The following is a 57,671-nucleotide window of genomic DNA, read 5'->3' as shown; positions in this document are numbered from 1 at the left end:
AGATGCCCAACCAAAGCTGTCGGGTCTCTTGCCGCTTCCGCCGCCGCTGCCGACGCAGAAATGAGCACACAGTCCTCAAATAGACGACGGGGGAGGGCGGGTCGAAAGTTCAGAGCGATTTGACACCTAGACCGCCCGTTCCCTCATGCGCATATTTTTTATCCGCTCAGAGGTAAATAAAATGACACCAAGGCAGATGGCATTCGTCAGAGGTAAGCTGGATGGCCTGTCGAATCGTCAGGCGGTGATTGCGGCAGGGTATAGCTTGGCCGGCGCGAAACAGCAGGGGACTAACCTGATGAAGCACCCGGGTATTCGCGCGGAGCTGCTCAAAGGCGGATTCGACCTGGAGATATCTCAGCGCGCGGTAGCGGTTATGTTCAGGCGATCGGCAGGACGCTGGGAAGCGGCGTCTCCCGCTATGCCTAAGAGGGTTTATAGCAGCGCCATTGAGTTCTTGGTCGACGCAATGAACTGCGAGGACCTCCCCGTTTCCCTGCGTATTCGCTTTGCAGCGGCCTTGCTGCCATACCAGCATAGGAAGATGGGAGGCTAGGCGGGTTCTAGACAGACCGTATCGATCGCCGTGACCGATTTTGTCGGTGCAGGCTTTCGTGCTGAACTCGATGATGCCGCTGTATGACGAAAGTCCCAAAGTGGGCCTGTGATCCTAGCCGGTTACGGCTCCTTTCGACCTAAAGCTGACTTAGGGGTACTGATCCATTATGGTTGAGAATCGGCCGCTCGCCGGCGGTCTGCCCACGACGGCGCGCTGCAAGACGTCCCTAGTCGTGGATCTCCACGACCGTCTGCCGGTCGAAGTACCGCGCTTAGAATCGATCGCCAGATTGAACAAGGCAAGGTCTCGGACCTTTTGACTCAACTGCAGCCTGATTCGGATAGCCCAGATGTCTTTCAGCTTGAGCGAGGCCTTCTGGCCGATCAGCTTTCCCTTGTTCCAGGGATCGTGGCGCTGAGATGTGTGAAGAATTGCCATGACCAACTCTTGTTGAGAGGGTTTATCAGGCTTCTCCTGCACTTAGAAACTAGGCGTGGTGCGACCCGAAGCGGACGCCCTTGCCGCTTCCCTGCCTGGTTGTTGGCCAATCTAGGTGAAGATAAACTCCGACACAGACTTTGGCGCTTTTGGAATTTTGGGCGAGCCAGGAGGGGGAAAGTGTTTAGTCGAGGATCGGAGTGGCGGAGGTGGGAACCACATATCCATGCTCCGGGCACGGCCATGAACAACCAGTTTCAAGGTCCGAATGCTTGGGACCAGTATTTGACTGCTCTCGAGAATGCGACGCCGCTTATCGAGGCGATCGCGGTCACGGACTACTACGTCACCGATACCTATGAACAAGTGTTGTTCCACAAGTCAACTGGTCGTCTGCCACACGCCAAGCTCATTTTCCCCAACGTGGAGTTGCGACTTGACGTGGCAACCGCTAGAGGTGGTTTCGTCAATGCCCACTTGTTTGTCAGCCCTGAGGATCCGCAGCATCTCGAAGAGCTAAGACGTCTGCTGTCGCGCCTGCAGTTCAACGTTATGCAGGATCGTTTCGATTGCACGCGTGCTGATCTCATCCGGCTCGGTAAGAAGGCCGACGCTACGATCGCCGACGATCGAGCCGCGCTGGCCTACGGGGCCAGCCAGTTCAAGGTCAATTTCCAGCAGCTTCGCGAGGTGTTCTCCGAAAGCGGATGGGCGAAGAAGAACATTCTGATAGCGGTGGCCGGCGGCGCTACGGACGGCACGTCGGGCGTGCGCGAGGCAGCGGATCAAACGATCCGGCGCGAGATTGAGGGCTTTGCCCATGTGATCTTCGCGGGCAGCCCGGCGCAGCGAGAGTTCTGGTTGGGTCGGAAGGATCTCGGACCCGATGAAATCCGCTCCCGGTATGGCGGCTTGAAACCCTGTCTGCATGGGAGTGACGCGCACAAGCTCGACGACGTGGCCTCGCCATTCGGCAATCGCTTCTCATGGATCAAGGGCGGGCTGGAATTCGATGCGCTTCGGCAGGCGTGCATCGATCCCGACGGGCGCGCCTATGTCGGTGAACAGCCGCCTCGCTCGGCCATGCCGTCGCAGGTTATCTCACACCTCCGAATTGACGACGCCGGGTGGGCGACTACACCCGACATCCCCTTGAATCCCGGCCTTGTCGCCATAATCGGCGCACGGGGATCAGGAAAGACGGCCTTGGCAGATGTGATCGCAGCGGGCTGCGATGCGATCACACCGGACGGTTGGAAAGCGGACGAGAACATCAGCCCCTCGTTCCTGGCTCGGGCGCGCAAGCTTGTTGGCACGGCCACTGCGACGTTGACCTGGGCTGGTGGCGCGACTGCTACACGTGCGCTCGATGGTAGCGACGCCAACGGCCACTTGTCATTTCCGCGCGCCCGCTATCTTTCCCAGCAGTTCGTCGAGGAACTCTGCTCTGCGAAAGGGGTCGCCGACGGGCTCGTGGACGAGATCGAGCGCGTTATCTTCGACTCCCATTCCCAAGATGATCGCGAGTGGGCGCTCGATTTCGCCGAGTTGCGCGAGCAGCAAACTGCCCGGTTTCGGCAGGCGCGTGAGCGCGAAGTCGAGGCAATCGGCGATATCTCGGATCGCATTGCTACTGAGTTTGAGAAAGAGAGCCTCGTCGCGACGCTGGCTACCCAGCTCGGACAGAAGAAAAAGCTAGTCGCCGACTATACAGCCGATCGCGCAAAGCTCGTTGTGAAGGGAACCGAGGCGCAAGTTGCCCGTCACACACGGCTCAGCGAGGCTGCCCAGGCGCTGCGTAACAGGATCCAGGCCTTCGGCAACCAGCGCCGCACCTTCGTCGCCCTGCAGGATGAGGTCCGCAGTATGCGCGCCACCGGGGCGCCGGAAATGCTCCGCCAGGCTCAGGCGCGGCACGGTAATAGCGGTCTCGACGCCAAGCAGTGGGACGAGTTCCTGCTAATCTACAAGGGTGACGTCGATAAGAGTCTCACGGCTTACATCGCGTGGGCCGATGGTGAGGTCCGCAAGCTCAATGGTGTTCCACCGCCGCCTGGCGATCCGAATGTAGCGCTGGTTCCCGATGCCGTCGATCTCTCAACGCTGCCGCTCGCACCCATCGTCGCCGAAATGTCGCGCCTCGAGGCGCTATTCAGCGCCGACAAGCTGGTCCGCGATCAATACACGGCGCTGACTGGCCGGATCGCGCAAGAGAACTCCGCGATCCAGACCCTCGAAGCCCGGCTCACGGATGCGCAGGGCGCAGCGGCGCGCCGGAAGGATCTGCAGACCGAACGCGACGACACCTACGGCCGGGTGTTCGAGGCGATCATCAACGAACAGAACGCGCTGGCCGGGCTCTATGCCCCGCTGATGGCCCGGCTTGCAGCATCGTCGGGCACGCTCAAGAAGCTCAGTTTCTCGGTCCGCAGGATCGCAGACGTTCAAACCTGGGGCTCGGTGGCGGAGGAAGAGCTCCTCGATCGGCGTAAGACCGGGCCCTTTTATGGTCGAGGCTCTCTGATCGCGGCCGCCGCGGAAGCGCTCAAACCAGCCTGGGAGACGGGATCGGCCACCGAGGTTCAGGCCGCCATGACGGCCTTCATGGCGAAATATCTGAAAGACCTGTTGTCGCATGCTCCTTACGCGCCGACGCAGCAGGCGGAATTCCGGACCTGGTCGAAACAGTTTGCGCACTGGCTCTTTGGTACTGACCACATCACCGTTCGCTACGAGATCTCCTACGACGGTGTCGACATCCGAAAGCTGTCACCCGGGACGCGGGGCATCGTGCTGCTGCTGTTGTATCTGGCGCTGGACGATTCAGACGATCGGCCGCTGATCATTGACCAGCCAGAGGAGAACCTCGATCCCAAATCCGTGTTCGATGAACTGGTGGCGTTGTTCGTCGCCGCGAAGACCAAGCGCCAGGTGATAATGGTTACACACAACGCCAATCTCGTCATCAACACTGACGCAGATCAGATCATCGTTGCGTCCGCGGGCCCACACCCCTCGGGAGGCCTGCCGCCGATCACCTACGTGGCGGGCGGCTTGGAGAGCGCCGACATTCGCAAGTCCGTCTGCGACATCCTGGAAGGTGGCGAGGCGGCATTTCGCGAGCGGGCGAGACGCCTACGAGTGAGGCTGGAGCGATGACCTTGCGCGTCGTACCAATGGATGCGCTCGCCGCGAGGGGGAGATTGGAATGAGGTTTGTCGTCAAGTTCAGGTCAGGTGACTCGCCCACGACCAATCGTTACCCCCATGCTGTGCTCGTCCAGGACAACTGGGATGACTATGGCTATAAGACTACCTTCCACGTCACCCTGCATGTGTCGGCCGATGAGAGCTATGATCTCGGCAGCATCAAGATCATCGAGGTGGGTCGAACGAGTGGCTACACCGAAATGCCCAAGCGGCCTTTTGAGGAATTGCCCGCCGGCTATGCCTCGCTAGGTGCCGATCTCGATTATTATGAGACAATCTATAAACTCGGGCGAGACGTCTTCGAATCGTACTTCAGAGGTCTTCGAGATGTCGCGTTCGACGACGAGATCAAGGCCAGCGTTGAAGATAGCGAGGCCTATCGGGTTTCGCTGTTGCGTTTTGGCGGCGCCGAGCGGACGATCGGTGACGCCGCGCGATTGCTGCGTGCGCCTACTCTCCCGACGAAACGGCGAAGCGCGGGGTTCAGAGTCAAGTTCAAGACGCGGGTGGCGCAACGGTCGAACGCCTTCACAATCGATTTCGATTTTCGGCGCCGCGGTCGGCTGCCGAACCGTATCAACGCCCTGATCGGATACAACGGCACTGGCAAGACTCGGCTACTTTCGAACCTCGCGATCGTGGCGAGCGGATACGGCTATGGCAGCAAAGAGGACGTGTTGGGCGATGCGGCTGGTCGGTTCGTCGGCACCGCGCCACCGTTCAAGACCGTGGTCGTGGTGTCCTACAGTGCGTTCGACACCTTCGTCATTCCTGGGCGCACCGAGGAGGAGAAGGAGAGGCTCCAAGAGCGCGGAGAAATCTTCGGATACGTCTATTGCGGCCTTCGAGAACGATCGGACGATGACGCGCCGAACGGTGAGCAGGCCTATCGGCTGCGCACGCCGGCGGAGATCGAGGCAGAGTTTTTGTCGGCGCTGGAGCGCGTCCGCCAAGCCGACCGCCTGGAGAACCTGCTGGAAATCTTGAGGCCGCTCCTGCGCGACCCATCGTTCCAGCGCATCGGATTGACCCAACTTTACGCCAATCGCGATGACGACGAACTGGGCGAGCTTTTCCGCGGACTGAGCAGCGGTCACAAGGTTGTCCTCAAGATTGTCACCGAACTCACAGCACACATCTCGGGATCAGAGCCGACCCTAGTTCTCATCGATGAACCCGAAACGCACCTCCATCCGCCGCTGCTCGCTGCATTTCTCAAGAGCGTTCGAGCGTGCCTGGAGGCGTTTGACGGCTACGCGATCATCGCCACTCACTCGCCGGTAGTCCTGCAGGAGACTCCCGCGAAATACGTCCAGGTGCTGCGCCGAGCGGCTGATCAGAGCCGCGTCGTGGCGCCAAGTGTGGAGACGTTCGCGGAAAATATCGGTGTCATCACACACGAGGTCTTCAATCTTGGCGACGGCTCAACCGATTGGCACGAGACGCTGAGCGCACTGGCGCGTCGGAGCACGCTTGAGGAAATCGAAGAGGCATTCGGTCGGAAGCTCGGCTTCGCAGCGCGTTCCTACGTTCTGAGCATTCGCGATGAAATCGAGGAATAGCGGATGCGCTCGATCCCGCTGCTCGCCGTCGATGCGACGGATGTGTTCGATGAGATCGCTGCGGCCAAGCGCCAACCGCGACGGGGGCGGATGCAGGCGGCGCGCGCGGAGGTGCTTGCCGCCTATCAGGGCTACGAGGATGCCGTGCCTGAGGTTGGCGGGCTAGACGAAGCCGCGTTAACCGGCCCGCAGAAAGAGGCAATGCGACATGCATTCATCGTGGAGACCGAGCCAATGACGGCACTCCGCGGCGATCTCCTGAAGCGGATCAGCGTCGCGCGGTGCCCGTTCTGCGGGATCAGCGAAACCTCGACGCTCGACCACTATCTGCCGAAGGAGCAATACCCCGAGTTCTCGGTGTTCCCGAAGAATCTCGTGCCGAGCTGTGCGGTCTGCAACACGCGCAAACGGGACCGCATCCTGGATGAGGGGACGAATGTGCGGATGTTTCTGCACCCTTGTTACGACGTGATCCCAGATACGGAGTTTCTGACGGTGCGCGCGCGCATGGAGGCGGATGCCCTGATCCTCTCCTACAGGCTGACGCGACCGGCCGAGATGGCACTCCGAACCTTCAGGCATCTGCGATCGCACTTCAACGAGCTCGACCTCGCCGATCGTTACAGGCGGATGGGCCTCGAGCATTTGGGCGGGCAGTATCCCGCGCTTCGTCGCGCTTATGGTTCGGGTGAAAATGCGGAGCGCGTCGCGGAGAAGCTGATCGAGGGGGCAGTCGACTTCGAGGAATTGTCAGGGCCGAACTACTGGCTTGCCAAGCTCTATCGCGCATTGGCGGGCAACGATGATTTTTGTGATGGCGGCTTCGAGGTAGTTCGGGCTCAGGCTGGGCTGTAATGATCGGTCAAGCCGCGTTCCCGCAGATTGTGTAGATCTAGCACGGGCATGCCGGAGCGAGATGTCCGCTTCTGGCCGGCAGCGAACATCGCGCAGTAGAGGCTAAGACCTATCGGGAACAGGTTAGGTCCGTTTTCGACCCATAGCGGACATCAGGCCATCTCTTCCGGCTGTAGCCGCTCGTGGCATTGAACCGCGTAGCGGGTGAACGCAGTGCTGATGGTGCCCGCCGATGAATAGCCCACGCACACACCTATCTTTTCCATCACCCGGTCTTCGCCGGTCGACTTTTGGTGCTGGGCGGCGGTGGACACCGCGGCTTAGCCCACATCGGCGTATTGCGTGCGCCTCGATGGCGCCGTTGTCCATACCGTTTCATTTGGCCAAAACTACCAGCGGCTTGCCCTTCTCGACGATATAGGTCGCAAGCTCCGCTGCCTTGCCTTGGCCAACGTTCCGGGCAGCATGCCTGGTACCAGTAGGGACGAACAGGACATCGCCTGCCTTCAAGGTCATGACGCCTTTGCCTTCGACCTGATACTCCCAGGTTCCCTCGAGCACTTAGATGATTTCCTCGCCCGGATGCGAGTGGAGGGGGAATGAGATTCGAGGATCGAGATCGACGCGGATCTGGATCGCCTCGCGGCCCGGGATAGCGAGGTCATGCCGCTGGAGTTCGGTGCGCGTGACGCCCTGTTGCTGTGCCAATGCAGTACCCGCAGCCGTGAGACCCCCGAGAGCAAGCGGCGCGGGGACGAGTCGAATGTTTTTCATGGGCACTCCTGATTTGTTGGGCGGGACAGGTCCATTCGACTGCCGGCACGTATCACGCCGATGTCGCCAGCAAGCGGCTGTGTATCGAACATCGATCAATCGCGAGCCAAATACATTTCGATACACACCGGCGCACCTTTCCTCGGACTCCCGGGTAGCTGGCGCCGAGCTTTGCGCTACCTCGCTGCTTTGACTGTTCGCCGAGGCAGCTAGGCAGATGCGTCGCGCAAGCCTTCGGAATCCAGCTCCAGCCTTCGTGTAACGCCGATGGAGTCGAGGAAGCTGCGGTCATGACTGGTGACCACCAGCGCACCTTCGTGACTGCCGATTGCCTGCTCCAGCGGGTGCAGCGTCTCCAGATCCAGGTTGTTGGTCGGTTCGTCGAGCAGTAGCAGCTGCGGCGCGGCGTCGGCGTGAAGCACGCAGGCCAGGGTGGCCCTCAGTCGTTCGCCGCCGGAGAGTGCGCCGACCGGCAGTTCCATACGCCTGCCGCGGAAGCCCAGCCTGGCCAGGATGTCCGAGCGCGCCTGCATCGACAACGACAAGGCGAGCCTGGCGAAGTTTTCTGCGATCGATAGCAGTGGGTCGAGCTGGTCGAGGCGCTGGTCGAGGTAGGCAAGATGGCCGGGGCCGCGGCGGACCGTGCCTCCGTCAGGCACGCGCTGGTCCGCAAGCATTTGCAGCAGCGTCGTTTTTCCCACGCCGTTGTCGCCAAGGACCGCGATGCGTTCCGGCCCACGGATCGTCAGGGAGACGCCTGAGTCGCCCCACAGCTTGCGCCCCTCATGGCAGGCCTGCAGTGACTCACAGGCGAGAACCAACTGGGTGGGACCGACGCGCGTTCCGGGAAGCGAAAAGCGGATCGGCACCAGGCTGGCAGCTTGCTGCTCGGCCTGCTTCAGCTCGCTGCGTACTTCCTGGACGCGCGCCTGGTGCACGGTCGCCGATTTGCCCGCAGCGACCTGTGCTTGCCGGGCGTGATTGCCGGCGACGATCCGGGGCAGGCCGGAGCTGCCGAGCCTGCGGGAGGCGTTCGAAGCGCGTTGCTCTGCATGCTCCCGTGCCTGCTGTTTCTCCCTCTGCTCGCGGCGCAGTTCCTTGCGAAGGTTCTGCAACTGGCGGTCCGTGGCCGATTGCTCGGCGTCGGTGGCCGCACGGTAAAGGCTGAAGCCGCCGCCATACATGCGAAGCTCCGAAGGGCGCAGTTCGCCGATCTGATCCATTCGTTCCAACAGTTCGCGATCGTGACTGGCGACGAACAGGCAGCCGCGGAATTCGGCTAGCACACGGTACAGCCTGTTTCGCGCTGCGGCGCTGAGATGGTTGCTGGGTTCGTCGAGGAACAGCACGGTCGGCCTACGCAGCAACTGCGCCGCGAGCCTCAGCAGCAGTGTTTCGCCACCGCTGAACGTGGATGCTTGCCGCAGCAGCGTTACCTGATGCAGGCCAAGGCTGGCCAGGGCAGAGTTGACGCGATCACGCAGGTCCCAGTTGCCGTCGGCGCGTTCCAGCAGGATGGGGTCGGCATCGCCTTCCAGGACGCGATCGACGGCGTATAGGGCGTCGGTCACACCCAACAGGTCGGCAACGCTCTGCTGCGCATCGACCACAATGCGCTGTGGCAGATAGCCGAGCTTGCCGGTGATGGAAACGGTGCCGGCCTGCGGTGTCAGCTGCCCAGCGAGCAACTGCAGCAGCGTGCTCTTGCCGGCGCCATTGGGGGCCACCAGCCCGATGCGGGATGGCGCCAGCGCAAACGAAAGTTCATTGAAGACGGGTGTGCCATCGGGCCACGAAAACGTAAGGCCAGAGACGCGGATACGTGCGTCGGACATGGATTCCTCCTTGGTTGGCACGGCGCAGGGCGCGTGCATAGCGACGAAGGCGCCGGGCGAAGCCGGTGCCTTTCAGGCATCAAAGGGGAATGCGGCGATCACACGTGAGGCAGACTCGGGTTGCGGTGGTGCGGACGCGCATTGTGCCAGCGCTTCAGCTGCGTGGCTGAATGCCGTGCTACTTCGCGGCATCCCGCATGACGGTCGCCTCCAGAGGGATGACCGCCCATCAATAGGGAGGAAATGGCTTTCGATCGGTTCCAGCGTCACAAAGGCCACGGCGCTGGCGGCCTGCCGCCGACGAGGCGAAGCTGCTGAAGCGAAGCGATCCGGGCACCTCGACCGAACGCTAGGGTCCGCGATTGGCATACGCGATCAGCAGCACCAAGTCCTCGTCGCCGTCCTGACGGATGGCATGAGTACTGCCGGGCCGGGTCAGCATCGCGTCGCCGGCTTGCACGCGTTGCGAAGTGCCGTCCAGTTCGTAGATGCCGCTGCCGCTTACCACGTAGTAGATCTCGTCCTTGTGGTGCTGGTGCAGGCCAATGCCGGCGCCCTTGCCCAGCACGCGTTTGCGGAAACTGAAACCCAGTTCCGGCGCATCGGCGAAGAACGGGAACGCGATGGTGGTGCCAGCGCCGCCATGCGGCCCTGGCTGGGTCACGGAAATGTCCCGCTCGTGCACGACCCGCGAGGGATGGCGCTGCGCTTGGCGATCCACCAGCGCAGTGCCGGGCGCGCCGCAATCGGTATCGCGAACAACCTGCGGCGCAAGGGCTGGATCGATGCGCTTCCATCCCTGCACGACCAGGCAGGCCGACATTACCGCGCCCCGCTCCTGCAGATGGGTGTCGTCGGCCAGGTTCTGTTCCGGCACATGCATGAAATAAGTCTTGGACGGCTCGTCGCCGAGTGCGCGCAGCCAATCCATGCTCGATGCAGTCAGGTCGACCAGGCCGACGCGTTCGCGTGCCGCAAGATCACGCACAGCCTGCGCGTATAGGCCATGGGTGTCGAGCAACTGGTCGGTCTTGCTGCCGCGTTCGAACTTGCGCCGCGCAAGCGGGGTGATCAGGATCGGCGTGGCGCCCTTGCTGCGCGCCAGCTCGACATAGCGCATCAGCCACTGCGGAAAGGCACGGGCAGGCTCGTCGTAACGGGTCGAGTCCTCGACCTTCTCGTCGTTGTGGCCGAATTGGATCAGCAGCACGTCGCCGCGCGATAGCGCTTTGGCGACCGGTACCAGCCAGCCTTCCTCGATGAAGCTGCGCGAGCTTCGCCCGGACTGGGCGTGATTGCGTACCTGCCAGGCCTTGGGATCGAGGAACGATTGCAACTGCATGCCCCAGCCTTGGCGCGGCGCGCGCTCGGGGCCATATTCGCTGGCGGTGGAATCTCCAACCACGAATACGTGACGCGGCGCCGCGGCCTGCGCCTGCCATTGCAGCGTGGCTAGGCAGCACGCCGCTGCCCATGCCAGCCGGTGCTTAGCGTGCGAGCCAGCCACCATCGACAGGGATGATCGCGCCATTGACATAGTCCGAAGCGCTGCTGGCAAGGAACACCGCCGCGCCGCCCAGATCTGCCGGCGTGCCCCAGCGTGCGGCCGGGATGCGGTCAAGGATCGCCTTGCTGCGATCTTCGTCCGCGCGCAGCTGCGCGGTATTGTCGGTAGCCATGTAGCCCGGGGCGATGGCGTTGACGTTGATGCCCTTGATGGCCCATTCGTTGGCCAGCAAGCGGGTGATGCCGGCGATACCGGACTTGCTGGCGGTGTACGAGGGCACGCGGATGCCGCCCTGGAACGACAGCATCGAGGCAATGTTGATGATCTTGCCGCTGCCTTGGGCAATGAAATGACGACCGGCGGCCTGCGACATGAAGAACGCGGACTTGATGTTGACGTTCATGACGTCGTCCCAGTCCTTTTCGCTGAAATCCACCGCATCGGCACGGCGGATCAGGCCGGCGTTGTTGACCAGGACGTGCAACCCGCCCAATCCGGCCACGGTCTGTTCGACCAGCCGTTCCACTGGCTCGATCGTGCCCAGGTTCGCTTCCAGGTTGAGGAAGCGGCGGCCAAGGGCCTGCACCTTTTCGCAGGTCTCGGTCGCTTCGACGATGCCGGCGGCAGCGATGTCGGCGCCGGCCTGGGCCAATGCCAGCGCGATGCCCTGGCCCAAACCGGTATTGGCGCCGGTCACCAGCGCGATCTTGCCTTCGAGGCTGAATGCATTAGCCATGGTGTCGATTTCCTGGAAGAAGGACGGATTGCAAGGGGCGCATTACTTCAGCTGGCAGATGTCCAGCACGTGCATGTCGGTGTAGTCGAGGTTTTCGCCGCCCATTGCCCAGATGAAGGCGTAGTTGGCGGTGCCGGCACCCATATGGATCGACCATGGCGGCGATACCACGGCCTCGTTGTTCTGGATGACGATATGGCGCTGCGCTTCGGGCTCGCCCATGAAGTGGTAGACGCGATCGTTCTTGCCCAAATCGAAGTAAAAATAAACTTCACTGCGGCGATCGTGCAGATGCGGTGGCATGGTGTTCCAAACGCTGCCGGGCTTGAGCACAGTCAGGCCCAGCAGCAACTGCGAGGACTGGCACGTGGCCGGCACGATGTACTGGTAAATCGTGCGTTCGTTGCTGGTTTCCAGCGCACCGCGCTCCAGCGCAACCGCGTCCTTGATCGACAGCTGCCTGGTTTCGAAGCGGGCATGCGCTGGGGTCGAGGCCAGGTAGAACAGGGCCGGGTTGGCGGCGTCCTGCGAGGCGAACACCACTTCGGCGCTGCCCATGGCGACATACAGGCCGTCCTTCGGCCCCAGGGTGTATGCGACGCCGTCGACGGTGACGGTACCGGTGCCGCCGCCAACGTTGATCACACCCAGTTCGCGGCGTTCCAGGAACGGATGGCCGGCGGCCGAGGCCGGTTCGGTCTGCGCGGGCAACGCGATCGGCGCCACCGTCGGAGAGGCCCCGCCGAGCACGAAACGCTCGTAGTGGGTGTACTTGAGGACGATCTGGCCGGCCACGAACAAGCCATCGAGCAGGTAGAGCTCGCGCAATTCGTCGTTGCTGGCGCCGTCGACGGCAGCGGGGTGGGTCGCGTAGTGGGTCTTGCAATACAGGGACATGGCGGGCTCGACCGGTAGGGAGGGCGGCAGGATGGGGGTAATACTAGCGGGTTAGGTAACCGGTGTCATTTTGCGTTGCACGAAGACGGTGGAAGTCGCAACGGCATTGCTCAGTTCGCGGGCGGCTGGCAGGAATCCCGCACGATCAGGTGCGGGCGGACGCTGGCCACCGACAGGGTCTTGGCGTCCTCGGGCTGGATCAGCATCGCCGCGGCGGTGCGGCCGGTGTCGCGAGTCTGCCGGCGCACCGAGGTCAACGGTGGCCACAGGCGCGATGCCAGCGGGCTGTCGTCGTAGCCCACCACCGACAGCTCGCGCGGGATCTGTATCCCGGCGCGCATCGAGACGCGATAGACGCCCGCGGCCATTTCGTCGTTGCCGGTGAATATGGCGGTGGGTCGCTGCTTGCTGCCCAGCAGCAGCTTTTCGGCCGCGGCGACGCCGGATTCGAAGGTGTAGCCCGCTTCGCAGATCCGTTCCGGCGGAAGTTCCAGCCCGCGCCGGCGCAAGGCCTCGACGAAACCGTTGGTGCGCTCGTAGGTGGAACGGTAGGCCGAGGGGCCGGTGATCAGCGCAATGTCGCGATGGCCCAGAGACAGCAGGTAATCGGCGGCTTCGGCCGCGCCGTCGCGATCGTGGGTGATTACCTGTTGCGAACTGTTGCTGCCCAGCGCCACTGAAGCGACGCGGGTATAGCGGCAGCCGATCTCGTCCAGCATGTCGGCCAGCGCCTGGTCTTCCGATGCGCGCGGCACCAGGATCACCCCATGCAGCTTCTGTTGCTGCACGAAGCGACGCACGCCATCGATGTATCCCGGGCTGCGGGTGTCGCAGGGATGGACCACCAGCTCGAACGCGGATTCGCGCAGCGCATCCAGCACCCCGTACTGCATGTCCACGATGTACTGCGCGGTGGGGTTGTCGTAGACCATGCCGATCAGGAACGACTTGCGGAACGCCAGGCCACGCGCCATCGGGTCCGGCGCATAGCCGACCTCGCGCATCAATGCTTCCACGCGCTCCCGGGTGTCCTTCCGCACCAGCGGCGACTGGTTGATGATGCGCGAGACGGTCTTCTTCGAGACCCCGGACAGCCGCGCGATGTCGTTGATCGTCGCGGCCTTCGCCGGCGTGGCGGGGGGCATCGTGGGCTTCTTGCGTCCTGGCATGGTCGTCGCGACGGCGGGTATGTAGGGATTCTAGGCCCAGTGGCCCACCGGGAGACAGCCGGTCGCGGAACTCACGACTTCAGCAGCGCCGGCAGCCACAGGGACAGGTCGGGGAAGAATGCCACCACCAGCAGCACGCCGAGGCCGGCCAGCCAGAATGGCCAGATTCCCCGCATGCTCTCGGCAATGCTGATCTTGCCGATGGCGGTGCCCACGAACAGCACCGAGCCCAACGGCGGGCTGATCAGGCTCAGGCCGCCCTTCAGGACCAGGATCACGCCAAAGTGGATCGGATCGATGCCGATGGCCTTGGCCAGCGGCAGGAAGATCGGCGTGCAGATCAGGATCATCGGCGCCAGATCGAGGAAGGTTCCCAGCACCAGCAGAACCAGGATCATCAGCAACAGCATCAGGTTCTTGTCGTTGGTCAGGCTGGTCAGGAATTCGACCGACGCCGACGGCACCTGCAGATAGGCCAGCAGCCAGCCGAACACCGCGGCGGCGGCGATCACCAACAGGATCGCGCCGGCGCTGCGCGCGGCGTGGACCACGGTGCCGAGGAATTCCTTCCAGCGCAGTTGCCGATACAGCAGGGTGGTTACCAGCAATGCGTAGACCACGGCGATCGCCGCGCTTTCCACTGCGGTGAAGATGCCCGCACGGATGCCGACGAAAATCAATGCGACCAGACCCAGGCCCGGTAGCGCGGAGACCAGACGCAATGCGACCGCGCGAAACCCGGGGAATGCCTCTACGCCGTAACCGCGATGGCGCGCGACCAGATAGCAGGTCAGCATCAGCACCGCGGTCATCAGCAGGGCCGGGAGGATGCCCGCGGCGAACAGGTCGGCGATCGAGAGGCCGCCACCGGCCGCGGCCGAATACAGGATCAGGTTGTGCGAAGGCGGTACCAGCAAGGCCACCAGCGCGGCGGTGATGCTGACATTGACCGCGAAATCGCGGTCGTAACCACGCTTGACCATCTGCGGAATCATCGTGCCGCCGACCGCGGACACATCGGCCAGCGCCGAGCCGGAGACGCCGCCGAAAAACAGCGACGACACGATGCTGACCTGGCCGAGGCCGCCACGCATGCGCCCGACCAGCGACGAGGCCAGCGCGATCAGGCGTTCGGAAATGCCACCGCGCATCATGATTTCGCCAGCGAAGATGAACAGCGGTATCGCGATCAGCGATGCCGAGCCGGTACCGGCCGAGAACTGCTGCACCAGCACGATGCTCGGTTCGCCGAGGTACAGCAGCGTCGCCAGTGAAGCGGCCGCCAGCGCGAACGCGACCGGCACGCCGACGACCAGCAGCACCAGGAATACCAGGAAGAGGATGGTGATGGCCATGTCAGGTTTCCTCCGCCGCGGCGTGTGCCGGTGCGTCGTCCAGGTGAGCGAACTGGCCCAGGCCGAACAGCGCCATCAGCGCGCCGCCAAGCGCCAGTGGCAGGTAGTTGATGCTCTGCGGCAACGGGGCGCCGGCCGCGGGGATGTGCAGGCCGTCGAAGAACAGCACCGTGCTCCAGTACGCGATGAATGCACCGATGACCACGACGGTCGCTGGCGTCAACGCGCGCATCGCACGGCGCGGGGCCGGTGCCAACGCATCGGCCAGCAACGAGAAGTTGAAGTGGCGTCGCGTGTGCACACCGGCAGCGGCGCCCAGACTCATTGCAGTGCTGAGCAACAGCAGGGTGACCGGTTCGGTCCAGCTGGGCGAATCGTTGAGGACGTAGCGGGCGATCACTTGCCAGCCCTGCACCAGCACCAGGCCGATCAGCGCCGCCGCGGCGACGGCAATGGTGACGCCCGCGATGCGGTCGATGCTGCGTTGCAGGCGGGAAAGGTTCGTGTCCGTGCTCATGCGGTCTTCGCTCAGGCCAGTGCGCGGATGCGCTGGAACAATGTTTCGATCTCGGGGTTGCGGTGGTACGCGTCCAGCAGTGGCTGCGCGGCACGGCGGAATGCGGGCAGGTCGGCATCGTTGAACTCCACCCCGGCGGCGAGCACCGCTTGCCGAGCGACGGCCTCGGATTCGTCCCAGGCCTTGCGCATCACCGCCACCGATTGGCGCGCGGTTTCCACGACCAGTTCGCGTTCGCGTGCGGACAGCGCGTCGAAGCTGCGCCGCGACATCAGCAGCACGTCGGGCGCGTAGGAATGCTCGGTCTTCGACCAGTAGCGGGCTGCCTCGAAATGGCGGCTGGACTGGAAGCTGCGCAGGTTGTTCTCCGCGCCATCGATCATGTGCGTCTCCATGCCGCTGAACACTTCGCCCAGCGCCAGCGGGGTGGGATTCGCATCGAACTGGCGCAGCATGCGGATGAAGATGTCCGACACCGGCACGCGAATCTTCATGCCGTGCAGGTCCTGGGGACGGACGATCGGGTGCTTGTTGTTGTAGAAGCAGCGCGCACTGGAATCGTAGATCGCCAGGCCGACCAGTCCGCGCCGCTCGAAGCCGCGCAGCACCGCATCGCCCACGCCTTCGTCCATCGCCCGGCGCATGTGCTGCAAGGAATCGAATACGTACGGCAGGCACAGTGCCTGGGTCAGCGGGAACGCGTTGTTGAGCGCACCCGAATACACGCGGGTGATGTCGATGGCCCCGAAGCGGGCCATGTCGATGGCCTCGGATTCGCGGCCCAACTGGCCGGAATGGTAGAGCTTGATGCCCAGTTCGCCGCCGGTCTCGCGTTCGAGTTGCTCGCCGATCCAGCGCACCGCCTCGACCGTGGGGTAGTCCTTCACGTGCACGTCGCTCGCAGTCAGCAGGCGCGCGCCTTTCACGGACGGGCCGTTGCGCGCGCAACCGGCCAGCATTGTCGCTGCGCTGGCGCCGAAGGCAGCGCCCAGGAATTCTCTGCGAGTGATCATGCGCCCTCCCGCGCGTTTCACGTCATCGCCGCGTCAGGACGCGGCGATCGCGGTACAGGTGATTTCGCCATGGCCGGCAAAGCGAATGGCCGCGGTCTGACCGACGCGGATGTCATGGATGCCGGTAGCGTTGCCGCTGGCGATCAGGTCGCCCTTCTTCAACGGACGTCCACGCCGGGCCGAACGCGCCAGTGCGAAGGCGAAAGCCGCGCGCAATCCGCCAGGCAGGAAGGTCGCACCACCGCTGCCGACTTCGATGCCGTCGATCAGGGTCCGGCAGGTCAATTCCGTTTCAGGGATCGCATGCCAGCCCGGGATTTCGGTACCGAGGATCAGGCCGTTGTGGTTGCCGAAATCCGAGACCACCACGCGCGGGCCGAGCTCGTTGATCGTGGCCAGCGGGCTGCTCGCGATCTCCACGCCGGTGTGCAGAGTGGCCGGAAACGCATCGGCCTCGTCCGCGCTCCAGTCGAGCTTGTCGGCCGGGGCATCGGCCTCCAGCCGCAGCACGTATTCGGCCTCGACCGCGCCGAACCCGCCGACGTACACCGGGAAGCGCAACTCCGGCGTCGCCGGCCACAGCGCCCTGGAGAACACCGGGCCGAGCAAGCGGTCGTCGCCGGAGATGTCGCGGCGATCTGCCGCGATGTAGCCGACCTTCCAGCCGACCACCTCGTCGGGCCACTGCGCGATGGCCAGGTCCTGGATCGCGTAGGCCGACACTAGGTCCGGCGGGATGGTGCCCGGGAAGTCCGGCAGCGACTGGCCGTGTTTCCTTGCCTGCACGAAGCGCGAGGCGATGGCTTCGTGCTCGCCTGCGGACTGGCCTGTGTTGGCGTTTCCGTCGCGGGTACCCAAGCGGTTTCTCCTGATCCGGTTTGCTGCAGTGCCGATGGACTCGGCCCGGCGACCTGTATATGGTAAACCGGTGTCATTGACAAGACGCGTCGCCGCAAACCCGTCGGGACGCGAGTTCGGGCAACCTGTTTTCGGCTCCTGGGAGGGAGACTAATGCGACTCACGCGTTCGACCCGCGGCCCTGTCCGCCTGTTGTCGGCCCTTGCCGCCATCGGCCTGCTGCTGGCGGTGCCTTCCCCGCCGCTGGCCGCGCAAGAAACCCGGGCACTGGCCTTCCCGGGCGCGCAGGGCTGGGCCGCGCACGCGACCGGCGGACGCGGCGGCCGGATCATTCGCGTCACCACCCTGGCAGCCGAGGGCCCCGGCTCCTTCGTCGAGGCGGTGGAAACCAAGGGGCCGCGCATCGTCGTGTTCGAGGTGGGCGGCGTGATAGACCTCGGCGTGAAGACGATCAGGATCCGCGAAAACGACATCACCATCGCCGGGCAGACCGCGCCTAGCCCCGGCATCACCTTCATCCGAGGCGGCTTCGACATCAGCGCAAGCAACGTGATCGTCCAGCACATCCGGGTTCGCCCGGGCGACGCCGGCCAACCGAAGATGAGTGGCAACGATTTCGATGCCATCAGCACGGTCGGCGCGCACGACGTCATCATCGATCACTGTTCGCTGACCTGGGCCACCGACGAAAACCTGTCCGCCTCCGGCACGCGTTTCGCCGGCGATACCCCAGAGCAGTGGCGCGAAGGCACCTCGCACCGGATCACCTTCAGCAACAACTTGATCGCGGAAGGGCTGGCCCATGCCAACCACATCAAGGGCGAGCACTCGAAGGGCTCGCTGATCCACGACAATGCCCGAGACATCCTGATCGTCGGCAACCTGTACGCGCAGAATTACGAGCGCAACCCGTTCTTCAAGGGCGGCACCCAAGGCTGGGTGGTCAACAACCTGATCTACAACCCGGGACAGCGTGCGGTGATGTACAACCTGATCGCCGCCGAATGGGATGGTCACCCCTATCAGGACGGGCGCATGGCGGTGGTCGGCAACGTGATGCGCGCCGGCCCCGACACGCCGCAGCAATCGGCTTTCTTCATGTTCGGCGGCTCCGGCAACCTGGACCTATACCTGCACGACAACATCGCGGTGGACCGGATCGGCAACCCCCTGCCCCAATTGGGCCGCTACACTACCGCCGCAGTGCGGCCGCGCATGCTGAAGGAGCCGCCGCCGTTGCCGTTCGGGGTGAAGATCCTGCCAGCGACCGAAGTGCAGGACGCGGTCATCGCCAACGCCGGTGCGCGCCCGTGGGACCGCGACGACATCGACCGCCGCATCTTCGAGAACACCATCGAGGGCCGCGGCCACATCATCGACAGCCAGGACGAGGTCCGCGGCTACCCGAAGTATGCTGAGACCCGTCAGCCCTTCGTGCCGGCGGACTGGAACCTCGACACGATGGAGCCGCTGAAGCCGTTGAAGCGCCGCGAGCCGCTGCGCTGAAGCGATGCGCCCGCGGCAACGCCCATCGCTGGCATGGCGCGTGATATCGCGGCCGCGTTGGCGGATGCGTGAATGCGCCCAAGCGGCGGGCGCATCGAGCGCTTTCCCCGGCATGCGGCGAGAACCGGAATCGGAATCCATTTGGCTTTGGGGCCCCCTTCAATGAGTCAGCGCAAGATCAAGACGGATTCCGGCTTGACCAGCCATTCGGCTGTCGACAGTCGCCGGGACGACGACTCGAAAGTACGCCGCGGCGATCAGGCCACCGGTCACCCCGCCGACCCGCAGCGCCGCAATCTGTTGCATACCGGCCTCGCATCCGCCGCCGCACTTGTACTGCCGTCGTGGGCGCATGCCGCCGCCGGCAGCGACCACCCTGTCGCCACCACCCGCAGTGGCCGCATCCGCGGGTATCGTGATCGCGGCGTAAGCGTGTTCAAGGGCATTCCCTACGGTGCCGACACCGCCTTGCGCCGGTTCCGCCCGGCGCTGCAGGAACGCCCGTGGCGCGGCGTGCGCGATGCGCTCGCTTTCGGCGCGGCGGCACCGCAATCCGGCAGCAGCGAGGCGACCAGCGAGGACTGCCTGTTCCTGAACGTGTGGACGCCGGCATTGCGCGATGGCAGCAAGCGGCCGATGCTCGTATATATCCACGGCGGCGGTTTCAACAACGGCTCCGGCAGCGATCCGCTTTACGACGGCATCAACCTTTGCCTGCGGGGCGACGTTGTGGTCGTTACCGTCAACCACCGCCTCAACGCTTTCGGCTATCTCAGCCTTGGCAAGCTCGGCGGTGCGGCCTTCGCCGATTCCGGCAACGTCGGCCAACTCGACCTGATACAAGCGCTACGGTGGGTCAAGCAGCACGCGCACGAGTTCGGAGGCGATGCCGGCAATGTCACCGTGTTCGGCCAATCCGGCGGCGGCGCCAAGATCGCCACCCTGATGGCGATGCCGGCCGCGAATGGCCTGTTCCACCGTGCCTGGACGATGAGCGGCCAGCAGGTCACCGCCGCCGGTCCCCGCGCGGCGATGCAGCGCGCCGAGCGCTTCATCGAAGCCGCCGGGCTCGCGCCCGGGGACATAGACGGCCTGCTGCGCCTTTCTCCGCAGCGCCTGCTGGAAGCGGCGAAGGTGCGCGACTTCTCGCGGGTGGAAGACAGCGCGTTGTACTTCGGCCCGGTAATGGACGGCGGCAGCCTGCCGGTGCATCCGTTCTGGCCGGACGCGCCGCGACAGGCGGCCGCGATCCCGATGGTGATCGGCAATACCCGCGACGAGACGCGCGCGTTCCTCGGCAACGATCCGAAAAACTTCGAGCTGGGTTGGGACGAGTTGCCGGCGAGGATCGAAAAGCAGCAGTTCGTCGATATCGACCCGCGCACGGTCGTCGCCGAATATCGTCGCCTGTACCCGGACTACGCGCCGTCGGAAGTATTCTTCGCCGCCACCACCGCTGGCCGTTCTTGGCGCGGTGCGGTCGAAGAGTGCGAAGCACGCGCGCGACAATCGCAGGGCAGCGCACCGACGTGGGCCTACCAGCTCGACTGGTACCCGCGCACCGATGAAGGCCGCAAGTTCCGCGCCTTCCACACCCTCGACATCCCGCTGGTGTTCGACAACGTTGCCCAGCCGGGTTCGCGCACCGGCGACGACGCCGACGCGCGCCGCGCGGCCGGGGCGATGAGCGATGCGCTGCTGGCCTTCGCGCGCAACGCCAATCCCAACCATGCCGGCCTGCCGGAATGGAAGCCGTACACGCTCGGCCAGCGGGAAACGATGGTGTTCGACCACGACAACCGGCTCGAGAACGACCCGCGCGGCGGCGAGCGGCGACTGTATGCGCGCGTGCCGTTCGTGCAGCGCGGGACGATGTAGAACCCGCGATCGTCTTGCCGCCTTCGCTAGAACGGTATTCGCGCGAGGGATCTTCTTTCTCACGGCAGTCGCAACACTCGCTTTCCATCTACCGGGTCCAGCATGAAAAATCGCACGTTGCCTTTCGTACTCGCGTTGTCCATGGCCAACGCCAGTGCCGTCGAGCCGCGACTACCGGTCGCCCAGATCCGAGCCGACAAGATCATCCTCGTCGGCGACTCCACCGTGGCCGTGCACGGCGGCTGGGGTGGCAGTTTTTGCGACCATCACGTCACCTCGTTCCTGGCCTGCGTGAACCTGGCGCGGGGTGGGCGCAGCAGCTACAACTACCGCGCCGAAGGCTCGTGGGACATCGTGCAGCGCGAAATGCGCAGCGGCGGCTATCGCGACGTCTACGTGCTGGTGCAGTTCGGCCACAATGACCAGCCGGGCAAGCCGGGGCGCTCGACCGACTTGGCCACGGAATATCCGGACAACCTGCGCCGCTATGTCGAAGAGACCCGCGAGGCCGGCGCCAATCCGGTGCTGGTGACGCCGCTGACGCGACGCCAGTTCAAGGACGGTCAGTTGATCGACGACCTCGCGCCGTGGGCCGAAGCGATGCGCAAGGTGGCGCTGGAAACGAAGACGCCGCTGGTCGACCTGCACGCGCGCAGCACGGCCGCGGTGCGGGCGCTGGGGCCGCTCGGCGCGATGCAGTTCGCGCAGCAGCCACCGACGCCGGAGCTGGTCGCCGCGGCGCAGGGCGGCACCACGGCGGGTTCGGCACCGGCAACGTCAGCGCCCACCACGCCATCCCCCGCGGCGGCCGGCAACGCCGCGATCGAACCGATGGGTCAGGCCAAGCTCGCCTTCGACTACACCCACCTCGGCCCAGCGGGCGCCGACTTCTTCGCCGTGATCGTTGCCGACGAACTGGCGCGCGCGGTCCCGGGATTGCGTCGGGAATTGGTGCCGTAGAGCCCCTCGCAGGGGGCGAGCGCCGGCTGCTGGGCTTGGGACCCATCGCACGGTTCGTTCGACGGGTCCGTTCCCAAAGCCGTGTCTGTTATTTGATTGGATAGGTCCGCGCGTAGTTGATCTTCAGCCAGTCCGCCGCACCGAAACCGATCTTCCTGGCGGTTCCGGCGTACTTGGCCACGGTTGGCACAACGCTGTTCAGTGGAACCGTCTGGTAGGCATATGGCAAGCGCTCGTCGTAGGCATAGCTGAAGGTAAACGGCGTGCTGGGCGGCGCCGTCTTGCTCATGCTTTCCACGCCGACAATGTGCGAGGACCAGGCCCAGTTGCCGACCGTCAATTTGTCGTACCAAGTGATTCCCTTGGTGAATGGATTGTCCCCGTAGTTGTCCCAGCTACTGCCCGTGTAGGACCCGCTGCGATTGATGATCCTGGAGTTGACGATCAGGCTGCGGTTGATCGCATCCTTGAACAGCGTGTCGAAGGGTGCGCTCATGTTCCCGGTGTCGTCACCCTGGCGTTCCGCGCCGATCAACGGTTCGTTGATCGCCACGTACACATTGGTGTCCGCCGCTATCGATGCGCCATTCCGGGCGTTCGCTCCGCGCGCGAGCGTATCGCGACCGTATTTGGCGATGGCGGGCACGAAATCCAGGATGTCCTGATGCGACAGGTTGTCGAAGAAGTTGTTGAAGACATGGCCGGTTCCCTGGCGGATCATCGGCAGGCGCTGGCCGACGTTCGTGTAGCGGTTGTACGCCATAGTCAGGCGCAATCTCTGGTTGCCATCCTTGACTTCGACGCCGGTGGGGCTGACGTAGTTGGTGTAGTCCTTGTCGCCGGAGCCCACCAGATGGACCTTGGAGTGATAGGCGGCATACGCCATGATCTGGTTCGGAGTGGCGCCTTCGCTGCGCATCTTGTAGTAGACGCTCGTTGCCGGGTTCAAGGCGCCGGTTGCGTATTTCTGCTCCATGAGTCCGATCGACTGGTAGATGGAACTGCTTGCGTCCGGGTACTCGTTCGCCTCCAGGCCGAACTCGTTCCATGAAAACGTGACGTTGGAGGCGCCGTTTTCCAGGTCGATCATCCCGTCCGCAGCGATCGAAAACCTGCAGTGGTCGATCCACACATTGTTGGCGCCATTGACCTTGATGAAAGACCAGCCGACCTCCTTGTGCTGGCCGGAATCGTCCCATTGCCACATCTCGTCGAACCGGAGGTTGCGGATGACGATGTCGTTGGAAGAGCCTTGCAGCTTGATTTCCGCGTGCTTAATGGCTTGGCCCGATGTGGAAAAGATGGTTAGCCCGTCCACATTGGAAATGTTCAGCTTCGACACGCCGGAAGCGATCAGCAACGGGTTGGTGAAGCCGTTCGAGGGTCGCGGATAATTGGAAATGAAGCTGTATCTGGATCTTTCCGTCGAATCGAGGCCCAACTCCGTCCAGCCCAGGTTGATCGTGTTCCTGACTTCGATGACTTTGACCAGGCCTTGGCTCGCCTCCAGGATGGCCTGCAGGAATTCGCGTCCACTACTCACTGCGCGATAGTAGGGAGTGCCGACGTAGTGGCTTCTGTCCTTCACGCCCAACGAGGCATAGCCGGGAACGGACAGGAAGCTGGCGTCGAAGCTCCTTTCGATCTTGGTTGCATTGGGGATTGCGGAAATCACCGCAGCCCCGGCCAAACTGCCGGCAACGAGGGAAGGGGAAATAGCCAGCAAACTTCCCGCCAGCGAGATTCTCAGTGCTTTGTTCAACATGCAGGATTCTCCTTCGGTGATGAGGTACGGAATGGAAGGTGCCTTCGCGGAGCTGTTGCAGACGCTGCGCCGGAACAGCTCAGCGGGGAGAGGTCGGTTTGGCGACGGATTGCCGCCAGCGCGGTACTTCCTGGTCAAGCAGTTTTTCCGGCCAGGTGCCGTACCAGGCGTAGCCGACGCGGCGTTCGTTGGGCATGTCGGCGAAGCGCGCAACCTGTTCGCCTTGCCGATTGACGAACATGGGCTGCTGCTTGTGGAGATCGTAGAAGCGCGCCCACAGCGAGGCGCCGGCCTGCGCTTCGATCAGCACGTCCTTGCCGGTTTCCTCGCCGGGCGCCTCGACCTGGCGCATCGCGGTGTCGCGCAGACGGTGCCGATCGAACCATTGCACCGCATCCTCGACCGCACGCACCAGCGCCGGGGAAGGCTGCCGCTGGCGCATCAACAGGCGCACCACACCGACCGATTCGGATACCGCCAGCGACGGCAGTTCATAGGCGCGGGCTTTGGCCGGCTGGAGGGTTGTTTCGTCGTATTGCGCGGCCCAGATAGTCGGCTTGCCGCCGATCCTCACCTGGGTGGCGAGGATGCAGTCGATGCCGCGCGCGACCGCCGCGCGGGCGCGTTCGCCGTATTCCGGAGTCAGCGCGGCGAGCGCGTCGCGGCCTTCGGCCACGTCCTGCAGTAATTGCAGCACGCGGGCCATCGCGTCGTCGTTGTAGGTGATCTGGTGGCGGTACAGCGAGCGATCCGGGTAGTACTGCGGCCAGCCGCCGTTCGGGTACTGCGCGCGCAGCAGGTAGTCCACGCCGCGCCGCGCCGCCTGCAGGTAGACCGGGTTACCGGTCCTGGCATGGGCCTGGGCCAGGTAGGCGATCTCGCTGGTGGTGGCCTTGTTGTCGATGGTCGCGTCGTCGTGGCGGTCCGGCGCGCGCAGCGCGGCACGTTCGGCTGCGTCGTAGTCGCGCACGTAGTCGACCTTCTTCTCGCGGTAGTGTTTGGGCCAGCCGCCCGAAGGCGTCTGCAGCAACAGCATGTTGTCGGCAACCGGATCGGTATCGGCCGCATGGGCCAAGCCGCTGGCGGCGCTCAGGACCAGCAACAGGCAGCGAAGCAGGGAAAGCGGCATCCGGATGGTCTCCAGCGATGTTCGGCGGTCGTGTGCCACCCCTTCACTGGTGGCAAGGGGCGGCATGGGCTTGCGGCGCGGTCGCATTACTGGCCGCGTGCCAGGCACACCGGCGGCGCCGGCGGGCCCGGTCGCACCGGGTTCCAGCCGTCGTTACCGGCGAGGAAATCGGCCGGAGTGTGCAGCGCGGCTTCTTCGTCACCCATCTGCGGGCGGTCGTCCGTGACATGCGCGCCAGGGCCGAAGTTGCGGTATTCGCGCAGGCGATAGTTGCGCCAGTCGATGTCCGCGGTCATCGCCACCCAGCCCTGGTCCTTGAACTGCCGGCCCAGCCACGAATCGCGGATCAGCACCTGCGGCTGCACGGTCGGGTTGGAACTGGGAACCCAAGGGCGGCCCAGATACACCGTGTCGGGCGGGGCGTCGCTGGTGAAACAGCTGCGGGTGATCAGGAAGCCGTAGGCGAACGCCGCCGGCGTGCTGGGCGCGGTGACGAAGCCGTTGTTGCTGTCGCTACCGCGATCCAGCGAACGGATCTCGCAACCGTCGAACACCGCGGTCCCGCGGCCGAAGATGAAATCCACGTCACCTTCGATGTAGCAGTTGTAGTAGTACTGCCGCGCCGGCGTCGCGTCGTTGGGCGAGTTGGCGTACAGGGTGTCCTGGTGGCCGAGGAAGCGCACGTTGCCGAACACCAGTCGATCGCCGGTGGTGCGCACCGCCACCGCCTGCGTACCGGCGATTTCCGGATGGGCCAGGCGATCCCAGGTGTTGGCGAAGGTTAGGCCGTAGGCATGCACGTCGTTGCCGGAAATCACCGTGCAGGCGCTACCGCTGGTGCCGTAGGTGCCGCCTTCCGGACGTGGCGTGCCGGCGGCGCGGTCGCAGGAGATGACCACTTCGCGCGGGTCGCCGCTGGCGCCGGCCAAGGTCAGATTGCGCTTGCTTTGCGGGATCGTCAGCGGCTGGTGGTACACGCCCGGCTCGATCAGTACGGTCACGCGTTCGCTGCTGTACGCCGGCGCGGCATCCACCGCGGCCTGCACGGTGGTGTAGTCGCCACTGCCGTCGGCGGCGACCACGATCACCTGTCCTTCGATGTCCTGTGTCTGCATTGCCGCGGCGGCCGGGGCCATGGCCAGCAGGCACGGCAGAAGTGCGAACGGCAGGGAAGTGCGAGGGCTGTGAAGTCTCATTCCGATGCTCCTGGGCAATGGGCGCGCGGGTCCGCGCGGAGATTTGTCGATGCGTTGTTGCGGCGAGACGTTTTCGCGCGATGGATCAGTGCAGCGTGCCTGCGTCCCGGGTCACCGACACCGGCACGGTGCCGGTGTCCTCGATCGGGCCGTGCAGCGTCGGCGTCCAGCTCACCGTGGGCGACAGCGCGTCGCCGTGTGCGGCGTTATAGGCGGCTACCACATCGACCGCGCTACTGCCGGAAACGCCATCCACCCGCGTGCCTTCCGCCTGGATCCCCGTGCCCTTGAACACCGAGACGAAGGCGGCCGGATCGATCAGCCCGCCGGTGCGGAAGTGGTTGTTCTGGGCCACGATCCGCGATTCGAAGCCAACGCCCCAGCTGTAGCCGTAGCGGACCGCGGCCGCTTCGTCGCTGACCTTGTAGAAGTTGTTGTAGAGGTGTACCTGGCCGTAGCGCACGCGCGGCGCGCGCTGGCCGACGTCGAGGAAATAGTTGTGGTGCAGGGTGATGCGCAGCTTGCCACGGTCGGCGCTGGCGCCGTCGGAACTGCCGAACAGCATGGTCTTGTCGTGGTTCTCGAAGCGGTTCCACGAAATCGTCACCAGGTCGGCTTCGTTGGTCACGTCGAGCAGGCCGTCGTGGATCTGGAAGTGGCGGCCGAAATGGCTGGGAAGGGTGTCGTCGGCGGTGGTGCGGTCGCGCAGGGTGTTGTGGTCGATCCACACATGGGTGGCGTTGCGCACCGAGATGTTGTCGTAGGCCGAGTTCCAGTTGCCTTGCGCGCCGTCGGTGGGCGACCATTGCGGGAAGCAGTCATAGGTGTCTTCCAGCACCAGGTTGCGCACGATCACGTTCATCGGCTGGTTGCCGCTGGAGGAGCTGGGGCGAATGTCCAGCCAGGCGCCACGCAGGCCAGCGCCGCGGGTCGCGCCGACGAGGGTGGTGTTGGCCGGCACGCGGATGCGCACGCGCGCGGACTGCGCCGAAGCCGATGCGACGCGTGCGCGTTCCAGCGGACCGCTCGGATCGGCCCTGCCCCAGGTCGAGGGGTCGTAGGCGGCGAGGTAGGCGCCGAGCGAATACGGCGTTCCGGTCTGCGGGTCGTTGCGGGCGTAGTCGTCGCAGGTAAGCGGCAGCCCGGCGGCGTCTACGTTGGCATCGATCATGCCTTCGATGCGCACGATCTTCGGCGTCGCGTCGGGGTATTTCAGTGCGGCGACCAGCGCGTTGCGGTCGCGCACGGTATACACGTGGGCCGCGTCGGCGGCACTGCCGCCGGTGGTGCCCTCGGGCAGTGCGGCGACAGGCAGGGAAGCCCAGCCGTCACCGGTTGCCAGCGTATCGCGTTCGAGATCGAAAATGCGGCCAGCCTGGGCGGCCAGCGGCAGCAGCAACAGGCACAGGCAAGCGTTGGGGACAAGACTCATGGAATCGCTCCTCCGATCGGAAAGGGACGTGAGTGCAGCGAGATTCATTTCGTGGGTGCCCGCCGGCGCGGGGCCTTCGCCGGTTGCGTCGCATTGCGCGACCTCGGACGCTTGCCGCGTCCTCGCCCGGATGGCGAAGACGCGGCCGATGCGCCACTCAGAACCGGTAGCGCGCGCCGACATAGTATTGGCGCCCGGTAACGGTGTAGCGGTCGGGCAGCTGCAGCTGCGAGTCCACGTAACGGTAGTCCGGCGTGTCCAGCAGGTTGATCGCCTCGAAGGTCAGACTGAGCTTCTTGTTGACCTGGTAGGACATGTTGAAGTCCACGTTGCGCACGCTGTGTTTGCCGGTCACGTCGGCGGTGGTCAGTTGGTTGTCGTCCAGGTCCCAGACGTTCTCCTGGCTGAGGATCTCGCCGATGTAGCCGCTGCGGTAACTGGTGGAAATGCGCGCGCCGAACTTGCCATCGTCGTAGTACAGAGTCGCGTTGTACGAGTCCGGCGACAGGTTGACCAGATCGTTCTCGGTCAGCGTGGTGACGACCGTGGTGTTGTTGTTCGCCGCGGTGCTGAACATGTACTTGATCTTCGATTCCACGTGCGTGTAGTTGACGTGCACGCCGAAGTGGCTCCAGAACCCCGGTAGGAACGAGAACGGTTGCTGGTAGGTCAGCTCGTAGCCCTTCAGCGGGCCGCCGGGGGTGTTGTAGTAGCTCTGCACGTTGAACAGCGTGTCGGCGGTGAAGCCCGCCGGCAGCAGATCCAGCGAATAGCCCATGTCGCCCCACGTGGTCAGCAGGCGGGTGCGCTGGATGTAGCTGTCGATGTCCTTGTAGAACACCGCCGCGGAGAGCAGGGCGCCTTCCTGGAAGTACCATTCGGCACTCAGGTCATAGTTGGTCGAGCGGTACGGATCCAGTTTCGGATTGCCCAGGTTGATCGAGAACGTACGGTCGTCGTCGAAGTACTGGGTCGGGCCGCCGCTGACGCCCGGAGACAGCACGGTCAGGGTCGGCCGCGCCATGGTCTTGGCCGCACCGAAGCGCAGCACGAAGTCGTCGGCCACTTCCCAGGTCAGGTTCAACGCCGGCAGCACGTCCGTGTAGGAATGGTTGACGACGCTGGGGACCAGGTAGCGGTCGCCCGGCGCGGAGGTAGCGCTGGCCACGCCGAAGAACTGCTGGCAGTTCGGCGAGTTGTCGGCGCTGTTGCTGGCCGCGCACGGCGCCCAGCCGGATGCGGTGATCTGGGTGCCGACCAGGCGCACGCCGGCGTTGCCGCGCAGCGGGCGGTCGAACAGCTCGGTGTTGAAGTCGAGCTGGAAGTACAGGCCCATGCTCTTTTCGTTGACCTCGAAGTTGTTGTTCGAGGCGCCGAAATGGCCGATGCCGGCCAGCCGGTAATCGCCGCCCTGCAGGCCGTTGTCGCAATTGCAGTTGATGCCCAGCAATTCGGAGATCTTGTTGAAATCGGGCACCACCCAACCGCTCGGTGCGCCGTCCAGCCCGCTGCCGAACCCGTCCAGCGTGGTGGCGAGGTCTGCCACCGTCACCCCGGCGGGCAGCGCCTGCGCCAGCCGCCCGTAGCTGATGTGCCGGTATTCCTCCGAGCTCATGTCGTAGTCCTTGTACGCCAGGCCGGTGCGGAAGGTGAAGGTCGGGTTGATCACGAATTCCAGGTCGACCTTGGCGGTGTCGAAGGCGTTGTCGACGTACTGCGGATTCAGCCGCACCTCGCTGATGTTGGCCCCGCGCGCGGTGCCGTTGCTGTTGACCGGCACCGCGCCGTAACCGAGCCAGTTCCACGCGGACGGGTCTTTCAGCTCGAAGGGGAAGGTCATGCGCGGGAAGTTCCAGTTGTCGCCGCGCAGGTCGATGGCGAAACCGTCGAGGTTGGCGTTATCGAAGCTGACCAGTGAGAACACCGGGCGCGCGTAAGTCGACGCGGAGTGGCCGACGATCGCGTCAACGCGCACGTCGTCGCCGCGATGTTCCAACTGCAGGCTGAACTGCTTGAACTCGGTGCTTTCCTCGATGCTGGTGGATTCGCTGCGGAAATCGACGTTGTCGAACACGCCGTAGACCAGGCGGTTCATGTCGTCGACCTGGGCCTCGCGCACCGCGATCTGGGTCTTGCCGCCGAGGTTGGCGGCGCGGTGCAGGTTGGCGCCCAGCGAATCCTCGCGCTGGTTCTTGTCCAGCTTCGAATACATGCCGTCGAAGCTCAGCGTGGTGTTGTCGGACACCTTGTACTGCAGCGCCGCGGTCACGCCCAGGCGCTCGATCTCGTGCGCGGTGCGGATGTAGCGCGGGTAGCGCGGCAGCCATGCGTTGGTCGCGGTCTCGTACGCGGCGATGTTCTCCGGCGTATTGGCCGGGCGATCGATGCCAGTGCCGCAGTGCGTGGCGTCGATGCCGTAGGTGCCCCAGCCGTTGTTACGGGCCAGGTTGGATGCGCTGCCGGTTTCGTTGGACAGCGGACTGCGTGGGGTCTGCGGGTTGTAGCCGACCGGGCTGCAGAAGCCGTAGGTTCCGTTGTTGCTGGCGGTCGACTGGTGCGAATTGCGGTAGTTGCCGTGTTCCCAGCGCACCGGGTTGTAGCCTTCCTCGAACACGTTGCGCTTGCTGTACGACACCGACATCAGCGCGCCGAAGCGGCCGTCGGCCCAGGTGTTGCTGACCAGCCCGGACACGCGCGGATCCTTCTTGCCCGACTGCTCGTTGTAGCCGTACTGCGCGCTGGCGGAGGCGCGGAAACCCTTGAAGTCGAACGGGCGCGAACCGCGCAGGTCGACGGTGGAACCCAACGACCCCTCGTCCATTTGCGCCGATTGGGTCTTGTTGACCTTGACCTGGCTGAACAGTTCGGAGGCGAAGGTATTGAAGTCGAAGCCACGACTGCGGTTAACGCCGGCGGTGCCGCTGCCGGCGGTGGACAGTGCTTCCAGACCGTTCAGGCGCACACGGGTGAAGTCCGAGCCCAGGCCGCGCACCGAGATGCGCTGGCCTTCGCCGCCCTCGCGGTCGATCGACACGCCGGCGATGCGCTGCATCGATTCGGCGAGGTTCTGGTCGGGGAACTTGCCGATGTCCTCGGCATAGATCGCGTCGACCTGCTCGACGCTGTAACGCTTCTCGTCGAGGGCCTTGCGCAGGCTTTCGCGATAGCCGGTCACGGTGACCTTGTCGAGGTCGGTCGCCGCGGGCGTCGGAGTAGGGTCGGCCTGCTGTGCCTGGGCGACGCTGATGCCGCCTTGCAACGCCAAGCCGATGCACAGGGCGAGCGGGGTAACCGGTGTCGTACGGGTTGTGCGGGTCTTGCTGCGGTTTTGCATGGCTTCCCCTCCCAAGGAATGCGCCTTGAACAGATTTTTTTGCCTGGATCGGTGAATCGAGGCGTTGAACGTGCGGCTGATCCTTAAATGACACCGATGGACAATTGACGTTAGCAGAGTGTGCGCTGCAGCAACAATCACTTTCCAGACGGATTCCGCAGAGTCGGGTGGAACGGTGTCGGATGAATCCGTCGAGCCTTCGTAGGCCGGTTCAACGATCGAGAGCGTGGTAGCGGAAGTCGCGGAAGCGCACGCTGCCGTTGCCGGCGGCATAGATCGCCGGCTTCAGTGCGAGGAAGCCCCCGGCGACGTTATGGTGATAACCGGACACTTCCATCTGCACCGGGTATTTGGTCCAGGTCTTGCCGTCACGGCTGGTGTGGAAGGTGACAACATGGCGGTCGTTGGTGACGCGTAGCCACAGGCGTCCGCCGCTGCCCGCGGCCAGGCCGCCGGTAGGGCGCTCCAGTCCGTAGCGGTGCATGACGAACTGTTCGCCGTTGCTGCCCACGCCCACGTACAGACGATCGCTGTAGAACAGCAACGCGCCGCCGACGGCACCCGGCGCGATATCCATCTGCACTTCGAACTGGTAGGCCTTGTCGCCGGCGGTCACGGTCAGCGGCGAACTGTCGCGCGGCGTGCGGCCCTTGCTCTGCAGGGTCATCGCGCCGTCGGCGAAAGAGAGGCGGGCATATTCGTCCGGCGCCGGGTCGAAGAACGCCCATTGCGGGCCGAGCCTGCCACGGCCGAAGTCGTCCGACAGCGCCATGCCGTGCGGCGCCGCTTCGCCGCTCGGCTTCTTCAGCGGCCGGCCCAGGTCGCCGCCCTTGGCGATGAACCAGCCGTCCTCAGTCCATTCGATCGGATCCAGCAGCATCTGCCGGCCCAGTGTCCAGTAACCGTTTTCGTAGCCGTGGTAGACCATCCACCAGCGACCATCGGTGCCTTCGACCACGGTCGCGTGCCCGCGTGACCACCACGGTTCGTCGCGGCTGGCGGTGCGAACTATCGGGTTGAACGGCGAGTTCTGCCAAGGCCCGTGGATTGACTTCGAGCGCGCGGTGATCACCATGTGCCCGGTGGGCGGGCCGGCGGTGCCGCCGACCGCGGTGGTCATGTAGTACCAGTCGCCGCGTTTGTGGATCTTCGGGCCTTCCTGGGCGTAACCCTCCACGTCCCAGCTTTCCGGATATCTCCAGCCTTCGTAGACGTGCTTCGGCGCGCCGGCGACCTTCAGGCCGTCGTCGGACAATTGCACGTAGTCGCCGCCGCTGAGGAACAGGTAGCGCTTGCCATCCTCGCCGACCGCGTGGCCGGGATCGATGTACTTGCCCAGGCCCAGCTCGACCGGCTCGCTCCACGGCCCGCGGATGTCGTCGGCCCAGACCACGTAGTTGCTGCGCGTCGCGCCTTCTGTGCCGCCGCGACGCGCGGGGAAATAGATGTAATAGCGCCCTTGGTGCTTGACGATGTCCGGCGCCCAGATCGAGCCAACGTTGCGGGTGATCGCGTGTCCGATTGGTTGCCAGTTCACCAGGTCGCGCGAATGCCAAAGCGGCAGCCCTGGGTAGGCGTCGAACGAAGACAGGGTGAGGTAATAGTCGTCGCCGTCCTTCAGCACCGACGGGTCGGGGTGATCGCCGGCGAGCACCGGGTTGCGGAAGGTGCCGTCGCCCAGATCGGCGATGCGCTGGTTTTCGATGCCGCGTTTCCACGTAGGCGCGGCGTCGGTGCCGGCTAGGCAGGGCAGCGACGCGGACAGCAGCCACAGGCAGGCGATCAGACGGAAGCGGGGGCAGCGGGCGATGCGGAACATGGCGGGGCTTCGACGGTTCGGGGAAGGGGCCGGCGCCGGCGGGCTTCCCGCACACGGCGCGTGACCGCACCGTGGCGGAAGCATCGCGGGTTCAGAACTTGTAGCGCAGGCCCAGCAGGTACTGGCGGCCGGTCTTGCTGTATTCCAGCGGCAACTGCAGCGCGGGGTTGGCGACCCAGGATTCCTGCGCCTCGTTGGTCAGGTTGCTGCCTTCCAGGCTGACTTCGATGTGATCGTTGAACTTCCAGCGAACGGAAGCATCGACGAACGTGGTGCCGCTTTGTCCATGCACGCCGTTGGCTTCGCTGTTGAAGCCGGCTTCGGTGCCCGGGACCTGGATCAGGTAGTCATCGCGGTTGGTGGCCGAGATGCGTCCGGAGAAACGCTTGCCTTCATAGAACAGCGTCGCATTCCACGAATTGCGCGATAGACCGGTGAAATCTTCCTTCTGTGCCGGCGTGCCGTTGGCCAACAGATACTGGATCTCCGACTCGACGTAGGTGTAGTTCAACTGCACGCCGAAATCGCTCCAGAAGCCCGGCAGGAAGGTGAACGGTTGCACGTAGTTCAACTCCACACCCTTCACCTTGCCGCCCGGCGTGTTCAGCGGCACGCTCAGCACGAATTCGTCGCTGGTCGAAGCGCCCGTGCCGTCGAGCAGGCTGGCTGGCAAACCTGTTTCGGAATAGACGAAGGTCTGGCGCGTGTTCTGGATGAAGCTCTTCAGATCCTTGTAGAACAGGCCTGCGCCAAGCATCGCGCCTTCGCTGAAGTACCATTCGGCGCCCAAGTCGACAGTGGTGGCGCGGGTAGGTTCGAGAAACGGGTTGCCTGCGGAAATGGTGCGCGCGCTGCCGCTGACGTTGACGGTCACGCCTGGCGTCAGGCTGCCCAGGCCCGGGCGGGTCATCACCTTGGCCGCGCCGAGGCGGACCAGGAAGTCCGGCGTGATCTCCGCGACCAGGTTCATTGCCGGCAAGGTGTCGGTGTAATCGCGGTCCACCGTGACCGGTATCAGCGTGCCGTTGACGGTAGCGATGCCGGACGAGCTCTGGCTGGTGCGGACCTGACGGATGCCGGCATTGCCCGAAACCGGTATCGAACCGAGGTCGAAGCCGAATTCAGCCATCAGGTAGATGCTGCGATCCTTCTCGGTCACGCTGCGATCGCTTGGCGCGTAGTTGTCCATCGCGAAGCTGCCGCTCGCCGCGGCTCCCGTGGCGCTGTTGATGCCGTTGAAGCTGCCGCCGCCATAGATGTCGAACAGATTGGCCAATGCGTCGAAGTTGGTGACCACCCAGGTGCCGGGCGCGCCATTGATGCCGGAAAGGCTGGCCAACTCGGTCATGTCCGCCGGCATGTGGATGGTGCCGTCACTGAACTTCGGCACGATGGTTTCGGTGCCGCGGCGGCGTTGTTCGTGCGATTCGAAGTCGTACTTCTTGAACTGTACGCCGCCTTTCAGGGTGAAGTACTCGTCCACGGTCCACTGGAAATCCAGCTGGCCGTTGTCGAATCCGTTCTCCACCTGGTTGGCGCGCATGCGGATGACGGACAGGTCCCAGCCAGCGGGACTGGTCGGGTCGAAGCCGTAGTTGAACACCGGCTCGTTCATGTTGCCGCGGTAGTCGTAGCTGTAGCCATCGACATCGAGCTTGTCCATCATGATCGTCGCCTGCACCGGATTGTCGTGCTTGGAGACGGAGGTGCCGATCTTGCCGCTGATCTTGAAGTTGTCGCTGAAGCGATGCTCGCCGTCCAGGCTGTACTGCTTGAACTCCGTGGTCCATTCGTCGTGGCGGTTTTCGGCGCGGATGTCGACGTTATCCATCAACGCGTAGACCAGCGCGCCATTCCTGATTTCGCCGTCCCTGACCAGGATCTGCGATTTTCCCTGGTTACCGGTTTTGCTCAGACCGTTGGCTTCGATGTATTTCTCGTCACGTACCGCGTCGATCTTCGAATACAGCGCCTCGAGGGTGAACAAGGTGTTGTCGCCCGGTTTGAACTGCAGCGCGCCGGTAATGCCGGTGCGCTTCTGGTCGTGCTCCATTAGCGTGTAGCGCGGGAAGCGCGGGGCATACACGTCGGCCGCGCGCGCCGCCTGGAACGGCGAAGCGGCGTTGAAACCGCCGTTCGTCGTGCCGCCGGCCCATCGCACGGTACCGCTGCCTTCGTCGACGGACTTACGCTCGGAATAAGCCACCGACAGTAACGCCCCGAACTTGCCGTCGGCCCAAGTGTTGGCGATCAGACCGGCGAAACGCGGGCTGGTGTTTTCGGACGCGTCGTTGTAGCTGCCTTGCAGGTTGGCGGTCGCGGTGAAGCCGCCGTAGTCGAACGGGCGCGCGGTGCGTAGGTCCACGGTGGCGCCCAGCGAGCCTTCGTCCACATCTGCGCTCGGGGTCTTGCGCACGATCAGCTGGCTGAACAGTTCGGCTGCGAACACGTTGAAATCAAAGCCACGTCCGCGATTGGTGCCGCCCTGGCCGTCACTGCTGCCGACCGAGCTCAATGCTTCCAGGCCATTCAAGCGCACACGGGTGAAGTCGGGGCCGAGGCCGCGTACCGAGATGTTGCGGCCTTCGCCGGCATCGCGGGTTATGACCACGCCAGGGATGCGCTGCAGCGATTCGGCGAGATTGGTATCGGGGAATTTGCCGACATCCTCCGCGACGACCGCATCGACCACGCCCTTTTCGGCGCGCTTGATGTCCATGGCCTTTTCCAGGCTGGCGCGAAAGCCGGTGACTGTGACCGTGTCCAGCGTGGTTTCGCTTGCAGCCTGAGCGGGCGTGGCAGGTACCGAACCGGCCGCGGGCGGCGAGGTGGCCTCCTGCGCCTGCGCGGCGCTCATCTGCAGCGCCAGGCCGATCGACAATGCCAACAAGGTAACCGGTGTCTTCCGTTCATGGCGCCGAACTGTCATGTGTTCCCCTCCTCCAGGGCACTACATATCAACTTTCGCGGATTTTGCGGCGCCGGCGAGAAATGACACCGCTGGTCAAACCTAGCACCGGCGAGACGGCCAAACATCTTGCAGCGCAGCACAGTGTTTTTGGCCCTTGGACAATCGTCAGGCCCTACGATTCAGCTACCGCGTAGGCCATTTGAGGCTTTTTTGACGCCACAACGTCGACACGAGTCGACTAGGAAAGGGTGTTGTCCCGTGGACACGATGACACCGGTAGTAAATTTGCCTGGGGGCGATTTATCATGCGGCCACGAAGGGTCCGGGAGCGAGAGAAGGAATGGCCACGATCACCTGCTTCGGTGAATTGCTGCTGCGGCTCACGGCCCCGGGCCGTGAGCGCTTGCTGCAGACGCTGGCATTGGATGTCCATGTCGGCGGTGCCGAAGCCAATGTTGCCGTGTCGCTATCACGCTTCGGGCACCAGGCCTCCATGGTCGGCGTCGTACCCGACAATCCGCTTGGCGCAGCGGCACGGGCGGAACTGTCACGCCATGGCGTGGACGTGTCTCGCGTGCGGTCGGGTGATGGGCGCATGGGCCTGTACTTCCTCGAGCAGGGCGCGATCCTGCGGCCGAGCGAGGTGACTTACGACCGCGCCGGATCCGCCTTCGCAATCGCCGATCCGGCGGGCTACGACTGGGGAACATTACTGGCAGGGGCGCAATGGCTGCATCTGTCCGGAGTGACGCCGGCCTTGGGCGAACGCACCGCGCAAGCGGCGATAGCGGCGGCGACCATGGCGCGACAGATGGGTGTTCGCGTGTCTTTCGATGGCAATTTTCGACCGAAGCTGTGGCGGCAATGGCGCGGCGATGCGCCTGCGATCCTGCGCGAGTTGATGGGGAGGGCGCAGATCGTTTTCGCCGACTACCGTGACATCACCGTGGTGCTTGGCCGGGAATTCGCCCAAACCGATCCATTCGCGAGGGTCGATGCCGCCGCGCACGCAGCGTTCGAGGCGTTCCCGCAGCTTGAGGTCATGGCCTGCACGCACCGCACTCCGCATAGCGTCGACCACCACACGCTGTCGGCCCAGTTGTGCCGCCGAGACGGTGCCAGCGTGCATGCCGGATCCCTGGACGTTGCAGGCATCGTCGATCGGATCGGCGGGGGCGACGCGTTCGCCGCGGGCTTGCTGCATGGATTGATCGAGAACATGGCGGACTCGGATGCGCTCACCTTCGCCCTCGCCGCCGCCGTCTGCAAGCATTCGCTGCCCGGCGACTTCAACCTGGTCTCCGCCGCCGAGGTTCGATCGATCGCCGAAGCCAACGGGTTCGACGTGCGGCGTTGACGATTGTTAGAGCCGCCATTGTCGTACGGTCTGAAATGCCTAATTGGGGTAATTCGGCGTCGCCGAGTCCGAGCGACCCTTGCGCCATGCCGCAGGGCCGGCCCAAGTCAGGATCGCGACGTTCGCCCAGACGCCCCGCGCTCGCGGACGGAGCGTTCTTCACGCCTGGAAGATGTAATCCATTCCTCACCTCTGCGGCGTGACGGTGCCTTGGGGCGGGTCCGGCGCAAGCGCGACAATAGATGCCAAGTTCCCAGGCTCAGTGATGTCCGCTTCTGGCCGATGGCGGACATGATCGGAGTGGAATAGGGGCCGCCGGCTGTCGGGGCTGGCAGGGTGGCATCCGACCCGAAGCGGAGGTGTGCTCGTGTCCGGACATTGGCAGAATTGCCGGACACAAAAAATATGCACAGCCGAAGCCGTGTAAAGAAATACCTCTATGAGCCAGGATGAGACAGTACGAAAGATCCGTTAGCTATCGGAACTGCGCAGCTCTTCTCTAGCTCAGTAGGGATACTTCCAGTGTGTAATTTCTCCGCGTGCTAAGTCGGCGGGGACTACAAAGCCTTCAACCGGATCTTCCGGATTTGGGATGTATTTCGCCTGCATTTCCCCGTGTGCGGTTTTTACGATCACAGTGCATATTTCCGCAGGGTACTTACCCTCGTCGATGCTATTCCACGGCCTATCGTTCATCTGTGTCTCTCCTGCTAATTGGTCTGCTTTGGCTTAGAGAGTAGTTTTACTGCTTCGGCAAGTTGGGCGTCGTCTCGCAACGTTTGGGCGAGTCGTTCCGAGAATTCAAACAAAACAGTTCTAACAGCGGTTGCGAGTGCCAAGCAGTCCTCATCCGACATTGCATGAACCCCTTCGCTTAGCGCAGAGTGAAGTAGCCGAAGTGGATTCTCTCCATTGATGAGCAAGGTTGCGGGCAACGCATGCTTGATGACATCAACGCTAGTACTGAACTGTTGTTGCTCCTTCGCGGATTTGACTTCCAAAATTACAGGATTGTTTGAATCTGTTGCTTCCAATACTCGGATGATTTCGTCGAATATGCGATTGCGCTGATCTTCAATCACGCGCCTGTAGTAAGTGAAGGCCCCAACCCCTAGGCCTTGAAGCTCGCAGCGCCTTCCCTTTAGAAACAAGTCGCGATCACCGCCGATGAGTGTCATTGCTCGTGCTGGCGTCGGCGGGCCAAAGCTCGGGTCCTCGCCGAATTTGAATGCTGCATCTTCCCCAAGCTTGAGCCGAGCCGCGTAGGTCTTATATGTGCGATTGCAGTTCTGGCAAGAGTAATGAATAAATTCAGAAGTGCTAGTGTTTCCGTGTATTGTGATGCGAGAACTACTTGAAAATGTTCTTATTCCGCCGCATTGCTCGCTTGAGCAATGAATACGTATCTTCGGCAGAATTAGGTAGTAGACCGTTCCATTCTGCTGAGTTTTGAAGTCTGAAATTTTCCGATTGACGCCCGGAGGGGCAGATTCAAGAAACTCACTAAGCGAGATGGCAGTGTCGGCGGATTTTTCGCCAGTAAGAGTGGTTGCGTTCACTACATTTCTCCTTGGCGTTTCGTTTCATGCTCCGCTTTTGCCTTCGCTAATTTCGCCTCTCGCCTAATTTGCTTTACGTCGAAGTAGATTTTCGTAATAAGGGTGGCTAGCAGGATTGCGAATCCGACGTTGAATATATTGACTTCTAACCACTCAAGGATGGAGGGTTCGTACTTCAGCGTGATGGCCCCGGGTCCGTCCACGTAATATAGGCTTGGTTTGTCACTCATGAACGAGTAGTAATTCCCCATCCATGCAATGACCCTAGCCGTTTCGCCTGCTTGCAGGTCGCCAAGCTCAACCGCCGGGCCTTTAGAATCGACGGTACTTTCGCCGCCTTCGCGCTTTATCGTTGCGACGAGCGTATATGGGAGGCGAAGGATTACACCTTTGACCGGTAGGCTTCCGGTATTTTTTATCTCAGCTTCCCAGTAGCCGGAATACGATGACAGCGTTGCCTTACGTTTTTCCCATAGCTCGTTCTTGAGTGACGAGGAAAGGTCAAACGACGCGTAGCGCGTGTTAGTCGCGCGCTGTTTCTTATTGGTATCTGGTTCCGGTTTGTCGGAGGGTAAGAGAAATTTTTCGATATTTTCCGAAGCCAATGTTCGATCAACGGCGTCGAAATAATCGGTGTAACTCGGGGGCGTATAGAACGCGCCACGATCAATTGTTGCTTGCAGCTTCGCGCTCGGCTTGGTCATCCATTGGATGCCACCGTATATAAGGCTTACGAAAGTGAGCAGAGCTACTGCCCTGACGAGATAGTCCCAGATGCGATTTTCTTTGACTGGATCCGTCATTCAAGTCCCCAACGCTCCCCACGTTCTATTTCTAATCATGCGCGCCGGAAGAAACGCTGTCAGCAGCCATGGCATCCCCGCCATGGCGCGGACGGTGGACGGCCTCATGGCGCGCCCGTTGCTGGCGTGACCATAGTGCAGGGGTAGGGGAGTCTGCGCAGTAGGACACAAATGCCCTGAAATGTAGGGGTTTTCTGATCCCCTAAAAGCATCATCCCGCCACTGTTGGGCGGGATGATGGGAAAATCAGTTTTTGCCTTGCAAGTAACTGATTTTATTAGCTAATTGGCGGAGAGAGGGGGATTCGAACCCCCGAAGCGCGGTTTAGACGCTTACACACTTTCCAGGCGTGCTCCTTCAACCACTCGGACACCTCTCCGGGACCTGAACCAGGCCGTCGCCAGCCGCTTCAGGGCCGCAAATTCTAGCCGCAGCGCGGACTTAATGCGAGCGCCCGGTTTCGGCCGCCCCGACATGCCGGGGGCGGGCATCGAGGCGTGGCACAATTGGGCCATGTCGTATCTCGTCCTCGCCCGCAAGTGGCGCCCTAAGCGTTTCGCCGAACTGGTGGGCCAGGAACACGTGGTCCGCGCCCTGACCAACGCCCTGGACAGCGGCCGCGTTCACCACGCCTTCCTGTTCACCGGCACCCGCGGCGTCGGCAAGACCACCATCGCCCGTATCTTCGCCAAGAGCCTGAACTGCGAGCGCGGCACGGGCGCCGATCCGTGCGGCGAGTGCGAGACCTGCCTGGCCATCGACGCGGGCCGCTACATCGACCTGCTGGAGATCGACGCCGCCTCGAACACCGGCGTCGACGACGTGCGCGAGGTGATCGAGAACGCCCAGTACATGCCCAGCCGCGGCAAGTACAAGGTCTACCTGATCGACGAAGTGCACATGCTGTCGAAGGCGGCGTTCAATGCGCTGCTGAAGACGCTCGAGGAGCCGCCGGAGCACGTAAAGTTCCTGCTCGCCACCACCGACCCGCAGAAACTGCCGGTTACGGTGCTGTCGCGCTGCCTGCAGTTCAACCTGAAGCGGCTGGACGAAGGGCAGATCTCCGGGCAGGTCGAGCGGATCCTCAAGGCCGAAGGCATTCCCGCCGACGACGGCGCGATCCGCCAGATCGCCAAGGCGGCCGACGGCAGCCTGCGCGACGGCCTGTCGCTGCTCGACCAGGCCATCGCCTATGCCGGCGGCAAGCTAGACGACGCCAGCGTCGCGGCGATGCTCGGCACCGTCGACCGTACCCAGGTCGGGGCGATGCTCGATGCGCTGGCCGAGGGCGATGGCGCGAAACTGCTCGGCATCGTGGCCAGGCTGGCGGATTTCTCGCCAGACTGGGGCGCAGTGCTGGAAGCCTTGGCCGAGGCGCTGCATCGCATCCAGGTGCGGCAGCTGGTGCCCGGGGTTGCGGTGGAAACGGATGGCATCGATGCCGATGCGTTCGCTGCGCGCCTGCGTCCCGAGGTGGTGCAGCTGTGGTACCAGATGGCCCTGAACGGCCGTCGCGATCTGTTCCTGGCGCCGAGCGCGCGCGCCGGCTTCGAGATGAGCGTGCTGCGGATGCTGGCGTTCCGTCCGGCGCAGGCGGGCGACATGGGCGGCAGCGTGCCGAAGGCGGGCGCATCTTCATCGACTGCCACATCGACCCCGGAAAAGCCGGCGCCGGTTTCCGCCAAGCCGGCCGACGTGTCGATGGCGCCCAGGCCTGCCGCCGCCGAGCCGATCATCGTCAAGCCCGTGCCGGCCCCGACGCCGGCTCCCGTCGCGGCGCTCGCGGCATCGCCGGTCCGTGGCATCGCCGATGCCGAGGAATGGCTGGCGCTGGTCGCCGCCTGCGCGCTGAAGGGTCCGTCGCGGCAACTGGCCGACAACGCCGCCTTCGTCGGTTACGCGCATCCGGTGTTGAAGCTGTCGCTGGCGCCGGGCTTCGAATACCTGCGCTCCGAGCGTTCGCTCGGCGACCTCGTCGCCGCGCTGGCGCCGGTACTGGGTGGCGAACCGAAGATCGTGTTCGAAACCGGCGCGGTCGCAAGCGAGACCCTGCAGGAACGCAACCACCGCCAGCGCGATGCGCGCCAGGCCGCCGCCGAAGAAGATTTCATGAACCATCCGGAAGTCCAGCGCCTGATCCAGCAGCATGGCGCGAAGGTCGTTCCGGATTCGATCCGTCCTTTGGAAGACTAGGAAAAGAACATGCGTGGAAACATCGCCCAACTGATGCAGCAGGCGCAGAAGATGCAGGAAAACCTGCAGCGCGCGCAGCAGGAACTGGCCAACCTGGAAGTCACCGGCAGCGCCGGCGGCGGCATGGTCAGCGTGACCCTTACCGGTGCCAAGGAATGCCGCAAGGTGCGGGTCGATCCGTCGCTGCTGTCCGACGCGGAGATGCTGGAAGACCTGATCGCGGCGGCGTTCAACGACGCTTCGAACAAGGTCGACCTGGAATCGAAGAACCGGATGGGTGCGGCTACCGCTGGCATGCAGTTGCCGCCAGGAATGAAGTTGCCGTTCTGAGATTCAACATGGCTTGGGCCATCATCTGGAATGCGATATTCCTGTTTATTCTCGCGGGCGTATGGAAGAAGGCTCGACGGGATGGATGGGAAAACATTCGGTTCATGACTTCACGTATATGGCTTGCCAAGCTCCTGGCGGCTCTCGGTTCGATGATGGGTGCTGCTTTTTTGATATTGATTGGATTCGGTTTCGTATCTGGGAAACTTGATGAACTCATCATATGCAAGCGATGCGACCGTCCGGATATTTTCTTTGCAGATAGTCCGCTAGCGTTTGTACTAACTGCAATTGGTCTGGTGGAGACGGCAATTTTGTTGTTTGCCCTTGCCTACGTCGGTTGGAATACCTTGCGCCTGATCCGAGCAGGATCCGCTCGATGAGTTCCCTCCTCGAACAGCTGATCGAATCCCTGCGCGTGCTGCCCGGCGTGGGACAGAAGACCGCGCAGCGCATGGCCTACCACTTGCTGGAACGCGAGCGCGAGGGCGGCAAGCACCTGGCCGGGGTGCTGGCCGAGGCACTGGATCGCATTGGCCATTGCAGGCAGTGCCGCGACTTCACCGAAGGTGAGCTATGCGCGGTCTGCGCCAGCGCCAGCCGCGACCGCCAGCAACTGTGCGTGGTCGAATCGCCGGCCGACCGGCTCGCGATCGAACAGGCCACCGGCTATCGCGGCGTGTATTTCGTGCTGCAGGGCCGGCTGTCGCCGCTGGACGGCATCGGCCCGCGAGAACTGGGCCTGGACCAGTTGTCGGCGCGGCTGGGCGAGGGCGAGATCACCGAGATGATCATCGCCACCAATCCAACCGTCGAGGGCGAGGCCACTGCGCATTACCTGGCGCAACTGGCTCGCCAGCGCGGGGTGAAGCCGAGCCGGCTCGCGCATGGCGTGCCGCTGGGCGGCGAACTCGAATACGTCGACCGGGGTACCTTGTCGCATGCGTTCGGTTCACGCAGCGAGATGGCGGAATGACTGAAATCGCGACGTCCGTTCGGAAATTCTCGATTCGTCATCCCGGCGAAAGCCGGGACCCAGCTTCTGCCTTCGCTGTTACCGTCAGGGCGTAGAAACAACGACAAGTGCTGGGTCCCGGCTTTCGCCGGGATGACGAACAAAAAGCGCTAAGCTCCCGCGTGCGTGCAAATAGCAGACTTCGGATCGCCCATGAACGAAAACGACACCATCTTCGGCAAGATCATCCGCCGCGAAATCCCCGCCACCATCGTTTACGAAGACGACGACGTGCTCGGCTTCAAGGACATCGCCCCGCAGGCGCCGGTGCACGTGCTGTTCATCCCGAAGAACACCCACATCGCCACGCTCGACGATGCGAAGGCCGGCGATGCGGAACTGATCGGCAAGCTGGTGCTGGCGGCGGCGGAATACGCGCGGCGCGAAGGCTTCGAACAGAACGGCTATCGCGTGGTGATGAACTGCCGCGGCGATGCCGGGCAGACCGTGTTCCACATCCATTTGCACCTGCTGGCCGGTGCGCCGCTGGGGCGTTTCGGCACACCGATGTAGGCGCGGGCTGTTGTGGGAGCGGCCTTGGCCGCGAATGCTCTTTGCACATTCTCGATGCCCACCGCGGGAAAGCATGCGCGGCCAAGGCCGCTCCCGCAAAGCCGGAAACAAAAAACGCCGCTCATCGAGCGGCGTTTCGTCATCTGCTGCGAAGGAAATGGCTTACCACCACCAGCCGCCCCAGCCCCAGCGCGGGCCCCAGCCCGGACCCCAGAACGGGTCGTAGAAGGGCGACGGGCGGATTTCCACTTCGCGCACCTGCGGCCACAGATAAACCACATCCGCGGCGACGCGCGGCAGCTTGTAGTCGTACTCGCCGATCTTCGCGTTTTCGTAGCCGTCGATGCGGCCGATGAAGGTCACTTCGCGGCCCGGAGCGAACACCGCCGGATCGTAGAAGCCGGCGCGGCAGGCGATGAAGCGGCCATCGGTCGCGTCGGGCAGGTCGGACTGCGGCCGGCCGGTGGCGTTGAGCGGACGCGAAACCAACTGGAAGCAGGTGCTGTTGGGGCCCGGCTTGGTTTCGACGATGGCGCCGCCCCAGCGCACCGAGGCGCCGACCTGCGCGCCGGCCACCGCGTCGCGCGGCGACACTTGGGGGAAGGTGCCCTGCAGCGGCTTGGGCGCGGTGGCGCAAGCGGCCAGCAGCACACTGGCGGCAACGGCGGCGATGCTGAAACGAATGTTCATGACGCGGCTCCGGAAGGTTCAGGGACGGTGCCGACGCAGGTCCTGCGCCAAAGCCTTGTCCCCAGCAGTGTCAGCGTAGCGTGAATTGGCGAAACGGCGGCTGAGCGGAAGCAGGGTATGCGTGGCTTGCGGGCGGCTGCGCACGACCCGCTCGGCCCAGTCCAGCGCGGGCTCATGCGGTTCACGACCCAGTCCCAGGCGGGCGTAGCGGCGGTCCAGCGCATGCCAGGCGCGCAGCAGCGGGTCGCGTTCGCGCTGCCCGCGTGCCAGCCAGGCCAGCATGCCGCCCAATGCGAGCAGGGCGAACAGGCCGAACAGCAGGCCCAGTTCGCGCCCGTCCAGGTCGTCCACGCCCAGCGGCTGCAGCAGGCGTTGCTGGCGCTTCGCGTCGAAGCCGAGCACCCAGTCGTTCCAGCCGCGCCGCATCCAGTCGCCGAAATCCCAGAGCGTATTCATGCCGCCCAGCGCGCCGCCACCAACGGCAAGGCGGTCCTCCAACGTGTCGTAGACGCGTTCGGGCGCCACCGCGGCGGTCGGGTCGACCCGCACCCAGCCGCGTTGCGGCAACCACACTTCGGCCCAGGCATGCGCGTCCATCCGGCGTACCACCCAATAGCCCCCGTAGGCGTTGCGATAACCGCCGACGTAACCGGTGACCACCCGCGCCGGGATACCGGCGCCGCGCATCAGCACGACGAAGGCCGAACTGAAGTTCTCGCAATAGCCGCTCTTGCGCTGGAACAGGAATTCGTCGATCGCGTCGCGCCCGGTCAGAGGCGAATCCAGGGTGTAGGCGAACTCGGCGCGGATCCATCCCAGCGCGCGTTGCACGATGGCCGCATCGTCGTCGCCGGCTTCCTGCCGCCATTGCCGGGCCAGCGCCAAGGTGCGCGGGTTGAAACCATCGGGCAGTTGCAGCGCCGCGCGGCGCAAGGTCTGCTTGATCTGCGATTCGAACTGCGCAGGCGGCGCCGAACGCATGCGCCAGCGGCTCACGCTGCCCAATGGACGCGGCGCATACAGGCCGTAGTCGTAACTCATCGTGGCATCGGCCGGCGCGGCCAGCGGCAGGTCCAATGCGACCAGCTGGCGGCGATCGGTGGGCTCGAGTTCGATTTCGTAATCCCAGCGCGGTGCGGCGGAAACCACGGGCGCCGGCGGCAGGCCGCGCATCCATTGCATCTGCGTCCAGGTGCGTCCGTCGAAGTTCAACAGCACCGGCCCGCGCCAATACAGTTCCTGCATCGGCGGCACCGCGCCGAAGAACTGCACGCGCAACGCGGGACTGTCGTCGGCGAGGAAATCGATCCAGTCGCCAGGCGTCATCCGGTCGGACAGGCCGGGACGCGCCACCGCGCGATCCGGCACGCCCCACAACGGCGTGCCGATGCGCGGGAACAGCCAGAACGCCGCCAGCAGCAGCGGCAAACCCAGCGCGACCAGCCGCGCGGTGCTGCCGAGCTGGCGCAACGTCGGCGCGCGGGTCGGCAGGCCGGCCTCGGCGTCGGCCAGTTGTTGCAGGCAGAACAGCGCGGCCAACGCCGCAAGCAGGCCCAGCCCCATGCTTGCCGGTCCCTGGTCGAGCAGGAAGGCGGCGAACGGGGCGAACAGGGCGAAGCCGACCAGGCTGCGCGCATCGCGCAGGGTGTTGGTTTCCGCGGGCTTGATCGCCAGCATCGCCGCGAGCAGGGCGCAACCGGTGTCGCGGCCCATGCGCGTGCCCATCACCCAGAACACGCCGGCGAGCATCGCGATCGCGAGCAGCAGGCGCAGCCATGCCGGCAAGGGTCGTCGCCAGGAAGCGGCGGCCACGAACAACGCGATCGCGCCTGTCGCCATCGCCAGCGCGGAGGGCAGCTGCAACAGCAGCGGGAGCAAGGCCAATGCCGCCGCGAGCAGGGCATAGGCGCGCGGCGCGGCATCGAGGCGACGCAGGGTTTCGCTCATGTCCGCGCTCCCGCTTCCGGCAGCAAGGCCAATGCGCGAAGGCACATATGCCGATGCGCCGGCCCCATCGCCGGACCCAACGGTGGCTGCCCGGGAACGCGCAGGCGGTACGGTCGCTGCGCGCGCTCGGCCAGTTCCACCCAGCGTGCCAGACGAGCGATCTTGCGCTCGTGGTCGAGGCCGGACAGCGAACGCCAATCCAATTCGACCAGGTCCCCACGCAGCGGTTCGTATTCGCGCACCAGCAGGGTGTCGCGGCGCGCGGACGGTTTCCAGGCGATGGAACGGATCGGGTCGCCGCTGCGGTAATCACGCAGGTGGTGCATTTCATCGCCGACCGATTCGGCACGGGCGACGCGATGGTCTCCGCCGCTCGGCAGCGGTGGACCCTGCATTTCCGGTGCGGGGTACACCAGCAACGGCGCGTCCGGCCAGACCCAGGCCCAGGCCAGGGCGAGGCCCAGCGGTTGCGTGGTGGAGATGCGGATGCGCCCGAGCGGCAGCCAGCCGCGCCGCGAGGTGGCAATCGACAATGACGCCACGGCCTGGCCGATGAATGGCGTCACCGGCGATTCCGCTTCGTCCAGCCGCAGTTGCAGGCCGCGACGCAGGCGGCGATCGTTCGCCGACAAGGCCAGTTGCAGGCGTATCGTTTGGCCGGCGGCGACCGGCTCGGCGGACAACGATTCCACGCCCAGGCCCGACAATTGCAGGTGCGCGGCGATCAGGCTGGCCAGGCCGGCCGAAGCCAGCAGCAGGGCCAGCAGCAGGGCGGGGTTGTTGTTGTAGTTCAGCGCGCCCAGCAGCATCGCCAGCAGCAGCGCCGCGAAGAACAGGCCGAAGCGCGTGGGCAGCACGTAGACGCGGCGGCGGTCCAGTCGCAGCGGCAGGGATTCGGGATCGCGCGGACGGGCCAATGTCGCGATCAGCGCGTCGATGCGTGCGCGCAGGCCTTTCCGCATGGAATCAGTCGACGGCGACCGCGAGCAGGATGCTCTTGGCCAACGCGCCCGCGTCGGCGGCCTCGGCTTCGGCCACCAATCGGTGGGCGGCCACGGCGACGAACAGCGCCTGCACATCTTCCGGCAGCACGTGGGTGCGGCCGAGCAACAAGGCATAGGCACGCGCAGCACGCAGCAACGCAATGCCCGCGCGGGGCGAAAGGCCGACGCGCACGCCCGGATGCATGCGGCTGCGCGCGAGCAGGGCCTGCACGTAGCCGACCAGTGCTTCGCTGGCGTGAATGCCGTCGACCGCACGGCGCAGCGCCAGCACGTCTTCGGCGGACAGCAGCGGTTGCACTTGCGCGATCAGTTCGCGGCGGTCGGCGCCGGTCAGCAGGGCGCGTTCGGATTCGGCGTTCGGGTAGCCCAATGCCATGCGCAGCAGGAAACGGTCGAGCTGCGAATCCGGCAGCGGATAGGTGCCGGAAAGGTCGGCCGGATTCTGCGTGGCGATGACGAAGAACGGTTTCGGCAAGCCGCGCGTGCTGCCATCCAGCGTCACCTGGTATTCGGCCATCGCTTCGAGCAATGCGCTCTGCGTGCGTGGCGGCGCGCGGTTGATCTCGTCGGCCAGCAACACATGGGTGAACACCGGGCCGGGATGGAACTGGAACTGGTGGGTCGGCGCGTCGTACACCGATACGCCCAGCACGTCCGCGGGCAGCAGGTCGGAAGTGAACTGCACGCGCTGGAAACCGAGGCCGAGGGTCGCGGCCAGGGCATGGGCGAGGGTGGTCTTGCCCAGCCCGGGCAGGTCCTCGATCAGCAGGTGACCATCGGCGAGCAGGGCGACGAAGGCCAGGCGCACTTCCTGCGGCTTGCCCAACACCAGCGAATTGACCTGCCGCAAGGCGGCTTTCAGGGCGGATTGCTGGGCATCGGTTAGCATTTGCGGCGCGCCGGCGACGGCCATCGTTTCTTCCCCTGCGGATTTCAAGGCAGTCTAACGGCAATGCACGGCGAAACAATGCGCAGCGATGCGCAGTCCGCGCGACGCGCGCAGCGCACCTTCGTGTGGCTGTGGGCGCTGGCGACCGTGGCGAAGATACTGGTCGCCGCGCGCCTGCCGCTGTTCGTCGACGAGGCCTTCTATTGGCAGGAAGGCCGCCACCTGGCCGCGGCTTACTCCGACCTGCCGGGTCTCACTGCATGGCTGGCGCGGCTCGGCACGTCGCTCGGCGGCGAACACGTGCTGGCCTTGCGTGCGCCGTTCCTGATGCTGACCGCATTGCTGCCGTGGCTCGTCGCGCATATCGGGGCGCGCTGGTTCGGCGAAACCGCCGGTTGGCGTGCGGGCAGCCTGGCCGTGCTGATGCCGCTGTCGGGCACGCTGGGCCTGTTGGCGTTGCCCGATGTGCCGATGCTGTTCGCCACCGTGCTGTGCCTGGACGCCGGTGCGCGCCTGTTGCGCGGGGTCGACGCCACCTCGGCAGCGGAGCTGGCGCTGGGGTTGGTGATCGGCGCGTTGAGCCATTACCGCTTCATCGGCGTGATCGGCATCGGTTTCGTCGCCTTGTTGCTGATACCGGAAGGCCGCCGCGTCCTGCGCGATCCGCGCATCTGGATCGCCCTGGCGATGGGCATTGCGGCCTGGGCGCCGCTGATCTCCTGGAACCTGGAAAACGCCGACGCCGGATTGCGTTTCCAGTTGGTCGACCGGCACCCGTGGTCGTTCCAGTGGGGCGGCCTGTGGTTCCTGCTGGTGCAGGCGCTGTTGGTCACGCCTTTGCTGTTCCTTGCCCTGATGCAGGTGTTCTGGCGCTCGCTGCGTGGTGGCGAGGGCGTGTCGCCGCAATGGCGCTACTTCGGTCTGCTCGGCGGAGTTTCTACCGTCGGCTATTTCCTGCTGGGTTTCTTCGCCGATGCGGAACGGGTCAGCTTCCATTGGCCCTTGCCCGGCTACCTGCCGCTGCTGATCGGCGTGCCGGCGTTGTTGTGCGCCTGGCCGGCGTTGTGGCGGAGGTTGCTGTGGTTATCCGCCGGGCTGGGCCTGCTGGTGCTGCTGGGCTACTACGTCGCCGTGTCGGTCCCGGCCTGGCGCGCGCAGTGGGCGGCCAGCAAGTTCTATCCGTACAACTTCGCCGGCTGGAACGAACTGGCCGATGCGGTGCGCGAAGAGCGGGCAAAACTGCCCCCGGATACGCGATTGCTGGCCGACAACTTCAAGGTTGGCGCCGAACTCGGCTTCGCCCTCGGCGATCCCGACATCGCCGTGCTTGATCATCCTTTGAACCGCAAGCACGGCCGCGCACCGCAATTGCGTTTGTGGGGCCTGGAGAGCGGGGGAAGCCGCAGCGCGCCAGCCCTGCTGGTGGTCGGATCCAGCGATGTCCAATACAAGCACCTGCTGCAGCGCTATCACTGGCTTTGCGATGCGGTCGGCCCGCTGCCTGCCCCGTCGCGCGTGGTCAACGTCGACCACGGCAGCCAGCGTTTCCTTTTGTTCGCGTTGCCGGCCGGCAAGGTTTCCGGCCCGTGCACGGCGCCGGCGATGGCATGGATCGACACGCCGGTGTCCGGCGCGCGCATCGAGGGGGCGGTCGGAATCAAAGGTTGGGCGTTCAAGGACGGCGTGGGGCTGAATCGCGTCGAGATCCTGCTCGACGGCCGACCGCTGGCCGCGGCGCGTTATGGCTTGCCCGCGCCGGGCGTGGCGACCTACTGGAAGATTTCCAACGATCCGAACCATCCCTCGGTCGGTTTCGAGGCCCGGGTTGACGCGTCCACCCTTCCAGTCGGCACGCACTGGCTGGGCCTGCGCCTGCGCGGCCGCGATGGCAGCGTCGAGGACTGGCCCGAACAGCCGGTGCGCATCGGCGACTGATGCCGCAGGTTCAGGGCAATTCGAAACCCGCCTGCCGCAGCAGGCCGGACAACGCGATCAGCGGCAGCCCGATCAACGCGGTCGGATCGCTGCTCTCGATGGCATCGAACAGGGTGATGCCCAACCCTTCGCTCTTGAAGCTGCCGGCGCAATCCAGCGGTTGTTCGGCGTCCACGTAGCGCTCGATCTCGCCATCGGACAATGCCCGGAACCGCACCGTGGTCAGGTCAATCGCCTGCAGGCAGGTATCGCCCCGCCGCAGGCACACGGCCGTGTGGAATCGCACCGCCTGGCCGGACATGGCGCGCAACTGGGCGAGGGCGGCGTCGCGGGTTCCGGGCTTCCCCAAGGGCTCGCCGGCGAGTTCGGCGCATTGGTCGGAGCCGATGACCCATGATCCGGGCCGCTGTGCGGCGATCGTTCGGGCCTTTTCGTCGGCCAGTCGCCGGGCCAGTGCGGCTGGCGCTTCACCATCGCGTGGGGTCTCGTCGACTTCGGGACGCGCGACATGGAATGGCAGGCGCAGTCTTTCCAGCAGTTCGCGTCGATAACGGGAGGTGGAAGCTAGGAGCAAAGGCATGGATCGGCTGGCCGAAGGTGGGGCATTCAGCCTACCCTTAGTGTCGAGGCATACGCCCGAGTATTGAGTAAATTTAGTTACATTCTTATGCCTTTTTTGCGTCTTGGCTCGTTAATGCCTTGTTAACGAATTGGGTATTCGGCAAAGTTGGCTCCGCTCGCAACGGGCACGGCAGCCAGGCCGCGGCCGCCGCAACTTTCGGGGGGTACCACCTAAATGAAACATAGAACGATCCATCGTGGGCTCAAGCGCACCGCGCTGGCCCTTGCGCTCGGTGTCTGCGTCGCCGGCACGGTCCAGGCGCAGTCCAACATCACCGGCAGCATCTTCGGTCAGGCGCCTGGCATGTCCGGCGCGACCGTAGTCGTGGAGAACGTGGATTCGGGCCTGACCCGCACCATCCCGGTCGATGCCGACGGGCGCTACCGCCTCACCTCGCTGCCGAACGGACGCTACAAAGTCACCCTGCAGAAGGACGGCCAGCCCGTCGCCGTCCGCGAGAACGTGACGGTCAGCATCGCCAGTGGTACCGACGTATCGTTCAACAATGCCTCGGGCACGCCTAACGACGGGACGACTACGCTGGGGGCGGTCACGGTCGTCGGCGCTTCGGTTCCTACCATCGACGTTTCCCAGACCGACACGCGTTCCGTGTTCACCGCCGAGGAACTGCAGAAGATTTCGATCGGCCGCACCATTACAGACGTGGCCATGCTGGCGCCCAGCGTGGTCGCGAGCAACAGCTATTCCGGTGTGCCGAGCTTCGGTGGTTCGGCCGCTTCTGAAAATGCGTATTTCATCAATGGTTACAACGTCACCAATCCGCTGACCAACATCAGTTTCAGCACGCTGCCGTTCGACGCTATCGGCGAGCAGCAAGTGCTCACCGGCGGTTATGGTGCTGAATTCGGTCGTTCGACCGGCGGCGTGATTAACGTAGTAACCAAGCGCGGCACCAACGAGTGGAAGGGCGGCGTCTACGCGGTGTGGACTCCGGAAGGTAGTCGCGCTGCGGTACGGGATACGATGTTCCCAGACACCGGTTATTTCCCGGTTGGCGCGCCGGTGGTCGACGGCCAGACCGTGACGCCGAACAATCAATTGACGTTATGGACTGATGGTACGGTCCAGTTCATCGGCGACCATAATTTGTCTTGGTCCCTGACTAGTGGCGCGTGGGTCAGTGGTCCCCTCGTCAAGGACAGGTTGTTCGTTTACGCCGACTACGAAACGACGACCACCGAAGGTACTTCGGTGTTGTCATCGCGCACTGCGACGGCGGGAAGCGCCGCGCAGAAAACGGGCTGGAACGAGTACAAGAACAAGTATCCGCGCTGGGCCGTGAAGTTCGATTGGAACATCACCGACAATCACTTGCTCGAACTTACCGGGGTTTCCGACGAGAGCAAGACCTTGTCGAAACGCTACGCATATGACTACGTCACTGATACCCATGGCAATGTGCAAAATGGCGGTGCGACTGGTCATGATGATGCGAAGCTGTATGTTGCCAAGTACACCGGATACCTGACTGATGCCTTGACGCTGTCGGCCATGTATGGAAAGCAGGACATCAGCCACAACGACTCGTTACCGTTCGGCTATAACCCCGACTGCCCGCGTATCGTGCGCACTTCGACTCCTACTGCGATCCCCGTCGCGGCGTTCAACGGCTGCCAGGTCTCGAACAGCACAGCGCTTCCCACCAGACAGCCTGAAGAGCACACCAAGGGATGGCGTCTGGACGTCGCATACCAATTGGGAGACCACGAAATTCGCCTGGGTTATGACCGGTTCGATGCCGAAGCTTCTATCCATACCCGCATCGCCGGTGGCATTGGCTGGACTTACAACAAGGTCAGCAACGGCAATACTGCGATCGATAGTTCGAATGGCGCGTTGAATCCCAATTCGGCGCCGGCGCCGGGTCCCTACGCGGCTGCGGGTTATTACGTTCAGAAAGTCTACAACGTGCGAGATGCTGACCCGGGCCTAGAGCAAAGCGCGCAATACATCGAAGATCGTTGGCAAGTCACCGACAGATTCCTGCTGTCACTTGGCCTGCGTAACGAGCAATTCACCAACTTCGATGGCATCGGTCGCCCCTATATTTCGCAGCGACACCAGTTGGCCCCTCGTGTTGGATTCTCGTGGGATATGCGTGGCGATTCCACCTTCAAGTTGTTCGGTAACGCTGGCCGCTACCATCTTGCCACTCCGAACAACGCGGCTGTCCGTGGTGCGGCGGCATCGCTGAATGCTTCCGAGTACTTCACTTACACGGGGGTCAATCCGGATGGTTCGCCGACGGGGCTAAGCCCGATTGCGGTAAACCGCAACACCGGCAGCATCTGTCCCGGTACCAATCTGGTCAGTTCGAACCAGGAGTGCGGCGTGGCGCCGGATCCGATCTTGACTACCGCGCGCAACCTCAAGTCTCACTTCCAGGACGAGTACATCATCGGCTTCGAGCATGCCTACTCTGAAACGTTCAACTGGGGCATGAAGGCGACCTATCGAGACCTGAAGCACGCCATCGACGACGTTTGCGGCAAGGTGCTATTCAATAAGTGCGTCAATGCTAATCCTGGCGAGTCTAATACCGTCGTGGTGCGCAATCCGCAGACGGGCGAATACTCGACGGTGACAATCACCCCCGACAACTGGTCGCCTGGCCAGGTCGACGTATTCGGCCGCCCGCTACCGACCATTCCAAAATTGAAGCGCCGCTATTACGCGATCGATCTGTTTACCGAGCATCCGTTCGGCGACAAATGGTATGGCAAGTTCGAGTACACCTTCTCGCGCAATTGGGGTAATACCGAGGGTCAGCTTGCTTCGGAGCTGGATACCGGCGCCGGTGGCCAAAGCGACGTCGGCCGTACCCAGGACTGGGACTTGCCGCAACTGATGGTCGGCTCCAATGGCGTGCTACCGAATCATCGGAAGCATCAGATCAAGGCTTATGGCTACTATCAGTGGAACGAGGAATGGCGTACTGGTCTGACCTTCATCGGTGCATCGGGTCGTCCGCGTAATTGCACCAGCCACTATCCGACGGCCGATGCCGGTCTGTATTCGGGTGCGGCGTACTGGTATTGCGGGTTCGCAGGTAATGGCAGACCGGATCTGGCGGGGCAAACCAACCCCGACGGTAGCCCCAGGTACGTGGCGCCCGCGTCTGATTACGCCATTTCTCCGAGAGGATCGCATGGGATCGCCCCATGGACGTTGCAATTCAACGCCAACGTTGCCTATGTGCCGAAGTGGGCTGACGGTAAGCTGCAACTGCAGATGGACGTCATCAACCTGTTCAATCGTCAGGTTGCCGGCTTCTATAACCCGCGTTTCGAGACGGCCACGCGCAATAGACCCAACCCGTTGTACGGGCAGGAGTTGAACTATTCGGCTCCACGCTACGTGCGTTTCACGGCGCGTTACGATTTCTGAGTGGTTTGTCGCATTTTCCAATAAAGATGGGCGGCCGGCTTAGCCGGCCGCTTTTTTTTGGCTCAAGGCGATATGGGTGACTCGAGGCAGGCCTGAAAAGCTAATCTATGGCCAGCCACGGTCATGGAAAGTACTTCTTGATTCGTTGGCCCTGGAGCTGACACCGCTTTAGAGGCAGTGGTTCGTTCAGCATGGTGCGGTTCGAGATTCGGTTCTGCTTGATTTGACGGGATTGCCAATCAATACAGGAGAATTGAAATGCACAAGGTCTTTTCCAAATATGGTGCGACGTTGCTTTTCTCGATCATGGCTCTCTGGTTCGCCTTCCCTGAGTCGGCCCACGCCGAGCGCGAGAAGTCCTACAACCTGATCGTCTTCGACGCGAACATGAACATCATTGGGCAGCACGCGGAGTACTGCAACAACTATCAGTACGAAGGGGGTGATCTCAATGGGCCCAACATGCTCGTTGTAGAGGGAGGGTGCGGCAACTACGTGGTGTCTTGTGGGTACGACTCGGGCTGGACCGTCTATTCGTGCGAAGGCGTCGGGTACGACTACGCACTCGTGGCGAATTTTTACGGCACGTCTACCGGATATAACGTCGGACATGCCTGCAATATTTCGGGTGCTTGTTCCGATACCGAGCCAACGTTGATGAGCGGGCATGGGCTCACGTTGATCAGGATTTACCCTCCATTGTGAGTGCAGCGTGTTGGCGCAGCTCGCAATTGCGCCGACACGATTTCGATGGAATTAGGCTCAACGTCCGTTTTTCGGGCACCGAACGACGGCGCTGGCTAGGGGGCCCAATGACAATGCGGTCTGTAGGCAGGAGCAGGCTTATTAGGCCGTATGTCGCAGTATGGCTTGCAATGGCCGGCCCATGCTCCCATAATTAGCGTTCTGCTGCGGGGTGGAGCAGTCTGGCAGCTCGTCGGGCTCATAACCCGAAGGTCGCAGGTTCAAATCCTGCCCCCGCTACCAAGTTTTCGGCGCAGTAAAGCCGGGCCTCTTCGAGGCTTTTTTACTGACCGGGGCTCGGGCTCGCGAAGGCGTGGCTTCACGCGCTTTCGCATCCAGCGTCATCGGACAAGGGGCCCATCGGGCCCCTTGTTGTTTTCGTGTTCCGGATTTTCCCGGTTTTCAGGACGGATCAGGTCGCTGCGTGAGCGAAAAGGCTAGCCAAATCGCCAACCTGCTGGTCCCGACGGTGCAAGCCCTCGGGCTGGAACTGCTGGGCGTGGAGTATCTCCCCGCGCCCGGCAGCGCGATGCTGCGTCTGTACATCGACGTGGTCGAGGCCGAGCGCGGAACGCGTACGGTCGACATCGACGACTGCGAGGCGGTGAGCCGCGAGGTATCGGCGCAGCTCGACGTGGAAGATCCGATCAGCGGCAACTACACGCTGGAAGTGTCGTCGCCGGGCATCGAGCGGCCGCTGTTCAAGGCCGAACAGTTCGCCCGCTTCATCGGCGAAGAGGCCAAGGTGGTGCTGAAGGTGCCGCAGGATGGGCGCCGCCGCCTGACCGCGCGCATCGTCTCGGTGAACGCCGGTCGCATCCTGTTCGACGCCGACGGCATCGACGTCGACGTAGCCCACGACAACATCGAGAAGGCCAAGTTGGTGCCGGACTGGGTGGCGCTGGGCATCGCCCCGCAACCCAAGAAGCAACCGTCGAAGCAGAAACCGAACAAGTCGGCCGCGGGCAAGCCCGCTGCCGGAAAGCCGGCGAAGAAGCCGGCCAAGAAGAAGTAATCCGGACCAAACCGAAACCCAGCCGCAGCCAAGGGCATTGCGGCGATTTCAGAGAGTGAAGAAATGAGCAAGGAACTTTTGCTGGTGGTCGACGCGGTAGCCAACGAGAAGGGCGTGCCGCGCGAGGTCATCTTCGATGCGATCGAGGCCGCGCTGGCTTCGGCGGCGAAGAAGCGCTACCCCGACCAGGACGTGCTGACGCGGGTCAGCATCGACCACAAGGACGGCACCTACGAAACCTTCCGCCGCTGGGAAGTGGTCGCCGACGACGTGGTGATGGAGTCGCCCGACCGGCAGATCCGCCTGATGGACGCGGTCGACGAGGCCGACGGCGTCGAGGTGGGCGACTACATCGAAGAGCAGATCGAGAACCCCGATTTCGGCCGCATCGCGGCGCAGGCCGCCAAGCAGGTCATCGTGCAGCGCGTGCGCGAAGCCGAGCGCCAGCAGGTGGTCGATGCGTGGAAGGACCGCGTGGGCGAGCTGGTCACCGGCGTGGTCAAGCGCGCCGAGCGCGGCAACATCTACGTCGACCTGGGCGGCAACGCCGAGGCCTTCATCGCCAAGGACAAGGGCATCCCGCGCGACGTGTTGCGCGCCGGCGACCGCGTGCGCGGTTACCTGTTCGACGTGCGCAGCGAGCCGCGCGGCCCGCAGTTGTTCATCAGCCGCGCCGCGCCCGAGTTCATGATCGAGCTGTTCAAGCTGGAAGTGCCGGAAGTGGGCCAGGGCCTGGTCGAGATCAAGGCCTGCGCGCGCGATCCCGGCGACCGCGCCAAGATCGCGGTGCTCGCCCACGACAACCGCACCGACCCGATCGGCGCCTGCATCGGCATGCGCGGTTCGCGCGTGCAGGCGGTGTCGAACGAGCTCAACGGCGAGCGCGTCGACATCGTGCTGTGGAACGACAACCCGGCCAATTTCGTCATCAACGCGATGGCGCCGGCCGAGGTGCAGTCGATCATCGTCGACGAGGAAAAGCATTCGATGGACCTGGCGGTCGCCGAGGAGCTGCTGGCCAAGGCCATCGGCAAGGGCGGCCAGAACGTGCGCCTGGCCAGCCGCCTGACCGGCTGGCAGCTCAACGTGATGACCCAGGACCAGGTCGCGGCCAAGTCCGAGGCCGAGCAGGCCACCGCGCGCCAGCTGTTCATGGACAAGCTGGAGGTCGACGAGGAAATCGCCGGCATCCTGGTCGCCGAGGGCTTCAGCACGGTCGAGGAAATCGCCTACGTGCCGGTCGGCGAACTGCTGGCGGTCGAGGGCTTCGACGAGGACATCGTCGAGGAACTGCGTTCGCGCGCCCGCGATGCGCTGCTGAACGAGGCGCTGGCCGAGGAGGAGGGCCTGGAGGAAGACCATCCGGCCGCCGACCTGCTGGCGCTGGAGGGCATGGACGAGGAAACCGCGTTCGCACTGGCCTCCCACGGCGTGCGCACCAGCGAGGACCTGTCCGACCTGGCCGCCGACGAAGTCGCCGAGTTCGGCATCGACGGACTGGACGAAGCGCGCGCCGCCGCGCTGATCCTGGCCGCGCGCGCCGAGGAAATCGCCCGTTTGGAGCGCGACGCATGAGCGCTGCGCAGGCCCAGCCGGAGCGCGAGTCGTGATCCAGCCATGAACGCCGCCCTGCACATGCACAGGGCTTAGAATCCGCGTTTCCCCGGTCCGCGCCGTGGGGGCGCAAAACCCGGAACCGGAAACCGAATGTCGCAACAAACCACCATCCGCAAGCTCGCCGAACTGGTCAACACGCCGGTCGAAAAACTGCTGGAACAGCTGGCCGAGGCCGGCATGAAGTTCAGCGGCCCCGACCAGGTCGTGACCAGCATGGAAAAAGTGAAGCTGCTGGGCTTCCTGAAGCGTTCGCACGGCAAGGCCGAGGCGGCCGCGGACGATGCCGCGCCGAAGAAGATCACCCTGGCCCGCCGCAAGGTGCAGGAAGTGACGGTCAAGAGCGGCCGCAGCGCTTCCACGGTCAACGTGGAGGTGCGGCAGAAGCGCACCTACGTGAAGCCGGGCGATAACCAGGCGCCGCCGACCACGTCGGCCAACGAGCCGGATCCGGAACGTGCCGAGATCCTGCGCAAGCTGGAGGAATCCAAGCGGCGCAACCTGGACGAACAGCAGCAACTGGCCGAGATCGACAAGCGCCGCGCCGAAGAGCGCGAGCGCCAGCGCCAGGAAGAGGCCGCGCGCGCCGAAGCCGAGGCCCAGCGCCTGCGCGAGGAAGCCGCGGCCGCAGCGGCCGACAGCGACGACGAGACCCCGCGTCCCGCGCGTGCCGGTGCGGGCGGCCACCACGTGCCGCGTTCCCCGGCGCCGCCGGCGCGCCGCGAAGCGCCACGCAATGACGGCGCCGCGAGCACGCCGTGCAAGGCGGGGGCGTGCATCAGCCACGGCGCTGTCAGGGTCAGCACTCCGGCGAGCAAT

47 protein-coding genes and 2 tRNA genes (1 of these 49 running past the window's edge) are annotated in these 57,671 nt (G+C 64.0%); 21 read left to right on the top strand and 28 right to left on the bottom strand.

Going from position 1 to position 57,671, the window contains the following annotated elements; all coding sequences use genetic code 11:
* The 5 genes from J5837_RS15215 to J5837_RS15195 form a co-directional block, all read left to right on the top strand.
* On the top strand, positions 1–64 hold the 3' portion of the coding sequence (locus J5837_RS15215) for an AAA family ATPase (RefSeq protein ID WP_210537638.1). 1,985 nt of this gene lie to the left of the window's left edge; 64 of the gene's 2,049 nt are visible here — the last part of the coding sequence; the start codon falls outside the window, past its left edge; its stop codon occupies positions 62–64.
* A gap of 81 nt (positions 65–145) precedes the next feature.
* The gene (locus J5837_RS15210) at positions 146–556 is read left to right on the top strand and encodes a terminase small subunit (protein WP_342345559.1); all 411 of its coding nucleotides are present in this window, start codon (positions 146–148) and stop codon (positions 554–556) included.
* 621 nt (positions 557–1,177) lie between these two features.
* Positions 1,178–4,156 (top strand): TrlF family AAA-like ATPase, encoded by a 2,979-nt coding sequence (locus J5837_RS15205; RefSeq protein WP_342345558.1) that lies wholly within the window; start codon positions 1,178–1,180, stop codon positions 4,154–4,156.
* Positions 4,157–4,205: 49 nt separating this feature from the next.
* Positions 4,206–5,768 (top strand): AAA family ATPase, encoded by a 1,563-nt coding sequence (locus J5837_RS15200; RefSeq protein WP_210537635.1) that lies wholly within the window; start codon positions 4,206–4,208, stop codon positions 5,766–5,768.
* Between the two features lie 3 nt (positions 5,769–5,771).
* A complete protein-coding gene (locus J5837_RS15195) occupies positions 5,772–6,623 on the top strand; it encodes an HNH endonuclease (protein WP_210537634.1) in 852 nt (283 codons plus the stop codon).
* 152 nt (positions 6,624–6,775) lie between these two features.
* On the opposite strand, the gene J5837_RS15190 is transcribed toward J5837_RS15195, so the two are convergent.
* The 12 genes from J5837_RS15190 to J5837_RS15135 form a co-directional block, all read right to left on the bottom strand.
* Complete coding sequence (locus J5837_RS15190; protein WP_210537633.1) at positions 6,776–6,937, bottom strand: hypothetical protein; 162 nt, start codon at positions 6,935–6,937, stop codon at positions 6,776–6,778.
* Between the two features lie 61 nt (positions 6,938–6,998).
* A complete protein-coding gene (locus tag J5837_RS15185) occupies positions 6,999–7,184 on the bottom strand; it encodes a cupin domain-containing protein (RefSeq protein WP_210537632.1) in 186 nt (61 codons plus the stop codon).
* A complete protein-coding gene (locus J5837_RS15180) occupies positions 7,185–7,397 on the bottom strand; it encodes a cupin domain-containing protein (protein WP_210537631.1) in 213 nt (70 codons plus the stop codon).
* 209 nt (positions 7,398–7,606) lie between these two features.
* Positions 7,607–9,232 (bottom strand): ABC-F family ATP-binding cassette domain-containing protein, encoded by a 1,626-nt coding sequence (locus tag J5837_RS15175; RefSeq protein ID WP_210537630.1) that lies wholly within the window; start codon positions 9,230–9,232, stop codon positions 7,607–7,609.
* Between the two features lie 349 nt (positions 9,233–9,581).
* Positions 9,582–10,763, bottom strand: a complete 1,182-nt coding sequence (locus J5837_RS15170; protein ID WP_244756043.1) for a GDSL-type esterase/lipase family protein — start codon at positions 10,761–10,763, stop codon at positions 9,582–9,584.
* On the bottom strand, positions 10,720–11,475 hold the full coding sequence (gene kduD / locus J5837_RS15165; RefSeq protein WP_210537629.1) for a 2-dehydro-3-deoxy-D-gluconate 5-dehydrogenase KduD: 756 nt from the start codon (positions 11,473–11,475) through the stop codon (positions 10,720–10,722). Before kduD ends, J5837_RS15170 begins: the two co-directional genes overlap by 44 nt.
* Before the next feature lie 42 nt (positions 11,476–11,517).
* On the bottom strand, positions 11,518–12,372 hold the full coding sequence (gene kduI / locus J5837_RS15160) for a 5-dehydro-4-deoxy-D-glucuronate isomerase (protein ID WP_210537628.1): 855 nt from the start codon (positions 12,370–12,372) through the stop codon (positions 11,518–11,520).
* Positions 12,373–12,482: 110 nt separating this feature from the next.
* Positions 12,483–13,517, bottom strand: a complete 1,035-nt coding sequence (locus J5837_RS15155; RefSeq protein WP_244756041.1) for a LacI family DNA-binding transcriptional regulator — start codon at positions 13,515–13,517, stop codon at positions 12,483–12,485.
* Positions 13,518–13,612: 95 nt separating this feature from the next.
* A complete protein-coding gene (locus J5837_RS15150) occupies positions 13,613–14,896 on the bottom strand; it encodes a TRAP transporter large permease (RefSeq protein ID WP_210537626.1) in 1,284 nt (427 codons plus the stop codon).
* A 1-nt stretch (position 14,897) separates the two neighbouring features.
* Positions 14,898–15,413: a TRAP transporter small permease gene (locus J5837_RS15145; RefSeq protein ID WP_210537625.1), complete on the bottom strand. Its 516-nt coding sequence runs from the start codon at positions 15,411–15,413 to the stop codon at positions 14,898–14,900.
* An 11-nt stretch (positions 15,414–15,424) separates the two neighbouring features.
* Positions 15,425–16,426 (bottom strand): TRAP transporter substrate-binding protein, encoded by a 1,002-nt coding sequence (locus J5837_RS15140; RefSeq protein WP_210537624.1) that lies wholly within the window; start codon positions 16,424–16,426, stop codon positions 15,425–15,427.
* Positions 16,427–16,459: 33 nt separating this feature from the next.
* On the bottom strand, positions 16,460–17,284 hold the full coding sequence (locus J5837_RS15135) for a 2-keto-4-pentenoate hydratase (protein WP_210537623.1): 825 nt from the start codon (positions 17,282–17,284) through the stop codon (positions 16,460–16,462).
* A 153-nt stretch (positions 17,285–17,437) separates the two neighbouring features.
* Between J5837_RS15135 and J5837_RS15130 the strand changes: the two genes are divergently transcribed.
* From J5837_RS15130 to J5837_RS15120, 3 genes are all read left to right on the top strand, one after another.
* Positions 17,438–18,790, top strand: a complete 1,353-nt coding sequence (locus J5837_RS15130; RefSeq protein ID WP_210537622.1) for a pectate lyase family protein — start codon at positions 17,438–17,440, stop codon at positions 18,788–18,790.
* 162 nt (positions 18,791–18,952) lie between these two features.
* Positions 18,953–20,668 carry a carboxylesterase/lipase family protein gene (locus J5837_RS15125; RefSeq protein ID WP_210537621.1) on the top strand — a complete coding sequence of 572 codons (1,716 nt, stop codon included), beginning with the start codon at positions 18,953–18,955 and terminating at the stop codon, positions 20,666–20,668.
* 102 nt (positions 20,669–20,770) lie between these two features.
* Positions 20,771–21,628, top strand: coding sequence for a rhamnogalacturonan acetylesterase (locus J5837_RS15120; protein WP_210537620.1), 858 nt, complete (start codon positions 20,771–20,773; stop codon positions 21,626–21,628).
* A gap of 88 nt (positions 21,629–21,716) precedes the next feature.
* Here J5837_RS15120 and J5837_RS15115 read toward each other — a convergent pair whose 3' ends face one another.
* The 7 genes from J5837_RS15115 to J5837_RS15085 all read right to left on the bottom strand — a co-directional run bounded on the left by J5837_RS15115 (position 21,717) and on the right by J5837_RS15085 (position 35,232).
* Entirely contained in the window at positions 21,717–23,531 is a 1,815-nt protein-coding gene (locus J5837_RS15115) for a pectate lyase family protein (protein ID WP_210537619.1), read from the bottom strand.
* Positions 23,473–24,522: a pectate lyase gene (gene pelA, locus J5837_RS15110; protein ID WP_210537618.1), complete on the bottom strand. Its 1,050-nt coding sequence runs from the start codon at positions 24,520–24,522 to the stop codon at positions 23,473–23,475. The genes J5837_RS15115 and pelA overlap by 59 nt, the downstream gene beginning before the upstream one ends.
* An 86-nt stretch (positions 24,523–24,608) precedes the next feature.
* Positions 24,609–25,718 carry a pectinesterase family protein gene (locus J5837_RS15105; protein ID WP_210537617.1) on the bottom strand — a complete coding sequence of 370 codons (1,110 nt, stop codon included), beginning with the start codon at positions 25,716–25,718 and terminating at the stop codon, positions 24,609–24,611.
* Between the two features lie 85 nt (positions 25,719–25,803).
* Entirely contained in the window at positions 25,804–27,150 is a 1,347-nt protein-coding gene (locus tag J5837_RS15100; RefSeq protein WP_210537616.1) for a pectate lyase family protein, read from the bottom strand.
* Between the two features lie 157 nt (positions 27,151–27,307).
* The gene (locus J5837_RS15095) at positions 27,308–30,484 is read right to left on the bottom strand and encodes a TonB-dependent receptor (RefSeq protein WP_210537615.1); all 3,177 of its coding nucleotides are present in this window, start codon (positions 30,482–30,484) and stop codon (positions 27,308–27,310) included.
* Between the two features lie 211 nt (positions 30,485–30,695).
* Positions 30,696–32,303, bottom strand: a complete 1,608-nt coding sequence (locus J5837_RS15090) for a family 43 glycosylhydrolase (protein ID WP_210537614.1) — start codon at positions 32,301–32,303, stop codon at positions 30,696–30,698.
* 91 nt (positions 32,304–32,394) lie between these two features.
* On the bottom strand, positions 32,395–35,232 hold the full coding sequence (locus tag J5837_RS15085) for a TonB-dependent receptor (protein ID WP_210537613.1): 2,838 nt from the start codon (positions 35,230–35,232) through the stop codon (positions 32,395–32,397).
* A gap of 322 nt (positions 35,233–35,554) precedes the next feature.
* On the opposite strand from J5837_RS15085, the gene J5837_RS15080 reads away from it, so the two are divergent.
* Positions 35,555–36,571: a sugar kinase gene (locus J5837_RS15080; RefSeq protein ID WP_210537612.1), complete on the top strand. Its 1,017-nt coding sequence runs from the start codon at positions 35,555–35,557 to the stop codon at positions 36,569–36,571.
* A 504-nt stretch (positions 36,572–37,075) separates the two neighbouring features.
* Here J5837_RS15080 and J5837_RS15075 read toward each other — a convergent pair.
* The 4 genes from J5837_RS15075 to J5837_RS15060 all read right to left on the bottom strand — a co-directional run bounded on the left by J5837_RS15075 (position 37,076) and on the right by J5837_RS15060 (position 39,312).
* Positions 37,076–37,267 carry a hypothetical protein gene (locus tag J5837_RS15075; protein ID WP_210537611.1) on the bottom strand — a complete coding sequence of 64 codons (192 nt, stop codon included), beginning with the start codon at positions 37,265–37,267 and terminating at the stop codon, positions 37,076–37,078.
* Between the two features lie 14 nt (positions 37,268–37,281).
* Positions 37,282–38,130, bottom strand: coding sequence for a DUF1062 domain-containing protein (locus J5837_RS15070; protein ID WP_210537610.1), 849 nt, complete (start codon positions 38,128–38,130; stop codon positions 37,282–37,284).
* Complete coding sequence (locus J5837_RS15065; RefSeq protein WP_210537609.1) at positions 38,130–38,933, bottom strand: hypothetical protein; 804 nt, start codon at positions 38,931–38,933, stop codon at positions 38,130–38,132. Before J5837_RS15065 ends, J5837_RS15070 begins: the two co-directional genes overlap by 1 nt.
* Before the next feature lie 286 nt (positions 38,934–39,219).
* Positions 39,220–39,312, bottom strand: a tRNA-Ser gene (locus tag J5837_RS15060).
* A gap of 134 nt (positions 39,313–39,446) precedes the next feature.
* Between J5837_RS15060 and dnaX the strand changes: the two genes are divergently transcribed.
* From dnaX to J5837_RS15035, 5 genes are all read left to right on the top strand, one after another.
* The gene (dnaX, locus tag J5837_RS15055) at positions 39,447–41,126 is read left to right on the top strand and encodes a DNA polymerase III subunit gamma/tau (RefSeq protein ID WP_210537608.1); all 1,680 of its coding nucleotides are present in this window, start codon (positions 39,447–39,449) and stop codon (positions 41,124–41,126) included.
* 9 nt (positions 41,127–41,135) lie between these two features.
* Entirely contained in the window at positions 41,136–41,456 is a 321-nt protein-coding gene (locus J5837_RS15050; RefSeq protein WP_210537607.1) for a YbaB/EbfC family nucleoid-associated protein, read from the top strand.
* Positions 41,457–41,464: 8 nt separating this feature from the next.
* Complete coding sequence (locus J5837_RS15045; RefSeq protein ID WP_210537606.1) at positions 41,465–41,839, top strand: hypothetical protein; 375 nt, start codon at positions 41,465–41,467, stop codon at positions 41,837–41,839.
* Positions 41,836–42,432, top strand: coding sequence for a recombination mediator RecR (gene recR, locus J5837_RS15040; RefSeq protein WP_210537605.1), 597 nt, complete (start codon positions 41,836–41,838; stop codon positions 42,430–42,432). The genes J5837_RS15045 and recR overlap by 4 nt, the downstream gene beginning before the upstream one ends.
* Before the next feature lie 192 nt (positions 42,433–42,624).
* Positions 42,625–42,984, top strand: a complete 360-nt coding sequence (locus J5837_RS15035; protein WP_210537604.1) for a histidine triad nucleotide-binding protein — start codon at positions 42,625–42,627, stop codon at positions 42,982–42,984.
* A 162-nt stretch (positions 42,985–43,146) separates the two neighbouring features.
* On the opposite strand, the gene J5837_RS15030 is transcribed toward J5837_RS15035, so the two are convergent.
* The 4 genes from J5837_RS15030 to J5837_RS15015 are packed head-to-tail and all read right to left on the bottom strand — an operon-like array spanning position 43,147 to position 47,538.
* Complete coding sequence (locus J5837_RS15030) at positions 43,147–43,674, bottom strand: Slp family lipoprotein (protein WP_210537603.1); 528 nt, start codon at positions 43,672–43,674, stop codon at positions 43,147–43,149.
* 18 nt (positions 43,675–43,692) lie between these two features.
* Positions 43,693–45,621, bottom strand: a complete 1,929-nt coding sequence (locus tag J5837_RS15025; RefSeq protein WP_210537602.1) for a transglutaminase TgpA family protein — start codon at positions 45,619–45,621, stop codon at positions 43,693–43,695.
* Positions 45,618–46,583, bottom strand: coding sequence for a DUF58 domain-containing protein (locus tag J5837_RS15020; RefSeq protein WP_210537601.1), 966 nt, complete (start codon positions 46,581–46,583; stop codon positions 45,618–45,620). The genes J5837_RS15025 and J5837_RS15020 overlap by 4 nt, the downstream gene beginning before the upstream one ends.
* 4 nt (positions 46,584–46,587) lie before the next feature.
* Positions 46,588–47,538 (bottom strand): AAA family ATPase, encoded by a 951-nt coding sequence (locus J5837_RS15015; protein ID WP_244756039.1) that lies wholly within the window; start codon positions 47,536–47,538, stop codon positions 46,588–46,590.
* A 39-nt stretch (positions 47,539–47,577) separates the two neighbouring features.
* Between J5837_RS15015 and J5837_RS15010 the strand changes: the two genes are divergently transcribed.
* Complete coding sequence (locus J5837_RS15010) at positions 47,578–49,449, top strand: ArnT family glycosyltransferase (RefSeq protein ID WP_244756038.1); 1,872 nt, start codon at positions 47,578–47,580, stop codon at positions 49,447–49,449.
* A gap of 10 nt (positions 49,450–49,459) precedes the next feature.
* Here the strand turns inward: J5837_RS15010 and J5837_RS15005 are convergent, their stop codons facing one another.
* Entirely contained in the window at positions 49,460–50,029 is a 570-nt protein-coding gene (locus J5837_RS15005; RefSeq protein ID WP_210537600.1) for a Maf family protein, read from the bottom strand.
* A 216-nt stretch (positions 50,030–50,245) separates the two neighbouring features.
* Here J5837_RS15005 and J5837_RS15000 point away from each other — a divergent pair, with 216 nt between their 5' ends.
* From J5837_RS15000 to J5837_RS14975, 6 genes are all read left to right on the top strand, one after another.
* Positions 50,246–53,479 carry a TonB-dependent receptor gene (locus J5837_RS15000; RefSeq protein WP_210537599.1) on the top strand — a complete coding sequence of 1,078 codons (3,234 nt, stop codon included), beginning with the start codon at positions 50,246–50,248 and terminating at the stop codon, positions 53,477–53,479.
* A 258-nt stretch (positions 53,480–53,737) separates the two neighbouring features.
* Positions 53,738–54,184 carry a hypothetical protein gene (locus J5837_RS14995; RefSeq protein WP_210537598.1) on the top strand — a complete coding sequence of 149 codons (447 nt, stop codon included), beginning with the start codon at positions 53,738–53,740 and terminating at the stop codon, positions 54,182–54,184.
* A 205-nt stretch (positions 54,185–54,389) separates the two neighbouring features.
* Positions 54,390–54,466: transfer RNA gene (locus tag J5837_RS14990), tRNA-Met, on the top strand.
* A gap of 181 nt (positions 54,467–54,647) precedes the next feature.
* A complete protein-coding gene (locus tag J5837_RS14985) occupies positions 54,648–55,238 on the top strand; it encodes a ribosome maturation factor RimP (RefSeq protein WP_210537597.1) in 591 nt (196 codons plus the stop codon).
* 63 nt (positions 55,239–55,301) lie between these two features.
* Positions 55,302–56,813, top strand: a complete 1,512-nt coding sequence (gene nusA, locus J5837_RS14980; RefSeq protein ID WP_210537596.1) for a transcription termination factor NusA — start codon at positions 55,302–55,304, stop codon at positions 56,811–56,813.
* Between the two features lie 132 nt (positions 56,814–56,945).
* Positions 56,946–57,671: translation initiation factor IF-2 associated domain-containing protein (locus J5837_RS14975; RefSeq protein ID WP_210537595.1), on the top strand; the 726-nt coding region annotated here is incomplete at its 3' end.

The organism is Pseudoxanthomonas helianthi, assembly GCF_017939625.1.
Lineage (GTDB): Bacteria > Pseudomonadota > Gammaproteobacteria > Xanthomonadales > Xanthomonadaceae > Pseudoxanthomonas_A > Pseudoxanthomonas_A helianthi.
Note: the sequence above shows the minus strand (reverse complement) of the source record. Positions and strands in the feature narration are given on the sequence as shown.

What these genes read in the sequence shown, in the direction of transcription:
- J5837_RS15210 (WP_342345559.1), top strand. Translation starts at nt 146, where the DNA reads ATGCGCATATTTTTTATCCGCTCAGAGGTAAATAAAATGACACCAAGG.
- J5837_RS15200 (WP_210537635.1), top strand. Translation starts at nt 4,206, where the DNA reads ATGAGGTTTGTCGTCAAGTTCAGGTCAGGTGACTCGCCCACGACCAAT.
- J5837_RS15195 (WP_210537634.1), top strand. Translation starts at nt 5,772, where the DNA reads ATGCGCTCGATCCCGCTGCTCGCCGTCGATGCGACGGATGTGTTCGAT.
- J5837_RS15180 (WP_210537631.1), bottom strand. Translation starts at nt 7,397, where the DNA reads ATGAAAAACATTCGACTCGTCCCCGCGCCGCTTGCTCTCGGGGGTCTC.
- J5837_RS15175 (WP_210537630.1), bottom strand. Translation starts at nt 9,232, where the DNA reads ATGTCCGACGCACGTATCCGCGTCTCTGGCCTTACGTTTTCGTGGCCC.
- J5837_RS15170 (WP_244756043.1), bottom strand. Translation starts at nt 10,763, where the DNA reads ATGGCGCGATCATCCCTGTCGATGGTGGCTGGCTCGCACGCTAAGCAC.
- kduD (WP_210537629.1), bottom strand. Translation starts at nt 11,475, where the DNA reads ATGGCTAATGCATTCAGCCTCGAAGGCAAGATCGCGCTGGTGACCGGC.
- kduI (WP_210537628.1), bottom strand. Translation starts at nt 12,372, where the DNA reads ATGTCCCTGTATTGCAAGACCCACTACGCGACCCACCCCGCTGCCGTC.
- J5837_RS15155 (WP_244756041.1), bottom strand. Translation starts at nt 13,517, where the DNA reads ATGCCCCCCGCCACGCCGGCGAAGGCCGCGACGATCAACGACATCGCG.
- J5837_RS15150 (WP_210537626.1), bottom strand. Translation starts at nt 14,896, where the DNA reads ATGGCCATCACCATCCTCTTCCTGGTATTCCTGGTGCTGCTGGTCGTC.
- J5837_RS15145 (WP_210537625.1), bottom strand. Translation starts at nt 15,413, where the DNA reads ATGAGCACGGACACGAACCTTTCCCGCCTGCAACGCAGCATCGACCGC.
- J5837_RS15140 (WP_210537624.1), bottom strand. Translation starts at nt 16,426, where the DNA reads ATGATCACTCGCAGAGAATTCCTGGGCGCTGCCTTCGGCGCCAGCGCA.
- J5837_RS15130 (WP_210537622.1), top strand. Translation starts at nt 17,438, where the DNA reads ATGCGACTCACGCGTTCGACCCGCGGCCCTGTCCGCCTGTTGTCGGCC.
- J5837_RS15125 (WP_210537621.1), top strand. Translation starts at nt 18,953, where the DNA reads ATGAGTCAGCGCAAGATCAAGACGGATTCCGGCTTGACCAGCCATTCG.
- J5837_RS15120 (WP_210537620.1), top strand. Translation starts at nt 20,771, where the DNA reads ATGAAAAATCGCACGTTGCCTTTCGTACTCGCGTTGTCCATGGCCAAC.
- pelA (WP_210537618.1), bottom strand. Translation starts at nt 24,522, where the DNA reads ATGCCGCTTTCCCTGCTTCGCTGCCTGTTGCTGGTCCTGAGCGCCGCC.
- J5837_RS15105 (WP_210537617.1), bottom strand. Translation starts at nt 25,718, where the DNA reads ATGAGACTTCACAGCCCTCGCACTTCCCTGCCGTTCGCACTTCTGCCG.
- J5837_RS15100 (WP_210537616.1), bottom strand. Translation starts at nt 27,150, where the DNA reads ATGAGTCTTGTCCCCAACGCTTGCCTGTGCCTGTTGCTGCTGCCGCTG.
- J5837_RS15095 (WP_210537615.1), bottom strand. Translation starts at nt 30,484, where the DNA reads ATGCAAAACCGCAGCAAGACCCGCACAACCCGTACGACACCGGTTACC.
- J5837_RS15090 (WP_210537614.1), bottom strand. Translation starts at nt 32,303, where the DNA reads ATGTTCCGCATCGCCCGCTGCCCCCGCTTCCGTCTGATCGCCTGCCTG.
- J5837_RS15085 (WP_210537613.1), bottom strand. Translation starts at nt 35,232, where the DNA reads ATGACAGTTCGGCGCCATGAACGGAAGACACCGGTTACCTTGTTGGCA.
- J5837_RS15080 (WP_210537612.1), top strand. Translation starts at nt 35,555, where the DNA reads ATGGCCACGATCACCTGCTTCGGTGAATTGCTGCTGCGGCTCACGGCC.
- J5837_RS15075 (WP_210537611.1), bottom strand. Translation starts at nt 37,267, where the DNA reads ATGAACGATAGGCCGTGGAATAGCATCGACGAGGGTAAGTACCCTGCG.
- J5837_RS15065 (WP_210537609.1), bottom strand. Translation starts at nt 38,933, where the DNA reads ATGACGGATCCAGTCAAAGAAAATCGCATCTGGGACTATCTCGTCAGG.
- dnaX (WP_210537608.1), top strand. Translation starts at nt 39,447, where the DNA reads ATGTCGTATCTCGTCCTCGCCCGCAAGTGGCGCCCTAAGCGTTTCGCC.
- J5837_RS15050 (WP_210537607.1), top strand. Translation starts at nt 41,136, where the DNA reads ATGCGTGGAAACATCGCCCAACTGATGCAGCAGGCGCAGAAGATGCAG.
- J5837_RS15045 (WP_210537606.1), top strand. Translation starts at nt 41,465, where the DNA reads ATGGCTTGGGCCATCATCTGGAATGCGATATTCCTGTTTATTCTCGCG.
- recR (WP_210537605.1), top strand. Translation starts at nt 41,836, where the DNA reads ATGAGTTCCCTCCTCGAACAGCTGATCGAATCCCTGCGCGTGCTGCCC.
- J5837_RS15035 (WP_210537604.1), top strand. Translation starts at nt 42,625, where the DNA reads ATGAACGAAAACGACACCATCTTCGGCAAGATCATCCGCCGCGAAATC.
- J5837_RS15030 (WP_210537603.1), bottom strand. Translation starts at nt 43,674, where the DNA reads ATGAACATTCGTTTCAGCATCGCCGCCGTTGCCGCCAGTGTGCTGCTG.
- J5837_RS15025 (WP_210537602.1), bottom strand. Translation starts at nt 45,621, where the DNA reads ATGAGCGAAACCCTGCGTCGCCTCGATGCCGCGCCGCGCGCCTATGCC.
- J5837_RS15020 (WP_210537601.1), bottom strand. Translation starts at nt 46,583, where the DNA reads ATGCGGAAAGGCCTGCGCGCACGCATCGACGCGCTGATCGCGACATTG.
- J5837_RS15015 (WP_244756039.1), bottom strand. Translation starts at nt 47,538, where the DNA reads ATGGCCGTCGCCGGCGCGCCGCAAATGCTAACCGATGCCCAGCAATCC.
- J5837_RS15010 (WP_244756038.1), top strand. Translation starts at nt 47,578, where the DNA reads ATGCACGGCGAAACAATGCGCAGCGATGCGCAGTCCGCGCGACGCGCG.
- J5837_RS15005 (WP_210537600.1), bottom strand. Translation starts at nt 50,029, where the DNA reads ATGCCTTTGCTCCTAGCTTCCACCTCCCGTTATCGACGCGAACTGCTG.
- J5837_RS15000 (WP_210537599.1), top strand. Translation starts at nt 50,246, where the DNA reads ATGAAACATAGAACGATCCATCGTGGGCTCAAGCGCACCGCGCTGGCC.
- J5837_RS14995 (WP_210537598.1), top strand. Translation starts at nt 53,738, where the DNA reads ATGCACAAGGTCTTTTCCAAATATGGTGCGACGTTGCTTTTCTCGATC.
- nusA (WP_210537596.1), top strand. Translation starts at nt 55,302, where the DNA reads ATGAGCAAGGAACTTTTGCTGGTGGTCGACGCGGTAGCCAACGAGAAG.